The sequence below is a fragment of the Bradyrhizobium sp. Ken64 genome (genome assembly GCF_055807555.1).
On the sequence record NZ_JBVVPA010000002.1, the window covers coordinates 115117 to 172787 of the forward strand.

Genomic DNA, 57671 nt, shown 5'->3' on the forward strand with positions numbered 1-57671 from the left:
GCAACTGATAGCCGAGCGCGAGCGCCATCATCGCGACGATGAAGGCGATCGGCACGACGCCAAGCGGCTTTGCCGCTTCGGCCGGTGTCGGCGGCGCGGTGTCGCGGGCCACCTCGTGCTCGATCCGTGACAGTCCGAGCGCGGTCAACAGCAACACTGCGCTCGATATCACGAAGGGCAGCCGCGCATCGTGCTCGCGCAGCACCACGCCGAGATAGGGCGAGACTGCGCCGGCGACGCCATAGCCGAGCATCGCGAGCGCGGCGAGGAACGGCACCTGCGGCCGAGCGCGGTATTTGCCGAGCAATGTCAGCGGCGGCGCGCGCATCGCGGACGAGGTGATCGACCAGACCACGATCAGGGCAATGAACCACCCCTGCGCGGCCACGCCGCGCCCTGCGACGAAAGGCAACGCGACGAACGCGCCGCAGGAGATCGCGGCCAGGAGCCCGACGAACAGGCCAAGCCTGCCGAGATGGGGAGCGATCCTGTCGGCGGCTATCCCCATCGCGGTGTCGGCGATGGTGAAGATCGCCTGGTCCAGCATCAGGATGAGGATGACGGCCGATGGCGCGATGCCGACCTCAGCCGCGAGCTTTGGCAGATAGATGACGTAGGTGGTCCAGCCAAGCGTGAACGCCAGTTGCAGCAAGGCCAGATACAGGCCGGTGCGGTTGGCCGCGCCAGCGCCGGCCGAGAGCTGTGTGGTCGCCATATCGCGTCTCCCCCGCCGGAAGCTTAGACGAGCGGGGGCTGCGAGGAAACGCGTCAGCGGACCTTTCGGAACGTCAAATTGACCCGCTTGCGGCCGAGCAGCGCATGCTCGCCATCGGCCAGCGGCGCGACGCCGTGATAGGCCAGCCTGCTGGGGCCGCCCCAGACCACGACGTCACCATGGACGAGGCGGAAGCGCCGCGGCTTGTCGCTGCGTGCCATGCCGCCGAACAGGAAGGTCGCGGGCAGGCCGAGCGAGACCGAGACGATCGGCGCCGAATAATCCAGCTCGTCCTTGTCCTGATGCAATGACAGCCGCGTGCCAGGCTCGTAGCGATTGACGAGGCAGGCATCGGGCGCGAAGCCGGCAAAGCCGCCCTGCCCCGCGGCGCGCAAAGCCAGATCGCGGAGCACCGGCGGCATCGCCGGCCATGGCGCGCTCGTTCGCGGGTCAATGGGATCATAGCGATAGCCGGTATGATCGGTGATCCAGCCGCGCTCGCCGCAATTGGTCATGGCCACCGACATCAGGTGCCCGCCGGGCGTGGTCATGCGACGGAACGGCGACTGCGCGACGATGGCGCGCACGGCTTCGATCAGCTCGCTCTCGATCGGCTTGACGAAGCCGCGCAGCAGAACGGCGCCGTCGGCGATCTCCTCGCGCGACGGCTGGGCTTCGGCGACATGGTCGAACAAATCCGCCATCAGCGGCAGCGTTTATTTGGCATCGTGAAAGATCACACCCAGCGTGTGGCGCTGGCCAGAGCGAATCCGGCTGACGCCATGGCGGAGATTAACGCGGTAGGTGCCGCGTGTCCCCTGCACCGGGCGGTGATGCACAGCGAAGGCCACGGCGTCGCCTTGCGCGAGCGGAACCACCTCGGCGCGGGACTGCATGCGCGGGCGCTGCTCGGTCAGCACGAACTCGCCGCCGGTGAAATCGCGGCCGAGCTCGGACAAGAGGATCGCGACCTGAAGCGGGAACACGTGCTCGCCATAGAGATCCTGATGCAGGCAGTTGAAATCGCCCGTCTCGTATTGCAGCAGCAGCGGCGTCGGCCGCGTCTGCCCGGCCTCGTGGCAGCGCTTCAGGAACGCCGCAAGCGCGGCCGGATAGCGGATGTCGATCCCCATCGCCTCGTTCCAGCGATTGGCGACGCCCTGGAGATGCGCGTAGAGCGCCGGGCGGAGCTGCGCGATCAGGTCGGGCAGCGGATAGGAGAAATATTTGTACTCGCCGCGGCCAAAGCCGTGGCGGCCCATGACGATGCGACTACGGAAGTTGGCGTCGTCGGGATACAGCGCGGCGACGGCGCGGCATTGCTCCGGCGTGAGCAGGCCCTTCAGGACAGCGCAGCCCTGGGTATCGAGCTCGCCTGTGATCTGCGGCCAGTCGAGGGCATCGACATGGGCGGCGAGGTCGGCTGTCGGAGATTGAGCCGATTTGCGTGCTGTTGCTGTCATGGCTCTGACTTTCGCAGGACCGCCCCGTCCTCTACCACCCGATTTCCGTCTCTCTCCCCGTCATTGCGAGCGCAGCGAAGCGATCCAGAATCCCTCCGGGGAACCAGTCTGGATTGCTTCGTCGCAAGGGCTCCTCGCAATGACGGAGGAGAGGCGTCAGCCTCTCACCGGCAGCGTCACTACGTCGTATCCATGCTTGATCGTGCGCTTCAGCACGGGGTCTTCCAGCTCAAAATCGAAACGGTCGGCGGAACGGATACCGCCTTTCGCCGCAAACGTACCGCCGAACATGGCGCAGCCGTCGGGGAATTTCCCACCCTCGAAGCCACGCGCGATCAGGTCGGCGACCGGCAGCATCGCGTCGAGCCTGCCCTCCTGGTAGAGCACACGCTCGCCCTTGATGGTGGCCCAGGAGCGCAAAATCATCTTGTCCCAATGGCCGATGACGTCCTCCAGCTCCCACAGCGTTGAGGCGACCGGCTTGTCGCACATCTGCTTGGACACCGTGACGTTGTAGGCCTCGACCTTGCGGTCGGTGTGGTCGGAGCCGCAGCCGACGAAAATACGGCCCTGCCAGCCGATCAGCACGAACTCGACCTCGCCGCTGGAATCGCCGCCAGTGCACTCGATGCTGTCTTCCATCGTCAGGCGCCGTGCCGAGGCGCGATAGTAGATCGGCGTCGAGGCCGGCGGGGCGATGCCCATCTCCTGCAGCTCGGCGATGTGCTTGTCGCGCGCGACCGGATCGCGGCCGGTCCAGCCGGCGATGACCATCTGATCGATCGCCAGCGTCAGCGGCGCGGTGGTGTCCTGGGCGTCGACGGTGAAAGTCAGGTCAAACACGAATTACGGCCTCCATGCCGGCAGCAAGCTCGAAGATACGGCGGTCCGATCCGCCCGCGCCCGCCACCATGAGGCCGACGGGGATCTCGCCCTCGCGATGCGCAGGCAGCGAGATGGCACAGCCGTCGATCATGTTGATCAGGGTGCAGTTGCGGAGCGCCCGCAGGTTTTCCCTGGTGAACTCCTTGTCATCGGCAAGATCCGAAATTTTCGGCGGCGTGTTGGCGGTGGTCGGCAGCACCAGCGCATCATAGGGCGCGATGCGCGCATTGACGCGGGTGATCAGGGAGCGGCGCTCGTTGAGAAGATCGATGTAGTCCGCCGCGCTCTGCGCTTCGCCGCGCATGATACGCACGGAGACTCTGGGATCGTAGACGTCGCCCTTGGACGTGAGAAGGTAGCGGTGCCAGGCATAGCTTTCGGAAGCCGCAAAGCCGCCCTTGGCGTTCATCGGCCCGATGTCGTGGAATTCGGCCATCTCAATGCGCTCGATGATCGCACCGTGATCGGCAAGGCTCTTGAGCGCCCGCTCGAATGTCGCGGCCACAGCCGCGTCGAGGTCGTCGAGTGCGATCGTGGTCGGCACCGCCAGCCGCATGCCCTTGACCGGGCGAGGCTTCAGCGGGGCGATCGGCTCGTTCGCGAGCACCGCATCGAGAATGGCACAGCAACTGACCGATCGTGCCAGCGGCCCGATGCTGTCGAGCGAGAACGACAGCGGCACGGCCCCATCGAGCGGCACGCGCCGCTGCGTCGGCTTGTAGCCGACGATGCCGTTATAGGCCGCCGGAATCCGGCAGGAGCCGCCGGTGTCGGTGCCGAGTGCGCCATGCGCCATGCCGTCGAGCACGGAGACCGCGGCGCCCGAGGACGAACCGCCGGGCACGTGGCCCTCGGCCCGGTTCCAGACGCCCTTTGGCGTGCCGTAATGCGGATTGATGCCGATGCCGGAATAGGCAAACTCGGTCATGTTGGTGCGTCCGATCACGACGAAGCCGGCCTTGCGCAGCCGCGCTACCGTGGGGGCATCCTGCTCGGCCGGCGAGGAATCGTCGAGCGCGCGGGAGCCGGCGCGCGTCACCTGGCCCTTGATGTCGAAGAGATCCTTGATCGAGACCGGGATACCGGCGTAGCGCGAGGGCGCCGCCTTCACCTTGCGCAAACCGTCCATCGCGTCCGCCGCGACAAGCGCGGCATCCTTGTCGACATGGATGAAGGCACGCTGCCCCTCGCCGGCCGGATCGGCGATCTTGGCGAGGCACGCCTCGACCAGCTTGCGGGAGCTGGTGCGGCCGCTTTCGAGGTCTTCGGCGAGCTTCGTCAGTGTCGAAAAATCGGGCATGTCTGTCTCACGGAATATTTGCGCGCAATGTATAGCGCTGCCTCACTTCGACACAAGCATTGTGCGCATGATGGCATGCATGCGCATTGCTGGACCGTTGACGCGCCATGGTCGATTGTCGCATCAAGATCGCAACAGCCGGGCTAAGCTTGGCCTTGGGAGGACCCGCCGACATGGCCGAACCGCAGCGCGCGCGACCGAAACCGACGCCGGAGACCCAGCATTTCTGGGACGGCACCAAGGCGGGCGAGTTGCGCCTGCAGCGCTGCGACGCCTGCGAGCATGTCTATTTCCCGCCACGCCCGTTCTGCCCGTCCTGCGCCTCGCGCAAGGTCAGCATCTTCAAGGCAAGCGGCAAGGGCTTTCTCTACAGCTACGTGATCAACCACCGTCCTGCGGCGCCCGGCTTCACGCCGCCTTACGCGATCGCGGTGGTCGAACTCGAGGAGGGGCCGCGGATGATGAGCAACATCATCGACTGCCCGCAGACGCCGGAGGCGCTCGAACTCGACATGAAGCTCGAGGTCGCCTTCGAGGCGCTCGACGACAAGATCACCCTTCCCGTATTCCGTCCGGCGAAGGGGTAAGCCCATGCGCAGCAATCAGGTTGCCGTCGTCGGCGCGGCCGAGACCACCGAACTCGGTGTCATCCCCAACGTCTCGCAGCTCCAGCTTCATGCGGATGCGGCGCTCAATGCCATTGCCGATGCCGGGCTGAAGCTGTCGGACATCGACGGCTTCGCCACCGCGGTCGAAACGCCGCAGCAGGTCTGCCACTATCTCGGCATCAAGCCGACCTGGGTGGACGGCACCTCGGTCGGCGGCTGCTCCTTCATGCTGCACGTCCGCCATGCCGCCGCGGCGATCGAGGCTGGCCTGTGCAAGACCGTGCTGATCACCCATGCCGAGAGCGGCAAGTCGATGATCGGCAAGGCGCCGCGCTCGATTCCCCCCGACAGTCTGCAAGGCCAGTTCGAGGCGCCGTTCGGCGTCTACGGCCCGCCCAGCATGTTCCCGATCCCCGTGCTGCGCTTCATGAAGACCTACGGCATCACGCACGAGCAACTCGCCTCGGTGGCGGTGGTGCAGCGGGAATGGGCGGCGAAGAATCCGCGTGCGATGATGAAGGATCCCATCACGGTCGCAGACGTCCTCAACTCGCGCATGATCGCCTATCCGTTCCGCCTGCTGCAATGCTGCCTCGTCACCGACGGCGGCGGCGCGCTGATCCTGACCTCGGCCGACCGCGCCAGGGACTTTCCGCGCAAGCCGGTCTACATCATGGGCACCGGCGAGAGCGTGGAGACGCCGATGGTCAGCCAGATGGAGACGTTCAACTCCTCGCGCGCGTTCAAGACCGCCGGTCCTCTCGCCTTCAAGGAGGCCGGCATCGCACATAAGGACGTCGATCATCTCATGATCTACGACGCGTTTGCGCATCTGCCGCTGTTCGGCCTCGGCGATCTCGGCTTCATGCCGCATGAGGAGACCGGCAAGTTCATCGCCGACGGCAACACGCGCCCGGGCGCCAAGCTGCCGCTCAACACCAATGGCGGCGGCTTGAGCTACATGCATTCGGGCATGTACGGCATGTACGCGCTTCAGGAGAGCGTGCGGCAGATGCGCGGCATCGCGCCGGCGCAGGTCGCCAACGCGAAGATTTCGGTGTGTCACGGCGTCGGCGGCATGTTCGCCGCGTCGGGCACGATCGTGTTTACGAACGAGAGGTAATTTTCTCGTCGTTCCGGGATGGTCCGAAGGACCAGACCCGGAACCTCGAGATTCCGGGTTCGTGCTTCGCACACCCCGGAATGACAGAGACAACAGGAGACATCCACATGACGAAATCACTGCAAGACAAGGTCATCATCGTCACCGGCGCGGGCCGCGGCATCGGGCGCGAGATCGCGCTGCTCTGCGCTGGCGAAGGCGCCAAGGTCGTCGTCAACGATCCCGGCGTCGCCGCTGACGGCGCCGGCACCAGCGCCGCGCCCGCCGAGGAAGTGGTCGAGGAGATCAAGAAGCGAGGCGGCACCGCGGTTGCCAATTTCGAGTCGGTGGCCGAAGCCATCCCCGCCAGCAAGATCGTGAAGACCGCGACCGATCATTTCGGCCGGCTCGACGGCGTGGTCAACAATGCCGGCATTTTGCGCGACATGATCTTCCACAAGATGAGCGTGGAAGCGTTCGAGGCCGTCATCAAGGTTCACCTGATGGGCTCGTTCTACGTCAGCCACGCCGCGGCGCGGATCTTCCGCGAGCAGGAGTCCGGATCGTTCGTGCACTTCACCTCGACCTCCGGCCTGATCGGCAACTTTGGACAAGCCAACTACGCCGCCGCCAAGCTCGGCATCGTCGGCCTGTCGAAGTCGATCGCGCTCGACATGGGCCGCTTCAATGTCCGTTCCAACTGCGTCTCGCCGTTCGCCTGGACCCGCATGATCGGCACCATCCCGACCGAGACCGAAGCCGAGAAGGCGCGGGTCGAGAAGATCAAGCAGATGGGCCCGGAGAAGATCGCGCCGGTCTGCGCCTATCTGCTCTCCGATGCCGCCAAGGACGTCTCCGGGCAGATCTTCGGCGCCCGCATGAACGAGCTGTTCCTGTTCAGCCAGAATCGTCCGCTGCGCTCGGTGCATCGGAGCGAAGGCTGGACGCCGCAATCAATCGCGGAACACGGCATGCCGGCGCTGAAGGGTTCGTTCTACAAGCTCGACCGCTCCGCCGACATCTTCCCGTGGGACCCGGTGTAAGCGAAATCCACTTTTGCTGCATTGCGATCTCCGGTTGTCCGGCCGGGGATCGCCCGCTTTACGCCCGATTGCAGGCGGACAGTTTTCTCCCAAACAAAAAATGGGAGGCGACTATGACAAACCCACTGACCATCTGCACCGACGTCAATGAGCCTGTTCTCGCGCGCCGCACCCTGCTGAAGGGCGCGGCAGCAGTCGCGGCGACGGGCGTCACCATGACCGCAGCCCTGGGGGCGTCCGTAACGCCCTTGGGCCAGACGGGTGCACCGACAAGATCGACCGCGCCATTACCGTTGGGACCGCTGCCGGGCAGCCGTTATCCGGACGCCCACCTGGAATCCGCCAAGAAGGGGCCGCCATCATTCGGGCCGCCCGATTTTCCTGCCTTTGCCGGCACCATGGCCGTCGAGCGCGTCGCAACGGGCTTCCGCTGGGCTGAGGGACCGGTATATTTCGCGGCCGGGCGATACCTGCTGTTCAGCGACATTCCGAACAATCGCATCATGCGCTTCTCGGAGGACGACGGCCACGTCAGTGTCTATCGCCAGCCCTCGATGAACTCGAACGGCAACACGATCGATCGCGAAGGGCGCCTGATCACGTGCGAGCACAGCGGTCGGCGCGTGACGCGCACCGAACTCGACGGCTCGATCACCATCATCGCCGACAAGTTCAATGGCAAGCGACTGAACTCCCCGAACGATGCGGTTGTCACGGCCGATGGCGCGATCTGGTTCACCGATCCCGCCTACGGCATCGGCGGTTTCTACGAAGGGATCAAGGCCGATCCCGAGCAGGAGAAGAAGAACGTCTACCGGGTCGATCCGAAGTCCGGAGAGGTCAAGGTCGTCGTCGACGACTTTGTCGAGCCCAACGGGATCACCCTCTCGCCGGACGAGAAGAAGCTCTACATCTGCGAGACCGGCTTCACGGATGGACCCGACAACCCGTCGCATATCCGCGTGTTCGACCTCGACGTCGCCGGGGGCAAGGTGTCGAACAGCAAGGTGTTCGCAGAGATGCCAAAACCGAGCATCACCGATGGCGTCCGCTGTGACACCGAAGGCCGCGTCTGGTGCTCGGTGGGCTGGGGGGATGCAAACGAAGACGGCGTACGCTGCTATACGCCCTCGGGCGACTTGCTGGGCAAGATTCATATTCCGGAAACCGTCGCTAATTTGTGCTTCGGAGGTCAGCAGCGAAACAGGCTCTATATTTGCGGCTCGACATCGCTCTACGCCGTCTACACGAGCGTACAGGGCGCGATGAAGCCCTGAGCGATTAATAGAGTGGCGAGTAGCGAACCGTTAAGACCGCTACTCGCTTCTCAACCCGTGTTCCTCAGCCCCGCCGAGATTCCGTTGATCGTGAGCTGAATCCCGCGCAGCACCTGCTCGTCCGGGTTCTGCGCGCGGTGCTCTTTCAGCAGCTCGACCTGCACATGGTTGAGCGGGTCGAGATAGGGAAAACGGTGGCGCACCGAGCGTTCCAGCAGCGGGTTGCCTTGCAGCAGCCGATCCTGGCCCATGATGTCCAGAAGCGTCTCGATGCAGGAATGCCATTCGCGGCGGATTCGGCCGAAGATTTTTTCGCGGAGCGCCTCGTCGGGCACGAGCTCGGCATAGCGCGAGGCGATCGCGATCGAGCTCTTGGCCAGCACCATGTCCATGTTCGACAACAGCATGCGGAAGAACGGCCATTCCTTGTAGAGCTCCTTGAGGAACGGCATGCCCTTGTCGGGATGCTCCGCGATCCACTGCTCGACCGCGCTGCCAAAGCCATACCAGCCGGGCAGCATCAGGCGGCATTGCGCCCAGGAGAACACCCAGGGAATGGCGCGAAGGTCCTCGATCGCCCGGGTCTTCTTGCGCGACGCCGGACGGCTGCCGATGTTGAGCGTTGCGATCTCGTTGATGACGGTCGAGGCCCAGAAATAATCGACGAAGCCCTCGGTCTCGTAAACGAGGCCGCGATAGGCCTTGAAGGCGAGGTTTGAAAGCTCGTCCATCGCGGTCAGATATTCGCGGCGCGGCGCGCTCTGGCGCGGATGCAACAGGCTCGCCTCCAGGGTTGCGGCGGCGAGGATCTCCAGATTGTTGCGGCCGACTTCGGCGTTGGAATATTTCGACGAGATGATCTCGCCCTGCTCGGTGATGCGGATCTGGCCGTTCACCGCGCCACCCGGCTGGGCGATGATGGCATCATAGCTCGGACCGCCGCCGCGGCCGACCGAACCGCCGCGGCCATGGAACAGGCGCAACCGCACGCCATGGCGCTCGAACACGTCGACGAGGCCGATCTCGGCCTTGTAGAGCTCCCAGCCCGAGGTGACGAAGCCGCCATCCTTGTTCGAGTCGGAATAGCCCAGCATGACCTCCTGCACGCTGCCGCGGCTGTCGACCAGGCGGCGATAATCATGCAGCGAGAGCATGCGGTCCATGATGGCGCTGGAAGCCTGCAAATCCTCGATGGTCTCGAACAGCGGCACGATGTTGATGGCGCTGCGCCCGGAGGGATGGACGAGACCGACCTCCTTCAGGAGCACCGCGACCTCGAGCATGTCAGACATGCCCTTGCACATCGAGATGATGCATTGGGGAATGGCGTCCGAGCCGAACTTCGCATGCGCCTCGGCGGCGGCATGGAAGACGTTGAGCTCGCCCATGGTCTCGTCGCTGTACTTGACGAATGGCGACACCAGCGAGCGCGTCGAGCGCAATTCGTTGGTGAGCAGGGAGATGCGCGCGTCCTCGCCGAGCGCGAGATAGGACATGCCAGGATTGGCGGCATCCATCAGCTCGGCAATGGTGCGCTCGTGCACCGCCGAGTTCTGGCGGATATCGAGCCGGGCCAGGTGTAATCCAAAGCAGTCCACCGCACGCCGCAGCAGCCGCAGCCGGCCGCGGGCGATGACGCCGGCGTTGTTGGAGATCAGCGAGCGGTGCAGCACGTCGAGATCGGCCTTGAGCTCACCGACGCTGTCATACGGCGCGCCCTTGCCGACAGGCCGGCGGGTGATCTCGACCTGAAGCATTTCGGCCGTGGCGGTGAGGCGCGCATAGATGCCGGAGACCGCGAGACGATAGGGCTCGCCGCTCCGGTGCGGCGAGGTATCGGGCGAGCGCTCCGCCAGCGTGCGCAACTCCTCGGACACGTCGGCGAGATGGGCCGCGATCGAGAGCTCGGAGCCGAGCACGTGCAGCTCATTCAGATAGAACTGCATCACCCGGCTCGACTGCAGCCGCAGCGTGCCGCGCATCACGTCGGCGGTGACGAAGGGATTGCCGTCGCGGTCGCCGCCGATCCAGCTGCCCATGCGCAGGAACGAGGCGAGCTCGCCGGCCGCCTGCTCCCCGCCCTCCTCCAGCCGGTCCTCAAGCGCGTTGACCAGCCGCGGCACCTCGCGGAGAAACGTGTAATCGTAGAACGACAGGCCGTTGGCGACCTCGTCGAGCACGGTGAGCTTGGTGCGGCGGAGCAGATTGGTCTGCCACAGCGTCAGCACCTCGCGGCGGAGCTGCTCGTCGCTGGCGGCGGCCTCCTCCGCCGTCAGCGCGACGCGCTCGCGACGATCGAGCAGGCTAGCGACCTCCATCTCGCGGTCCATGGTGCTCTTGCGCCGGACCTCGGTCGGATGCGCGGTCAGGACAGGGCTGACCAGCGCGCTCTTGAAGAAGTTGCGCAGGGCATCGGCACCGATGCCCGCAGTCCTCGCATGGGCGAGCGTCTCGGCCAGCACGCCGGAGCCGCCGCCCTTGTTGGCGCGCATCTGGCGGATGTTGTTCTGGTCTTCGGCGATGTTGGCGAGGTGGGAGAAATAGCTGAAGGCGCGGACGATCCGCACCGTCTCCGAGGTCGACACGCTGTCGAGGATCTGCTCGAGCTCGCGGCGGGCGAGCCGGTCCTCATCGCGGTGGAACCGGATCGAGGTCTGCCGGATGCGTTCGACGAGGTCGAACACATCGGCGCCCTCCTGGTCGCGCACCGTGTCGCCAAGGATGCGCCCGAGCAGGCGGATGTCGTCCCGCAGCCGCGCATCTGCCTCCAGCGCCTGGACATCCTCGGGTCGGTTGGGGCGCTGATCGGCGGCGTCGGACGATATGGTCTGGAGGGACATGGCTCGCTCCCCTGGTTCGAGCTCGCTTGACTGCCCGGTTCAGCCGAGTGTGCGATATTTTTCTACCGCAGTGCAAGGTGAACTTGGTGGCGGCGCACATTAGGGGCAATGGTTTCGTGCCCGGGACGCAGCGCAGGCGCGCCGCGTCTTCGCGGCGTGATGCGCTGCAGAGCCGGGGCCCAGCTGAGAGCCCGGCGTTGATCCGCTTTTGGGTCCCGGCTCTGCGCAGCAACGCTGGCGCGTTGCAGCGCGTCCGGGACACGAGGAGGTCCTCGCGATAAACATACCTTCGCGGTCTCGCGGCGCGGGCGCCCGAGCTTTTGCTGTCCGTTTCGCCCTCGTCGAGAAGAAAGGGCGCAGGGAAGGCCGGGCGCCGGCTGGCACCCAGGGTCCGCACGCGAAAAACGCACGCGGGGGTGACCACAGGTGATGCCGGAACATCCCGGCCTTCCCTGCGCAATGGTTTTACGGCTTATGGCGCGCTCTCCCCGGGGAGCGATGCACTATTGCCCCCGTCGCCTCGCGGATGATCGATGCACGCACCCGGTCGGGCCGCACATCACCGCAAGCCTTGACGCACAGACCCCGGGCGTCAGGACCACACGCTTTTGCCGTCCGCGGACGTCCCTCCCCGAGCCATCGGAGGCTCGCGCGTGCTCGCCCCCAATGCCGAAAAGAAACGCTGTGACCGCGCCGTGTCGTATGCGCGGATCGCGATGACTCACGAGGATTGCCCGCCCTGCCATCCCGTCACGCGCCGGCGCTGCCGCGTCCATCGCATCCCGGCTCACGTATCGTGACGATCGCGAAACGCCCTTTTTAGCGGGCCGGGATGCCTTGCGGTTTACCCGAAGCGATGAATTCGGTCAATCAGAATATCCGCGGACCAATGCCTTGACCTGTGTATGGCGTGTTTTGCCCGTCGGGCTACGCGAGGAATGGTGTGCTCAGCGTCGACGGGGCGCGCAGGGTGGGTTGAGCCCTTGCGAACCCACCCTGCTTCATCTCCGACCGACGGATTGATGGGTTTCGCTGGCGCTCTACCCATCCTACGAGTGCTGGTTGCGTTCGCAGGCGCTTTTTTCCTTCGCCGCTCAAGGGAAAGCGGGCGACGCTCTACCCATCTTACGAGTTCTAGGCTGCCTTGACGGCCATCATCGCGATCCGGCGGACGATTTCCGCAGCGATGTCGCTGATCGAGCCGATGAAGTCGACAGGCCCGTCATATTCCGTCGCATTCAAAGGCATGCCGCGGGCTGCGGCGCCGTGCGTTCCCAGCACCATCGTGACGCCGCCGGCGAAATGTATCGCCTCCAAACCACGCGATCCGTCGCTTAGCTCACCGCGCAATACAACTCCGATCGCGTGCCTTCTGGCGTGAGCTGCGACAGACGTGAACAACAGGTCAACCGTCCGGTTGCGATACAGGTCTTGCGGTCCCTCGATCAGGTGGACGCGGCTTCGCGCCGCCAGAGAAAGGTGCGCTGCAGGTTCACCGACGTAGCAGACGCCAACCTGGAACTCCTCGTCCTCATCCGGTATCATCACGGGCAGCATCGACCGGCGCGCCAGCACCTCACGCAGATAACTGATGCGGTCGCTGGGGCGATGCAGGACCACAAGCACGACGGCGGGCAGATTGGCAGGAAGCGCTCCGAGCAAGTCTCCCAGATCGCGCAAGCCCTCAGCACCGGAAGCGCCGATTGCGACAAAACAAGGCCCGAACTCATCCGCTCGATTTGGCTGCATGTCGCCAAAATGGCAGGCTGCACTGCGACAGGATTGATCTGCCTCAAGCCTGGTCCGAAATGAGGTTGGATCGGGTAGCCTCGCGACTTCACAAGAGAGTGCGTAGGATGGGTTGAGCACTCGCGAAACCCATCATGCGTCCTCATCAGCGGACGGATTGATGGGTTTCGCTCACGCTCTACCCATCCTACGAGTTCGCCCTAAGCCGGCACGATCACCTTGCCGATCGGCCAGAGCGCGATGCCCGCGAGCTTGAGGTGGGCCCAGGCGAAGGGGATGCCGATGATGGTGATCGCGAGGGCCAGGGCGGTGAGGAGGTGGCCGAGTGCCAGCCACCAGCCGGCGAGCACGAACCAGATGATGTTGCCGATCACCCCGAGCGGGCCGGTGCCAACATCCTCGACCCCGGTGACCTCATAGCGGCTGACCGCCCGCGAGCCGAACGGCATCAGCGTGTAGACCGCGATGTTGAACGCCGCCCGGGCCCAAGGCAGGCCGATGATCGTGATCGCCATGATGACCGCGGCGACCAGCCAGCCGAGCGCCATCCAGGCGCCGCCGATGAGAATCCAGAGCAGGTTGAGCAGGATGGAAACGGGAGCCATGGGGTGATCCGGAGTTCGATGATCCCGTTGGTATAGCACACCGGGGCTCATGGCGCGCGGACTCTCGCCTCGAGCTAGCGCTCCACGATAATGATCGCCTCCTCCGGACAATTCGCGCGGGCGATGTAAGCTTTCGCGATCAGGTCGGGGTCCGCGCAGACGCGCAAGGATTCCCGTGCATGTCCGAACTCGTCGAGCTGAAACAGCTCAGGCGCCAGCGCGTTGCAACGGGCGTGGCCCTGACATTTGTCCGGATCCACCCGGACCGTGATCTCGGTTGTCATGACGCGAACTCCTGCCCTTCAGCACGGATAGGGGCTGACATAAGCGGCCGCGAAGCGCCGCTCGACCTGTTTCTTGATGTTTTCGAGCCCGATCCGTGCCTCCTCGTCCATACGCGTGAGCTGATCCTGGGTCGGTTCCGAGGGGCGATCAGGATTGGTCAGCTCTCTGGTATAGCGGGTCCGCCCTGCCTCATCGGCAAAAGTGTAGCGGATGACGATCGGGCCCATGAAATCGGTGTCTGCCTTGCAGGTCCATGCAGTTGGCCGATTGCTCTCCGTGACGGTCCAGTGCAATTCGATCACGCCGCGCCGGATCTGCCACTCCTCCCGGAACGTCTGCCCTACCTCCAACGGCCGGTCAGGCCCTTCGATCTTGTGCGAGGCGGCCAGCCATTCGGGCCAGGAATGTGGATTGCACACGTAGTCGAACACCGCCTCCGGCGGGGCGTCGATGAGAATGTCGTGTTTTCGAACGAAGAGCATCGGGCCTCCAGGTGAAGGTAGCTGTCTCAGCGCGCTGCCAGAGTCAGCGGAAGCAAGCGAGGGCCGCGCACCGCGCCTTCGGACCAAGTCATGGCGCGCGCCCCGTCAAGCGCGAAATCGGGTATCCGTTTCAGCCATTCCTCAAGCGCGATCCGCATCTCCATCCGCGCAAGGTTCGATCCGATGCAACGATGGATGCCGAGGCCAAAGGCCACGTGCGGATTCTCTGGCCGGTCGATCCTGACAGTGTCCGCATCCGCGAACTTGTCTGGATCGCGGTTGGCGGCCGGGAAGGAAAGCATGACCATTTCGTCCTTCCGCATCGGACAGCCCCGGAGCTCGGTATCTTCGACGATCTCACGCGCCATCGTGACCGGCGCGTAGGCGCGCAGGAACTCCTCGATCGCGCTGCCGATCAGCGCAGGCTCCCGCACCAGGCGCTCACGGTCATCAGGATGGGTCGCGAGATGCCAGAGCGACGATCCGATCGCGCTCCAGGTCGTATCGATGCCGGCGACCAGCAACAGGCGCAATGCGCCGAGAACCTGATGGTCCGAAAACGGCTCGCCGCTCGGATGCCGCGCATTGATCAGGAAGCTGACGAGGTCATCGCCGCCCTGCTCGCGGCGCGCCGTGATCTGCCCGGCGAAGTAATCGGATATTTCCTGTTCGGCCTGTTTCAGGGCAGCCTGATTGGTGATTCCCTCCTGGAGGGCCATCGTGATCCAGCGGCGGAATTGATCGCGGTGTTCGGCCGGTATGCCCAGCATGTGAGCGATAATCCGCACCGGAATATGCTGGGCATAATCGACCGCGCCGTCGCAGCTGGTCCGCGACCCAATACGATCAATCAACTCATTGCAGACGAGCCTCGTTTGCGGCTCAAGCTTTGCCACCGCCTGCGGCGTGAACGGCGGGATCAGCACCATCCGCAACGGCCGATGTTCGGGCGGATCCGAGGTGATCGGTGGCGAGTTGACCCGATAGTCGCCTTCCCGAACCACAACACGCCGGGAGGAGAACCGGTCGGGACTGTAGGCGACGTCGCGGATATCGGCATATCGCGTGGGGAAATAGACACCGCGATAGCGGCCGGTGTGGGCAACCGGGCATTGGTCACGCAAGGTCTGCCAAATCGGATAGGGATTGCTGACCCATGCCGGGTCGAGATGATCCCAATCCGATGCCCAGTCAGTCACAGGAGCTCGCGTCATGCCTTCCCTGCCTCCCTGCACTCGGCCGTTTCCAAGGTCGGTGCCATGATATATGAGATGATATATGAGTCCTCGTCAATCCAAATCTCGCCCCACCGCCCGCAAGAGGCCGGGCAACACCGAGCCTTTGAGCCTGACCGAGCAGGCCTATGCGCAGCTTGAGCAGTTGATCGCGACACTCGAGCTTCGGCCCGGCGCCTTCGTGTCCGAGGCCGAGCTGTGCGAACGGCTGGGGATCGGCCGCACGCCCGTGCGCGAGGCGATGCAGCGTTTGGCGCGCGCGCATTTGCTCCAGATCATGCCCCGCAGGGGCTGCATCGTGTCCGACTGCCGCTTCGGCGATGAGCTCGACGTTATCGAAGTGCGCAAGCCGCTCGAACTGGTCGTCGCTCGCGGAGCAGCCGCGCGCGCCTCGGCAGACCAGCGCCGGCAGTTTGCAGAGATCGCCGACCGCATGACTGCAGCGCTCGAGCAGGACGATTTCGACGCATTCGCGCAGCTGGATGTCGCGTTCAACCAGCTCTGCCTGGCAGCCTGTCAAAACGCCACGGCGGCATCAATGATGCGCTCGATCAGCACGCAGAACCGCCGCTTCTGGTTCATGCACCACGGACGGACGCTTCCCCGTGAAGGTGTCGAGGGCCATATCGAAGTCGCGCAAGCTATCGCAAAGGGCGATGCGGACGCGGCGGCCAGGGCGACCGAACGGTTGTTGGCCTATGTCGAAGACGTGGCGCGGCGATCGTCAAGGTAAGCGCGATGGCGCTCGGCGCCGGGGGCGTTCTGTGCGATCATTCGGTCAGATCTTCCGCCCCGCCCGCTCCCAATAGGGATCGCGCAGGCGGCGCTTGAAGATCTTGCCGGAATCTTCGCGCGGCAGCCCGGTGCGGATCTCGATGTGTTTTGGCACCTTGTAGTCGGCGAGTGACGCCTTCAGCCGCGTTCGAATATCGCCGGAATCGAGCGTAACGCCGGCTTGCGGCTCGACCACCGCCATCAACGCCTCGCCGAATTCGGAATCGGGGATGCCGAACACCGCGCAATCATGCACGCCGGGCAAGGCATGCAGCACCGATTCGATCTCGGCCGGATAGATGTTGACGCCGCCCGAGATCACCATGTCGCGCTTGCGGTCGCAGATGAAGACGTAGCCCTCTGCGTCGATATAGCCGACGTCGCCGGAAGTGATGAAGCCGTCGCGATCGATCTCGGCGCGCTTCTCCGGCTTGTTGTGATAGGTGAAATCGGCTATTCCGGCCATGCGCGAATAGATCTCACCGATCTCGCCCACGCCCAGAACGCTTCCGTCCTCACCGATGAAGCGCAGCTCGGCGCCGGGCGATATCTTGCCGACGGTGCCGGGCTTCCTCAGCGCGTCCTCGGAGGTCGCGAAAGTGACGGCGCTGGATTCGGTCGAGCCGTAGAATTCGTAGATCACCGGCCCCCACCATTCGATCATGGCGCGCTTGACGTCCGCCGGACAGGGTGCTGCGGCGTGAATGATGTGGCGGAGCGAGGAGACGTCGTACTTCTTGCGCACCTCCTCCGGCAGCTTCATCAGGCGGATGAACATGGTCGGCACCATGAAGATGGTGTCGATCTTGTAGCGCTCGATCAGCTCGAGAAATTCTTCGGCCTCGAAGCGCGGCATCAGCACCAGCGCGCCGCCAAGCTTGCCGGCGCGGATGCCGAACGAGTTCGGCGCGGAGTGATAGAGCGGACCCGGCAGGATCGTGCGGGCGCCGGGCTTCAGCCCGTAGATCATCGCGCGCATGCGCTCGCCGGCGGCCGCCTGTTCCGGCGTCGGCGCATTGCGCCGCACGCCCTTGGGATGGCCGGTCGTGCCCGAGGTGTAGATCATGTTCATGGGCTGCGGCACGATCGGCCCGTCATAGGGCTGGTGCTGCGCGAGCCAGGCTTCGAAATCGATCGCGAAATCCGGCGTCTTCAGATGATCAGGATCGATCTTGTAGCTGGACAGGATCTCCGGCGGCGTCGGCACGCTGAGCACGGTGACGCCTTTCGGGATCGCATCGCGCAAGGCATGCAGCATGTCGGCATGGCCGATCAGCACGGAGGTGCCGGTGTCGGTCAGGATGTAGTTGATCTCTTCCGGCTTGAAGTGCCAGTTGATCGGCACGCCATAGGCGCCCAGCCGCATCGCGGCGTAGGCGGCCTCAATGAAGGCGATGTCGTTGCGCATCAGCATGCAGACGCAAGCGCCCTGCCTGACGCCGATCTGGCTGAGACCGCTCGCGATGCGGTCGGCACGATCAGCGATCTCGGCATGGGAGCGGCTGCGCTCGCCGGAGACGATGCCGAGGAAATTTGAGGTTTCGCTCATTTGTTGTTTTTCTTTGTTGTTGAAGTTGCCCCTCATGGTGAGGAGGCGCAAAGCGCCGTCTCGAACCATGAAGGCCCGTGATCGCGGCCCATCCCTCGAGACGCCGCTTCGCGGCTCCTCGGGATGAGGTCTGCGCTAATCCGCAAACTTGGGCGCGCGCTTCTCCAGATTGGCGCGCACCGCCTCGGTCTGGTTCGCACTGCCGATCAGCTTCTGCTGCTCGACGGACTCGGCGAGCAGTGCAGGGCCCGGATCGACCGAGAGATTATTGAGCATGCGTTTCGCGGCGCGGATCGCATCGGGGCTTTTTCCCGCGATATCCCGCGCGACTTCGAGGGCGCTCGCGCGCGGGTCGTCGCAGATGCGCGTGGCGAGACCGTAAGCCATCGCCTCCTGAGCGGAGAAGATGCGGCCGGTGTAGGTGAGATCGCGCAAGATGTCGTCGCGCACGAGCGAAGCCAGGATCGGCGTGCCCGCCATGTCGGGCACCAGGCCCCATTTGATTTCCATCACCGACATCCGCGCATCGGGGGTGAGGAAGCGCATGTCGGCGCCGAGCGCGAGCTGGAAGCCGCCGCCGAAGGCGACGCCCTGGATTGCGGCGATCACCGGGACCGGAAGCTGGCGCCAGCCCCACACCGCCTGTTGCGCAAAATTCGCCTGGCCATGCGTGCGCTTGGTGAGATCGCGATTTTCGCCACCCGGAATTCCGTTGCCGCCCTTCTCCTTCATGGCGGCAAAACGCCCCATGTCGAGACCGGCACAGAAGGCGCGGCCTTCGCCCGACAGCACGACGACGCGCACGCTCTTGTCCTTTGAAAGCCGATCCGTTGCGGCCACCAGGGCCTCGAACATGGCTTGATCCAGCGCATTCATCTTGTCCGCGCGCACCAGCCGGACATCGGCGACGCCTTCCGAGATCGAGATCGAGACGCGCTCTTCCATGGATCAATTCTCCCTTGGTTCCCGGCTGTTCTTGTTCGGTGCCGCTTTACAGGACGACGGCGGCCGGATTTAGTCAATCGATCAATTAACCGACAATCGCGACAGGGGGAACAGCCATGTTCAAGGAAAATCTTCTGGTCGGACGGCGCATCCTCGTGACCGGTGGCGGCACCGGGCTCGGCAAGTCGATGGCGGCGCGCTTCCTCCAGCTCGGCGCGGAGGTGCACATCTGCGGCCGGCGCAAGATCGTCTGCGACGAGACCGCGACCGAGCTGATGGCCGAGTATGGCGGCCGCGTGAGCAGCCACGGCGTCGACATCCGCAACGCGCTCGCGGTCGAGGAGATGATCGAGACCATCTTTCGCGACGGCCCCCTCACCGACCTCATCAACAACGCCGCCGGCAATTTCATCTCGCGCACCGAAGAGCTGTCGCCGCGCGGCTTCGACGCCGTCGCCAACATCGTCATGCACGGCACGTTCTACGTGACGCATGCGGTCGGCAAGCGCTGGATCGCGTTGAAGCAGCCCGGCAACGTCGTCTCGATCACCACGACCTGGGTGCGCAACGGCTCGCCTTACGTGGTGCCGTCGGCGATGAGCAAGTCAGCGATCCACGCCATGACGATGTCGCTAGCCACCGAATGGGGCCGCTACGGCATCCGCCTCAACACCATCGCGCCGGGTGAGATCCCGACCGAGGGCATGAGCAAGCGCATCAAGCCGGGCGACGAAGCTGGCGCGCGCACCAAGGCGATGAACCCGATGGGCCGCGTCGGCACCATGGAGGAATTGCAGAACGTCGCCGTGTTCCTGATCTCGGGCGGTTGCGACTGGATCAGCGGCGAGACCATCGCCATGGACGGCGCGCAGGCGCTCGCGATGGGCGGCAATTTCTACCAGCTCCGCGACTGGAGCGACGACGACTGGAAAACCGCGCGCGAGAGCATCATGGCGCAGAACGAGAAGGACCGGGCGAAGCGGGGGTGACGTCGTCGTCCTGGCGAAAGCCAGGACCCATGACCACCGAATGTTCTTTGGCGAAGATTGGTCATGGCCAGTCTTCGCCAAATTGCGTTTTGTGGCTATGGGTCCTGGCTTTCGCCAGGACGACGACGTTGAAGCCATGGCGTACCTTCCCCCATCTTGTCTTCCCCCGCGGATGACGCCACACTCCCCACCATAAAAAACAAGACGTCACGGGAGAAACATGACCACACAGCCATTGGCCAATCTCGCCGACATGGTGCGCGAGCGCGCGACGAGCCGCGGCGACGCCATCGCCTTCGAGTTCGAGGGGCGCGCCACCAGCTTCGCCGAATTCGACGTCAAGACGAATAAAGTGGCCAACGCGCTGATCGCGATGGGCGTGAACAAGGGCCAGCGCATCGCCTATCTCGGCAAGAACAGCGACATCTATTTCGAGCTGCTGATGGGCGCCATGAAGGCCGGCGTGGTGATGGCGCCGGTGAACTGGCGGCTCGCGGGCCCCGAGGTCGCCTTCATCGTGAGCGACTGCAAAGCGCCGGTGCTGTTCGTGGGACCTGAGTTCATCACCCAGGTCCGCCAGATCAAGGACCAGTTGCCGGGCGTGCGCAGCGTCATCACCACCGAAGGCGGCGCAGCGGAATGGCAGGATTTTACGGCCTGGCGCGATGCACAGAGCGGCGACGATCCCAAGGTTCCGATCGCGACCGGGGACATCGCGATCCAGCTCTATACGTCGGGTACGACAGGCAAGCCGAAGGGCGCGATGCTGTCGCATGCGAACTTCCTCAACCTCGTGCAAACCGGCAATGCCGAGGACAAGCCCGAGTGGAACCGGTGGTCGACCGACGACGTGTCGCTGGTCGCGATGCCGATCTTCCACATCGGCGGCTCCGGTTGGGGCGTGATGGGGCTCTATCACGGCGCCCGCGGCGTGATCGCGCGCGAGTTCGATCCGACCAAGGTGCTGGATTTCTTCGAACAGTCGGGCATCACAAAGCTGTTCATGGTGCCCGCGGCGATGCAGTTCGTGGTGCGGCAGCCACGCGCGAGGACGGTCGATTTCTCCCGGTTGAAATACATGCTGTACGGCGCCTCGCCGATCCCGGCGGCGCTGCTGAAGGAATGCATCGAGATCTTCAAATGCGGCTTCGTGCAGATGTACGGCATGACCGAGACCACAGGCACCATTGTCGCGCTGCCGCCGGAGGACCACGTCGAGGGCTTGGAGCGGATGCGCTCGGCCGGCAAGGCGCTGCCGGGCGTCGAGATCGCGATCCTCGATGTCGATGGCAAGCCGCTGCCGCCGCGCGAGGTCGGCGAGATCGCGACGCGCTCGGGCTCCAACATGGCGGGCTATTGGAATTTGCCCGAGGCGACCGCCGCGACGCTGCGTAGCGACGGCTGGCTGCGCACAGGTGACGCAGGTTACATGGACGAGGACGGCTATCTCTACATCCACGATCGCATCAAGGACATGATCATCTCCGGCGGGGAGAACATCTACCCGGCCGAGGTCGAGAGTGCGCTGTGCGATCATCCCGACGTCGCGGAGGCCGCCGTGATCGGCATACCCGACGACAAATGGGGCGAGGCGGTGAAGGCCGTCGTGGTGATGAAGCCAGGCAAGCAAGCGACCGCCACCGACATCATCAACTTCACCCGCGAGCGCATCGCCGGGTTCAAGACGCCAAAGAGCGTGGAGTTTTTGCCTGCGTTGCCGAGGAACCCGTCAGGCAAGATTCTGCGGCGGCAGTTGAGGGAGCCGCATTGGGCGGGGAAGGACCGAAGGGTGAATTAGGCCCGCTCTATCCACATCGTCGTCCCGGCGAAGGCCGGGACCCATAACCACCGAACGCAGTTTGGCGAGGGCTGACAATTACCAGTCCACCCCAAACCCCTCCCTGGGGTAATGGGTCCTGGCTTGCGCCAGGACGACGCGGAGAGATGCCCTGCAAAGTCGCCTCAGTGCTTCCCCGGCCCCATATAGCCGAACAAAAATCCCGCCACCTTGCGGATCTGGATCTCCTCGCTGCCCTCGGTGATGCGGTAGCGGCGGTGGTGGCGGTAGATGTGCTCGAACGGCTTGTGGCGTGAATAGCCCATGCCGCCGTGGACCTGCATGGCGCGGTCGGCGGATTCGCAACAGAGGCGGTTTGCCCAATAGTTGCACATCGAGACGCGGTCGGAGAGCGTGCGCTCGATCTGCTCCTCGGTGAGCTTGTCCATCTCCCAGGCGGTCTTGCGGATCAACAGGCGCAGCATCTCGGCCTGCGTTGCCAGCTCGACCAGCGGGAACTGGATCGCCTGGTTCTCGGCCAGCGCCTTGCCGAACGGCTTTCGCTCGCGCGCATATTTCACGCTCTCGTTGATGCAGTAGACCGCTGCCCCCAACGAACTCGCCGCCTGCCGAATGCGGTTCTGATGGACAAAACATTGCGCCAGCGACAGGCCGCGGCCGACCTCGCCGAACAGCGCGTCCTCCGGCACGAACACGTCCGTGAAGCTGACGCGGGGATGATCGGTCGGCATGTTGAAGGTCCACATGTACTCTTCGATCTTCACGCCATGGCTCTTGGCCGGCACCAGGAAGCAGGTGATGCCGCGCGCATCGCCGTCATTGCCCGAGGTGCGCGCGAACAGCGCGCAATGCGTGGCGACGTGCATGCCGGTGGTCCACATCTTCTCGCCGTTGATGATCCAGCCCCTGACGTTGTCGCGGGTCGCCGGCACCGCGCGCGTCTCCATATGGGTGGCGTCCGAGCCGTGATTGGGCTCGGTCAGGCCGAAGGTGATGCGGTACTTGCCCTTGATCGAGCCGTCGATCATCGACTTCTGGTCGTCGCGTCCGTAGCGGTCGAGCATGGTGGCGACGGGAAAGTTGCCGACGATGGAATGCTCGTTCTGGAGATCGTTGTGCAGACCGAGCCCCTTGGCGGCAAAGTGCTCGCGGATCACGGCCATCCAGAGGTTGGAGCCATCCTTGCCGCCATATTGCTTCGGCACCGGAAAGCGCAAATGGCCGGCCGCGTCTGCGAGATCCTTGGCCTTGCGCAGCAGCGCCTCCCATTCGTGACGCGGCAGGCCGCCATTCTCGAAATCGGTGCGCGCCCATTCGCGGCGGTGATCGAAGAAGCGGATGTTGTCGTCGGCCGCCTCCAGCGGCTTGATCTCGCGTTCGATGAAACGGTCGAGCTCTGCGAGATAGGCGACGAGATCGGCAGGCAATGAGAAATCCACGGCTCTCTCCCGGATGACTTTTTCGTTTTGCGTTAAGGCGCTGGGCGCAGCTTTGCTTCGCACGATTAAGGTGAGAAGAGCGCCGCCAAGTCAAGCAATGCGAGGCGTGTGAGACGCGCAAGGCGCGCCCGCGCAATTCGATGGTGCTGAAACGCGCCTGCGCGCTAGTATAGCCGCAATATTCCTTCACGAGAAAATGCGGGAGCGCGCGATGGAGCTGAAATTTTCCAAGGTGGAACGCAAGGGGCCGATCACGATCGTCACGCTGTCGCGGCCCGAGGTCTACAACGCGCTGCACACCGATGCGCATTTCGAGCTGCAAAAGGTGTTCGACGATTTCTCCGCCGATCCCGAGCAATGGGTTGCGATCGTCACCGGCGCCGGCGACAAGGCGTTCTGCGCCGGCAACGATCTGAAATGGCAGGCGGCCGGCGGCAAGCGCGGCTGGGACAAGGGCGGCTTTGCCGGGTTGACCGCGCGCTTCGACTGCGACAAGCCGATCATCGCCGCGGTCAATGGCGTGGCCATGGGCGGCGGTTTCGAGATCGCGCTGGCCTGCGACCTCATCATCGCCTCGGAGAACGCGACCTTCGCCCTGCCCGAGCCGCGCGTGGGGCTGGCCGCACTCGCCGGCGGCCTGCACCGGCTGCCACGCCAGATCGGGCTGAAGCGCGCCATGGGCATGATCCTCACCGCGCGCCATGTCAGCGCCAAGGAGGGACTCGAACTCGGCTTCGTCAACGAGGTGGTGCCGCAGGGCGAGGCGCTCACGGCCGCGCTGCGCTGGGCCGAGATGATCACCAAGAATTCGCCGATGTCGATCCGCGCCTCGAAGCAGGCGATCCAGAAGGGCCTCGGCGTGTCGCTGGAGCAGGCGATCGAGGAACAGCGCGAGTATCCGGCCGTGAAGGCGATGGTGGCCTCGCAGGACTACATCGAGGGACCGAAGGCGTTCTCGGAGAAGCGGCCGCCGAAATGGGTTGGCAAGTAGACTCTCCCCTCGTCATTGCTTCTTCGCAAGGGCTCCTCGCAATGACAGTTGCGAGGGACTGACGTGTAGCCCGGATGGAGCGAAGCGTAATCCGGGGCAGATGCATCGTCGCGCGACCGTCCCGGATTGCGCTTCGCTCCATCCGGGCTACAAAGCTGCCTACCGCCCCAACTCGCGCTTGTACGATGCATAATTCGGCTGGTCGACTGCGAGTTTGTCCATTGTGGTCGCCCAGAGATGCTCGGCGAGGCCTGGGGTTTCGAGATCGACCTCGCCCTTGGCGATGCGCTCGGCCAGCAGGCGGTTCAACTGGGTCACCGAGCCCTCCATGCCGAGCAGCGCACGCAGCCGCTCCACCTCCGCAGCATCGCTGCCCTCTTCCCGCGTCAACTGCCGTGTCACGAGATCGAGGATGTTGATGGCGACGCGCAGCTTGAAGGCCTGGTGGCCGGAGATCAGCGGCGCGATGTCGTTGCGGAGGAAATCGGAGACCGATTTGGTCAGCTCGATCGGGGTCGGCTCGTCCTGCATGCGTCAACTCCCGCGCGGCGCCAGCAGCCGCAACAGATCAATCTCGGTCTCGGAAGCGCGACGGCCGATCATGGCGCGTTCCATCGAATGGTCCGGGCCCTCGCGAAATCGCTGCATCATGCCGCCGCACATGATGCCCCAGCGCAGCGTGCCCATCACTTCCCAGAATTTGACACGTGATGGATCGACCTTGCGGCCTGCGGCCTCATAGCCGGCGAACAGCTCCTCACGCGAGCCAAACCCGCCGACCGGCTTGTCGATCTCGCCAAAGCGCCAGGAGTTGACGCAGACCCAGCCGAGATCCTCCATGGGGTCGCCGAGATGAGCGAGCTCCCAGTCCAGCACGGCGCGGATGCCGTCGGCACCGATGATGAGATTGCCGTTGCGGAAATCGCCATGCACCAGCGTCGTCTCGGCCGAAGGGCCCGGATCGAGGTCGCGTAGCCAGCGCAGCGCCAGCTCGAACACGGGCTTGGGCCAGTCCAGGCTGCGATAGTCGCGTTCGAACTCGGCGATCTCCTCCGTCGCGGACCGGCTGCGCAGCTCGGGCAATTTGTCCCGCGGCAGCCCGTGCAGCTTCGCGAGCACGCCGCCGATCTGCCGTGCGAGAAGCGGCCGCGCCGCCGCGAACTCGTCGTCGCGCAGGATCTTGCGCGCGATGGTCTCGCCCTCGACCCGCTGCATGATGAAGCCGGTGCCGAGATCGTCGTCCGGCGTCAGCACATGCATCACGTGCGGCGACGGCACGCCGGCCTCATAGGCAAGCTGCATCAGCTGCGCTTCCGCGCCGAGACCTGCCGCGCGCGTCGGCGCCGCGCCATACCCCTTCGGAGAGCGGCGCAGGATCGCGCCAATCGCGCCATCGGGATGGGCGATGTCGAAGCGCCAGGTCTCCTGGCTGGCCCCGCCGGACAGCTTGGCCGCGCCGGTCACGCCGGTCGCCCCCTCGCACCAGCGCGCAACGCTGCGGGAAAGCTCCGCCTCGATCATTTGCCCTTGAACTGCGCCGGACGCTTCTCCAGGAAGGCGCCAACACCTTCGCGGAAATCATCCGTGTCGCCGGCGCGGAGCTGGCACTGGAATTCGAGATTGAGCTGATCCTCGAAGGAATTTTCCGGGCTGTCCCAATAGAGCTTGCGGATCAGCGACAGCGCGACCGTCGGGCCGCTGGCGAGGTCGCGCGCGAGCTTCATCGCCTCCTCCATCAGCACGCCGTCATCATAGACGCGGTTGACGAGGCCCCATTCCAGCGCCTTTTCGGCCGGGAGCCGCTCGCCCATCAGCGACAACTCGATCGAGCGTGCCTTGCCGATCAGCCGCGGCAAGAGCCAGGTCGAGCCGCAATCCGGCACGAGGCCGATACGGCGGAAGGCTTGCAGGAAATAGGACGAGCGCGCGCAGAGGATCATGTCGCCGAGCAGCGCGAAGCTCATGCCGGCGCCGGCCGCCGGGCCGTTGACCGCGGTCACGATCGGGCAATGCAGATTGCGGATGCGGCGTAGAAACGGATGGAAGCCGGTCTCGAGCGTCAGGCCGGCCTTGGTCTTCTTCGACTGGTTGTTGCGGCCCTGGAGATTCGCCCCGGTGCAGAACGCCCGCCCCGCGCCCGTCAGCACGACGCAGCGCACCTCGCCCTTCTTTTCCTCGATCGCGTCGAGCGCTTCCGCGAGACCGCCCAGCATGTCCACGGAGACCGCGTTCATCACCTCCTGATGGTCGAGCTTGAGGATCGCGACCGAACCATCGAGATCGAGCGTGACATGTTTGAACTGCATAGTTTCCTCGTGAGTTGCGGCCTGCGCCAGTTTCGCAGACCGGAATTGCATTTGCTGGGGCGCATATTTGATTTTTGGCGCGGTCTTGTCCATGGTGATCGGAGCATAGCAAGCAATCTTGCGCGCAGCGGCTGATGCGCGACCCAAGCAAAAACAGGAAACGCGCCATGAACCTTTTCGACCTTTCAGGCCGGGTCGCCGTGATCACCGGCGGCAATGGCGGCATCGGGCTAGGCATCGCGCAGGCGCTCGCCGGCCAGGGCTGCAATGTCTCGATCTGGGGCCGCAATCCTGACAAGAACAGCAGCGCTGCCGCGAGCCTGGCGGGGCTATCCGGCAAGGTCGACGCGCGGGTCTGCGACGTCACCGACCCGGCCTCGGTCAATGCCGCGATGAAGGCCACGCTCGACACATTTGGCCGCGTCGACGGCTGCTTTGCCAATGCCGGCATCGGCGGCGGCGGCCGGCGGTCCTTCATCGAACGCACCGAGGAAGAATGGCGCACGATGTTTGCGACCAATCTCGACGGCGTGTTCCACGCGTTCCAGGCTGCCGCAAAACACATGACCCAGCGCGCGGAAGCCGGCGATCCCTTCGGCCGGCTGGTGGCGACTTCGAGCCTCGCCTCGATCTTCGGTACCGCCCGCAACGAGCACTACGCGGCGACCAAGGCCGCGATCAACGCGCTGGTCCGCGCGCTCGGCGTCGAGCTGGCGCGCCACGGCGTCACCGCGAACGCGATCCTGCCCGGCTGGATCAAGAGCGACATGACATCAGGCCTGATGGCCAACGAGAAGTTCGTGGCCAACGTGATGCCGCGCATTCCGGTGCGCCGCTTCGGCGAGCCCAGCGATTTCGGCGGCATCGCGGTGTATCTGATGAGCAAGGCCTCGTCGTATCATACCGCGGATACGTTCGTGATCGACGGCGGCTATACGGCGTTTTGATTCTCGTAGCCCGGATGGAGCGCAGCGCAATCCGGGACCGCCAAAAAGCAAACAAGACCCGGATTCCGCTTCGCTCCATCCGGGCTACAAGATGAGGGAACGGCAAAATGTTTTCACACGTGATGATCGGCACCAACGACCTCGACAAGGCCAAGGCGTTCTACGACAATTTGCTGACCACGCTCGACGTCCGGCCGGCACGCGTCGACGGCCATCGCATCTTCTACATCACCAAGACCGGCGTGTTCTCGGTGACGAAGCCGATCAACGGTGAGGCGGCAACGCCTGCGAATGGCGGCACCATCGGCTTTGCCGCCAACTCGCCTGAGCAGGTCAATGCATGGCATACGGCCGGCATCGCCGCCGGCGGCGTTCCTTGCGAAGATCCTCCCGGCATCCGCCAGGGCCCCGGCGTCAACCTCTACATTGCGTATTTGCGCGACCTCGACGGCAACAAGATTTGCGCGATGCATCGGATGGCGAATTAGATCGACATATTCAGTGTCGTCCCGGCGAAGGCCGGGACCCATAACCACAGGGAGTGGTTGTGGCGCAAACTCGTAACTCCGGGTCTTCGTCAAACTCCTCCCTGTGGTTATGGGTCCCGGATCTGCGCTGCGCTTGTCCGGGACGACATCGGGTGTTGGCGACATCATTCAAACAACATTTCAAACGCCCTCGCGATATTCCATCACGTGGCATGGCTCGCGTTGGAAAAATGCGCGCTCGCACTTTGGCGACGCTGCGACTATTCTCCGGCTCAACACGATCTCAGCGACCCCGGGAGGAACAATGACAAAACACACCTATATTCCCCGCACCACCAACTACACCCTCAATCCCGGGGACGAGCTCAACGACCTCCGCATGTCGGACCAGGTTCGACCGCTCTATGATCACGTCAGGAAATTCATCCGCGATACCGTCGAGCCGATGTCGATCGAATTCGCCAAAGCCGGCGAAGGCAAAGAGGATCGCTGGAGCTTCACGCCGAAGCAGCTCGAGGTGCTGGAGAAGGCCAAAAACAAGGCCAAGCAGGAAGGCCTCTGGAACTTCTTCCTGCCCGACGACGAGACCGGCCAGGGGCTCAAGAATCTCGACTATGCCTATATCGCATCCGAGCTCGGCAAGAGCCCGCTGGCCTCGGAGAGCATGAACTGCTCGGCGCCGGATACCGGCAACATGGAGGTGCTGGAGCGCGTCGGCACCAAGGAGCAGAAGGAGAAGTGGCTGAAGCCGTTGATGAACGGCGAAATCCGCTCGGCCTATGTCATGACCGAGCCGAACGTTGCCTCCTCGGACGCCAAGAATATCTCGACGACGGCAAAGCTCGTCGGCGACGAATGGGTCATCAACGGCGAGAAGTATTACATCTCCGGCGTCGGCGATCCCCGTTGCAAGATCCTCATCGTGATGGTGAAGACCAATCCGGATGCGGCGCCGAGCAAGCAGCAGTCGCAGATCCTGGTGCCGCGCGACACGCCCGGCGTCGAGGTGCTCGGTCCCATGTACGTGTTCGGCCAGGACCACGCGCCGCGCGGCCACATGCACATGCGCTTCAACAATGTCCGCGTGCCCAAGGAGAACATCCTGCTCGGCGAGGGCCGCGGCTTCGAGATCTCGCAGCTTCGGCTTGGTCCGGGCCGCATCCATCACTGCATGCGGACCATCGGCAAGGCCGAGAAGGCGCTAGATTTGATGGTGCAGCGTGGCCTCACCCGCGAAGCCTTCGGCAAGAAGATCGCCCATCTCGGCGGAAACATGCAGATCATCGCGCAGGCGCGCTGCGAGATCGAGGCGATGCGGCTGATGGTGCTGAAGGCCGCCAAGGCCATGGACGTGCTCGGCAACAAGGAGGCCCGCGTCTGGGTCTCCATGGTCAAGGCCATGGTGCCGGAGCGCGCCTGCAAGATCATCGACCAGTCGATCCAGATGCACGGCGCCACCGGCATCTCGCACTGGACCCCGCTGGCCGAAATGTACCAAGACGTCCGTCATCTCCGCTTCGCGGATGGTCCGGACGAGGTGCACTGGATGGTGGTGGGACGCCACGAGCTGAGCATGGCGTGATTAACTGCCTCTCTTTCCCCTCTCCCCGCTTGCGGGGAGAGGGTCAGGGTGAGGGGGAGCCTCCGCACGGACGGTGACACTTCGACTCGCGGAGACTCCCCCTCACCCGGATTGCATCTTCGATGCAATCCGACCTCTCCCCGCAAGCGGGGCGAGGTGAAGAGAGCACCGCCCTATGACGCGGCAACCTCGCCGATCTTGTCCTGCGTCTTGGTCTCGAAATCGCCGGCATCATGCCGCTCGTGGAGCTGGCTGGCGAGGTCGCCGGAAACACGGTTGACCATGCGGCCGCGCTTGACGGCGGGGCGCTTGGCGATCTGGTCGGTCCAGCGCTGCACGTGCTTGTAGTCCTGCACGGAAAGGAATTCGCCCGCGCCATAGACCAGCCCCTTGGCGAGCGCGCCGTACCAGGGCCACACCGCCATGTCGGCGATGGTGTAGTCGCTGCCGGCGAGATATTCGTTGTCGGCGAGCCGGCGGTCGAGCACGTCGAGCTGACGCTTGGTCTCCATTGCAAAACGGTCGATGGCATATTCGATCTTGGTCGGCGCGTAGGCGTAGAAATGGCCGAAGCCGCCGCCGAGATAGGGCGCGCTGCCCATCTGCCAGAACAGCCACGACATCGCTTCAGTGCGGCTCTTGACGTCCTTCGGCAGGAAGGCGCCGAACTTTTCCGCGAGATAAAGCAGGATCGAGCCGGACTCGAACACCCGGATCGGCTCCGGGCCGGAGCGGTCCATCAGCGCCGGGATCTTGGAATTCGGATTGATGTCGACAAAGCCGCTGCCGAACTGGTCGCCGTTGCCGATCTTGATCAGCCAGGCGTCATACTCCGCGCCTTTGTGGCCGAGCGCCAGAAGCTCCTCCAGCATGACCGTGACCTTCACCCCGTTCGGCGTCGCCAGCGAATAGAGCTGGAAGGGATGCTTGCCGACCGGCAGCTCCTTGTCATGGGTGGGACCGGCAATCGGCCGGTTGATGCTGGCGAACTGCCCGCCATTCTCCTTGTTCCAGGTCCAGACTTTCGGCGGCACGTAGGCGGGGGTGTCGGTCATGGGCGGGCTCCGGCGAAAAAGATGCGCCTGCATTAATTAGCTCACGGACGGCCGATGGCAAGCCCCGCCGGCCCTGCGTCCGGCGCGGGCCTCGCGACCGCGTCATGCATCCGACGTTGCCGAGGACGGCCATACGGAAAACCGCATCCGTCGAGCCAGGCGTACGGCTTCGCGCAGCACGGCGTGTGCACGCAAGATGCGCCGCCAAATCCGGATTGGCATAGCGCAAGACGATGGTCTAGCGTCGATGAGCCTGCGCTCAAGATTGCAACGACAGCAACGCGAGGCCGCCGGGAGAGAACGATGAAATCGCCGATCTGCGACATGCTGGGCATCGATTTCCCGCTGCTCGCCTTCAGCCATTGCCGCGATGTCGTCGCCGCCGTCAGCCGGGCCGGCGGCTTTGGCGTGTTAGGTGCGACCGTGCACACGCCGGATACGTTGGAGCGCGAACTGAAATGGATCGACGAGCACGTTGACGGCAAGCCTTACGGCATCGACGTGCTGATCCCCGAAAACATCTCGACCTCCGGCGAGAAGGACGTCACCTGGAAGAGCCTTGAAGCGCGCGTGCCACAGGAGCACCGCAACTACACCCGCGATCTCCTGAAGAAATATGACATCGAACTCACGACCACTGAAGTCGCCGACAACCAGCCGCAGCCGTTCGATGGCAGGACCGCGCTGGAGCTGCTGGAGGTCTCGTTCAACCATCCGATCCGCCTGATCGCCAATGCCCTGGGCGTGCCGCCGAAGGCCATGATCGAGATGGGCAGGAAGCACGGCGTGCCGGTTGCGGCGCTGGTCGGGGCCAAGGAGCACGCGCTGCGCCAGGTCGCGGCGGGCGTCGATATCCTCGTGGTCCAGGGCACCGAAGCCGGCGGCCATTGCGGCGAGGTCTCGACCATGGTGCTGGTGCCCGAGGTGATCAAGGCGATCAAGAAGGTCCGCGACGTGCCGGTGCTCGCCGCCGGCGGCATCATGACGGGACGGCAGATGGCCGCCTGCATGGCGATGGGTGCCGCGGGCGCCTGGACCGGCTCGGTGTGGCTTGCCACCGTCGAGTCCGAGACCACGGAGATCTTTCGCGAGAAGATGATCGCGGCGTCGTCGCGCGATGCGGTGCGCTCGAAGGGCCGCACCGGCAAGCCGGCACGGCAGCTTCGCTCGGGCTGGACCGACGCCTGGGACCGCGCACCCGAGAGCCCCGGCGCATTGCCGATGCCGCTGCAAAGCATCGTCAGCCGCGACGCCTTCAACGCGATCGATCGCGCCGCGGCGGGCGGCAACGCGAAGGCGCGCGACCTCGTGAGTTACTTCGTCGGCCAGGGCGTCGGGCTGATCGACAGCGTGAAATCGGCCGGCGCGGTGGTGCAGGAGTTCAAGGAAGAGTTCGCCGAAGCCGTCGAGCACATGAATGCGCTGGTGGCGGAGTAGTTGCCCGTGGCCGAAATAGCGCCTGCGGCTCATCCTTCGAGGCTCGGCCACCGGCGCAAGTGCGCCGCCGGCCTCGCACCTCAGGATGACGTCGTCTCCGTAGCCGTCATCCTGAGGTGCCGTAGCGTAGCGAAGGCCTCGAAGGACGATGGCGTGCCGAAGATCTAGAATGTGAAGTAAGAAGAAATGACCAACTTCACCATCCCCGAAGACCGCATCCCCGTCATCGTCGGCGTCGGCGAGATTGTCGACCGCCCCAAGGAGATCACCGAGGGCCTCGAACCGCTCGACCTGCTCGAACAGGCCTTGCTGAGCGCGGAAGCAGATGCCGGCGCGAAGTTGCTCGGCGAGGTGCAATCGCTCGACGTCGTCAACTTCCTGAGCTGGCGTTATCGCGATCCGGAGCAGTTGCTGGCGCAGCGGCTCGGCATCAAGCCGTCGCATTGCTATTACGGCCCGGTCGGCGGCGAGAGCCCGATCCGCTACATCCACGAAGCCGCAAAGCGCATCGCGCGCGGTGAATGCAGTGTTGCCGCGGTTTGCGGCGCAGAGGCACAGTCGACGGCGACCAAGGCGGAGCGCGCCGGCACGAAGCTGCCATGGACCCCGTTCGCCCATGACGTCGAGGAGCCGAAACGCGGCGCAGCGTTCCAGAAACCGTTGGCCGTGAAGCTCGGCGTGTTCCGGCCAGTGACCGTCTATCCGTTCTATGAAGCGGCATCGTCGGCGCATTGGGGCCAGACGCCGCGCGAGGCGATGGCGGAGTCGGGTACGCTCTGGTCGCGCTATTCGGAAGCCGCCGCGCAAAATCCAAATGCCTGGCTGAAGCGGCGCTATGCGCCGGAGGAGATCACGACGCCGACGGCGGACAACCGCCTGATCGCCTGGCCCTACAACAAGCTCATGGTTGCGAACCCCAGCGTCAACATGGGCGGCGCGCTGCTGCTCACCAGCCTCGCCAAAGCGCGTGCGGCAGGCATCGCCGAGGACAAGCTCGTCTACCCGCTCGGCGGCGCTTCGGCGGAAGAGCCGCGCGACTATCTGTTGCGCGACCAGTTTTACGAAAGCCATCCGCAGAACGCCGTCTTGAAGGCTGCGATGGATCTCGCCGGCGGCGACGGAAAGAAATTCGACGCGATCGAGCTCTATAGCTGCTTCCCGTGCGTGCCCAAGATGGCGCGGCGAACGCTGGGCCTTTCCGCCGACGTGCAGCCGACCGTAACAGGCGGCCTCACCTTCTTCGGCGCACCGCTCAACACCTACATGACGCATGCCGCCTGCGCGATGGTGCGGCGGGTGCGCGACGGCGCAACGCTCGGCCTGCTTTACGGCCAGGGCGGCTTCGTCACCAAGCATCATGCGCTGGTGGTGTCGAAGGTACCGCCGCGTGAGGCATTGGCACAGGAGACAAGCGTGCAGGCGGCGGCGGACAGCAACAAGCGTGCGGTGCCGGAGTTCGTCTCGGATGTCTCGGGCAAGGGCAAGGTCGAGAGCTTTACGGTGCTCTACGGCCGGGCCGGCGATGTCGAGCACGGCGTGGTGATGCTGCGGACGGAAGACGACAGGCGCACGCTGGCGCGGATTCCCGCGAGCGACGCGGCGACACTGGCGCATCTGCTCGACATGAACAGGACGCCGGTGGGTTCGCTTGGCGAGATCACGATGGCTGCGGATGGCCTGCCGGAAGTAGTCTCCCTCGCCCCGCTTGCGGGGAGAGGGTCGGGGTGAGGGGGAGTCTCCGCAAGGACGGTGAGAGTGGGACTCGCGGAGAGTCCCCCTCACCCGGATCGCATCTTCGATGCGATCCGACCTCTCCCCGCAAGCGGGGCGAGGTGATAAAAACTACCCCTTCGGCGCCTGCTTCTCGGAAGCTGTCGCAGGCTTGCCCTTGGCGGCGGCGCCGGTCATGCGGACCTGGTCGCCGTCGGAGAGGCCGTCCGGTGGTGCCGTGATCACGCGGTCGTCCGCTGCAATTCCGGAGGCGAGCTCGATCTCCCTGCCGAGATCGCGGGCGATGGTCACCGGCTTGAACAGGACCTTGTCGTCCGGACCGACGGTTGCGACGCGCAGACCGCTGCCGTTGAAGATCAGCGCGCTGGCGGGAATGCTGAGCGGCGCGGTGTCGCGCTGCAGGCTGAGCTTGACGCTGGCGTAACCGCCGGGCATCAGCTCGCCTGAGGAATTGTCGAGACCAAGTTGCATGCGCGTCGTGCCGGAGGCGACGTCGACCGCCTGCGAGGAAGCCTCCACCGTCGCCTGGAAGGTCCGGTTCGGATACTCCGGCAGTACGATGGCGGCCTTGGCGCCGATCTTGATCGCGGGCACGTAGTTCTGGGGAACGTTGATGTAGACGCGCAGCTTGGTGATGTCGGAGACCACGAACATCGCTGGGCCCGAGCCGCCGCCTGAATTGATCAGCGCACCGACGTCGGTGTCCCGCGCCGTAACCACACCGTCGAACGGAGCGGTGATCTTCTTGTAACCGGCGAGCGCCTCGAGCCGCTCGACATTGGCCTGGCCCGAGCGAACCGCCGCGTTCTTGTTGGAGAGATCGGCGGTACGCTCGTCGATCTCCTGCGCGGAGACGAAGTTGGAGGCGACCAGCGTCTTGCGGCGGTTGAGGGTGGCTTCCGACAGCCTGGCGCTGGACTGCTGGCTGGCGAGGTCGGCGCGGGCCTGAAGTAATTGCTGGTCGAGGTCGGGCGCCTCGATCTCGGCGATCACCTGACCGGCCTTCACCCGCGCACCGATGTCGGCGCTCCAGCTTTTGAGATAGCCGGGAACGCGGGCAAAGATCGGTGCGCGATAATAGGCTTCGAGACGGCCCGGCAAGTCGATGGTCGAATTGGGAGCCTTGGCATTGGGCAGCGTCACCGCGACGCTGGGAACGGCCTGGTCATCGGTCCATGCCTTCAGCCTGGAGTCCTGCTCCTCGCGGGCACGGATGCCGGTGCCCACGACCAGGCCCGCCGCGATCAGCGCCACCACGCAGAAAATGCCCAGTTTCCGGTACGACACCGGGGAGCGGGGTTCAGTGGGCAACATGCGGGGTCTCCAGGGAGGCGGCGGCTTTGGCGCCTTGCTTCTTGTGTACCATGCTGAACACCACCGGAACGAACATCAGCGTGGCGAACGTTGCAAAGATCAGGCCGCCGATCACGGCGCGGCCAAGCGGCGCATTCTGCTCGCCGCCCTCGCCGAGCCCCAGCGCCATCGGCGCCATGCCGATGATCATGGCGAGCGCGGTCATCAGCACCGGGCGGAACCGGACGAAGCCGGCTTCGAGCGCCGCGGCGATGGGGTCGCCGAGCTCTTCGTAGCGCTCGCGGGCGAACGAGATCACGAGCACGCTGTTGGCGGTGGCAACGCCCATGCACATGATGGCGCCGGTCAGCGCCGGCACCGACAGCGTCGTCTCGGTGACGAACAGCATCCAGACGATGCCGGCGAGTGCTGCGGGCAGCGCCGTGATGATCACGAAGGGATCGGACCAGGACTGGAAGTTCACGACGATCAGGAAATAGATCAGGACGACCGCGCCGAGCAGGCCAAACAACAAGCCGGTGAAGGCGCTGTTCATGGTCTGCACCTGGCCGAGCAGCACCGCGGAAGAGCCTTTCGGCACCTCCTTGGCGGTGTCGGCGATCAGCTGGCGGATGTCGGTCGCGACCGCACCGAGATCGCGGCCCGAGGTCGTGGCGAAGATCTGCACCATCGACTGGATGTCGTATTGCGAGACCACCGCGCTCGAGGTCGAGCGCTTGATGTCGGCGATGCCGCCGAGGATCGGCGACTGCGAATTGCCGGCGGCCGTGATCGGCAGCGTCTGCAGTGCGCTGAGCGAATCCATCTGGTATTGCGGCGTCTGCATCACGATCGAATAGGACACGCCGTTATCCGGATTGAGGTAGTAGGTCGGCGCCACCTGCGAGGAGCCGGCAAGGTTGACCACGAGACTGTTGGTGACGTCGCGCTCGGTCAGCCCGACATATTGCGCGCGGGTGCGGTCGACATCGATCTTGAAGGTCGGATTGTTCGGCGACTGCTGGATGCGCGCATCCGCGACGCCGGGAATCCTGCGGACCTTGGCCAGCAGATTGTTGGCATAAGCGAAGTTGGCGCGGAGATTGGCGCCGCGGATCTGCAGGTCGATCGGCGCCGGCGCGCCGAAGTTCAGGATCTGGCTGACGATGTCGGCCGGCAGGAACGCGAAGCTGACGCCGGGGAACAGCCGCGGCAGTTGCTCACGCAGCACGCGCACATGCTCCTCCGTCGGCTTGTGGCCTTCCTTCAGCTTGATCTGGATGTCGCCATCCTGCGGGCCGATCACGCCGGTGTTGTTGTAGGTCATGTTGATGCCGGAGATCGGCATGCCGATGTTGTCGGTCAGCGTTTCGATCTCGCCCGGGATCAGCTTGCGGATCGCCTTCTGCACGTCGGCGAGCTGGTTCGCGGTCTCCTCCACGCGGGTCCCGACCTGGGTGCGGACGTGCATCAGGATGTTGCCGGCATCGACCGCGGGGAAGAAGTTGCGCCCGAGGAACGGCACCAGCGCGAACGACGCGCCGACCACGCAAAGGAAGCCGATCACGAACACCGGACGGTGCGCGAGCGCGAGCCCGAGGAAATTGTGATAGCCACCGCGAATGCGCTCGAAGCGAGCCTCGAAACCGCGCTGGAACCAGACCAGGGGATTGCGCGACTTCGGCGGACCCTCCTCGTGGTGGACATGCGCCTGCAACAAATAGTTGGCCATGGTCGGCACCAGCGTGCGCGACAGCAGGAATGACCAGATCATCGCGAACATCACCGCTTCCGCCATCGGCACGAACAGGAAGCGCGCCACGCCGGTGAGGAAGAACATCGGCACGAACACGATGCAGATGCAGAGCAGCGAGACGAAGGCCGGCGTCACGATCTGGTTGGCGCCGTCGAGGATCGACTGCTCGACCGGCTTGCCTTGCTCCAGATGGTAGTTGATGTTCTCGATCGTGACGGTGGCGTCGTCGACGAGAATGCCGACCGCGAGCGCGAGGCCGCCGAGCGTCATGATGTTCAGCGTCTCGCCGATCGCCGACAGCATGATGATGGCGCCGAGCACCGAGAGCGGGATCGAGACCGCGATGATGACGGTCGAGCGCCAGCTGCCAAGGAACAGCAGGATCATGATGCTGGTGAGCAGCGCCGCGATCACGCCTTCGAACGCGACACCTTCGATGGCGCCGCGGACGAACACCGACTGATCGCCGATGAAGCCGATCTTCAGCGCGTCCGGCAGCTGGTCCTTGACGTCGATCACCTTCTGCTTGATGCCTGCGATGATGTCGAGCGTCGAGGTCGCGCCTGCCTTGAGCACCATCATCAGCACCGAGCGGTTGCCGTCGACATGGACGATGTTGGTCTGCGGCGGGTTGCCGTCCCTGATTGTCGCGACGTCGCGCACATAGACCATCGCGCCGTTGACGGTCTTGATCGGCAGGTTGCCGAGCTCCTCGATCTTCAGCGGCGAATTGTTGAGCTGGATGATGTATTCGAACTGCCCGATCTTCTGAGTGCCGACCGGCGTGATCAGGTTCTGGGCCGCGAGCGCGTTGGCGACGTCCTGGCCGGACAGACCCCGGGCCTGGAGCGCGGTCGGGTCGAGGTCGATCTGGACCTGGCGCTGCTTGCCGCCGAACGGATAGGGGATCGCTGCGCCAGGCACGGTGACCAGCGGAGTACGGAGCTGGTTGATGCCGATATCGGCGAGGTTCTGCTCGGTGAGGCCATCGCCCGAGAGCGCTACCTGGACGATCGGCACGGTCGAGGCGGAGTAGTTCAGGATCAGAGGCGGCGTCGCGCCCGGCGGCATCTGCTTGATCAGCGTCTGCGAGATCGCGGTGACCTGCGCGTTGGCGGTGCGGATGTCGACGTTCGGCTGGAAGAAGATCTTGATGATGCCAAAGCCGTTATAGGAATTGGCGGTGATGTGCTCGATGTCGTTGACCGTCGTCGTCAGCGCGCGCTGGAACGGCGTGGTGATGCGGCCCGACATCTGGTCGGGCGGCAGGCCGGTGTACTGCCAGACCACGCCGATCACGGGGATGCGGATGTCCGGGAAGATGTCGGTCGGCGTCCGCAGCGCCGCCAGCGGTCCGATGATCAGGAGCAGGAGCGCGAGCACGACAAACGTGTAGGGCCGGCTCAGGGCAATACGGACCAGAGCAATCATTCGCCGGGAAATTCCAGGTCAAGCGAGGATACGGAATCCGCCCCCGCGGGGATCCCTTCCTCCCTTTACCCGAGCACCGCCGGAAACGCTAATCTCCGGCGGGTTTCCTGCCTTCAATTCCCTGCTACCGCACTGCGGAACACGCACCGCGGCCATGCGGCCGCCTCATGCGGCGCGGACCGAGTCCAGGAACTTGCCGACTTCGAGCTTGAGGCGGCTCGAGTCGCGCGAGAGCATCTGTGCCGCGGACAGCACCTGCGAGGAGGCCGAGCCGGTTTCGGAAGCACCGTGCTGGACCTCGCCGACATTGGACGACACCTGCTGGGTGCCTTGGGCCGCCTGCTGCACGTTGCGGGCGATCTCCTGGGTCGCCGCGCCCTGCTGCTCCACCGCCGCCGCGATCGCCGAGGAGATTTCCGACAGGCGGGCGATCGTGCCGCTGATCTGGCCGATGGCACCAACCGATTCCTGCGTCGCCGTCTGGATGCCGCCGATCTGCTGGCCGATTTCGCCGGTGGCCTTGGCCGTCTGCTCGGCGAGCGCCTTCACCTCCGAGGCAACCACCGCGAAGCCGCGGCCGGCCTCGCCGGCACGAGCCGCCTCGATCGTCGCATTGAGCGCCAGCAGATTGGTCTGCCCGGCGATAGCGTTGATGAGCTCGACGACGTCGCCGATCCGCGACGCCGCCCGCGACAATTCGCTGACCCGCTCGGTGGTGGATTGCGCCTGGCTGACGGCCTCCCCGGCGATGCGGGCGGATTCCTGCACCTGCCGGCTGATCTCACGCACCGAGGAGGACATCTCTTCGGCGGCCGACGCCACTGAATGGACGTTGGTGGAGGCTTCTTCCGAGGCGGACGCGACCACCGTCGCCAATTCCTGCGCCCGACCGGCGGTCGAGGTCAGCGTCGAGGCCGATGCCTCGAGTTCGGTTGCCGCCGAGGACACGGTCTCGACGATTTCGCCGACCGCGGCCTCGAAGCCGTCGGCAAGCTTTGTCATGTCGGCCTTGCGCTGTCCCTCGGCACGGCGCTGTACCGCCTGCACCTCGTCGCGGCTGAAGCGAATGATGGTCTGCACAGTCTGGAGGTTGCGCAGCGCTTCGCCGATCTCGTCGTCGCGCTGGATCAGGATGCGGTTGTCCAGCTTGTCCTGGACGAGGTTGACCAAGGTGTCGTTGAGTTGCTGCATCGGGAGCTGGATGGCTCGCACGGTCGTGAGGCCGGCGAAGCCGAGGACGGCAGCGCCGGCGACGGCCAGCAGCGCCAGGCTCAGGCTGGTCGTACCGCCGGTCGAAAGCGCCCCACCGATGCCAAGCGCGAGCACGAACAGCAGCTGCAGCGCCATCGTGGTGACCAGGCGTGCCTTCAGCGTCCTGGTGAAGATCGCAAAATGGTCGAGCAGCGAGCGGCGACGGATGATGCCGGCGTCGACGCGATAACCATGCGGCTTCTTTTCGCGGATCGCCGCGTAGACCTCTTCGGCCAGCTTGCGCTGGTCAGCCGGCAACTTGGTGCGGATCGAGGTATAGCCTGTGACCTGGCCGTCCGCGCGAATGGGCGATGCCGTCGCCAGTACCCAATAGAAATCGCCGTTCTTGCGGCGGTTCTTCACCGCGCCGAGCCACGGCTTGCCGGCCTTCAGCGTGTCCCAGAGATTGTCGAACGCCTCCGGCGGCATGTCCGGGTGACGGACGATGTTGTGCGGCTGGCCCATCAGCTCCGCGGATGTGAAGCCCGCGGCCGCTAGGAAGTCGTCGTTGAAGTAGGTGAGCTTGCCCTTCAGGTCCGTCTTCGAAACGATGAGGGTCTCATCGCTGACGGGATATTCGATTTCTGTGACGGGAAGATTTTTGCGCATGTGGGGCCCCAAAGACCGGATGAAACATCAGTTGATTCCAATCTGGGCTGCGGCGATGCCGGCGGTCCATGCGATATCCTTCTAAGCCGAAATTAACTATCGATGAAATCGCGTCCCGTATGATTACGGGCGCCGCCTCACGATGCTACCTGCAGGCGACATCAGGCTACCAGCGCCGAAAAAAAAGAGCGGCGCTTGCGGCGCCGCTCGTTGGTCGATGGATGTTGACGCCGAGGTTTACGCGCTGCGCGTGGGCCGTCGCTACGCAGCGCGGACGTTGGTCAGGAATTTGCTGACCTCGGTCTTGAGCCGGCCGGAGTCGTTGGACAGCATCTGTGCCGCCGACAGGACCTGCGAGGAGGCCGTGCCGGTCTCGGTTGCGCCGCGCTGCACGTCGGTGATGTTGGATGAGACCTGCTGGGTGCCCTGCGCCGCCTGCTGGACATTGCGGGCGATCTCCTGGGTTGCCGCGCCCTGCTCTTCCACGGCCGCCGCGATCGCCGAGGATATCTCCGACAGACGCTCGATGGTCGACGAGATCTCCTTGATGGCGCCGACCGAGTCGTTGGTCGCCGCCTGGATGCCGGAGATCTGCTGGCCGATCTCGCCGGTCGCCTTCGCGGTCTGCTCGGCGAGCGCCTTCACCTCGGACGCGACGACCGCAAAGCCGCGGCCGGCTTCGCCGGCGCGTGCGGCTTCGATGGTCGCGTTCAGCGCCAACAAATTGGTCTGGCCGGCAATGGTGTTGATGAGCTCGACGACGTCGCCGATGCGCGAGGCGGCCTTCGAGAGTTCGCTGACGCGCTCGGTGGTGGAGCGCGCCTGGCCGACGGCATCGCCCGCCATCCGCGCCGATTCCTGCACCTGGCGGCTGATCTCGCTCACCGACGAAGCCATCTCCTCGGTCGCCGAGGCCACCGACTGCACGTTGGTCGAGGCTTCCTCCGACGCTCCGGCAACCGTGGTCGCCAGCCGCTGCGAGCGGTCGGCGGTCGAGGTCAGCGTCGAGGCCGAGGCCTCCAGCTGGGTCGAGGCCGACGACACGGTCTGCACGATCTCGCCGATCATGGTTTCGAATTCGCGGGTGATGTTGTCGACGCGGCGGCCGCGCTCGATCTTGGCTTCGGCATCGGCGGCGGCAGCTTCGTCGGCGGCCTTCTTGGCGATCAGCGCTTCCTTGAAGATCTGGAGCACGTCGGCCATGGCGCCGATCTCGGTCTTCTCACCGCGGTGCGGAACCTCTGCGGAAAGGTCGCCCTTGCCGAGCGCCTGCATCGGTTCGGTAATCGAGTTGATGCCGTTCGAGACGTCCTGGACGAGGTAGAAGCCAACGCCGGAGCCGACGAGGACGGCGGCGCCGAGAATGATCGCGACCAGCATGAAGGCATGATTGTAGCTATCTGCAGCGTCCTGAGCTGCCTGGTCTCCACCCTTGGTGTTCAGCTCGATGTCCTTCCTCAGGACCTCGTCGGCCTGAAGCCCGATCTTGTTGACCGTCTTCGTGTTCAGCTCATGCGCTTCGTGCGGGACCTTGTTGGCGTCCTTGCGCGACAGCGCCATGACCTCCTGGGTGCCCTTCTTGTACTCCTCCCAGAGTTTCGACCATTCACCGTAGAGTGCCCGTTCGTCAGGCGAGGTGATCATGCCTTCATAAGTTTTGCGAAACTTCATGTTGGCCTCGATCACGGTCGCGAGCGTCTTTTCCATCGCGAGCTTCTCGTCCAGCGTTTCCGACAGCATATGCTCCCGGATGACGTTGCGGTAAGTGATCACGCCGGCACGCAAGTCGCCGAGCACGCGCACGCTGGGCATCCAGTTCGTGGTGATGTCGACGGTGTTGGCATTCATCGACCGCATCTTCATGACGGCGAGCAGGCCCATGCCGGCCATCGCGACCAGCAGGAACGCCACGACACTGATGATCTTGGCGCGGATGGAAATGGTGGCGAGCATATGGAGTCTCTTTGTGCTGGCGCGGCGGCGCGTCTGGAAGCTTTACGAATCAACCTAAGGGAGCAGCACCGACATCTAACACCAGAGCACCTGAGCAGATGTTAACGACGACTCCGTACGAGTACGAAGCCCGAAACAAATGAACAGGGCGCTAAAAATGCCCTGCGCTCAGCGCATGAGCCCAAGCGCGTCGGAGAAAAACTCCGCGCCGCCGAAATTTCCGGACTTCAAGGCGAGCAACATGTCGCCTTTTTCAGCACCGACTGCACGCAGCACCGGGACGCCGGCTGCGATCTCTACTCCCACCAGAAATCCGGGAATCTTCAACCGGTCGACCACGGCGCCGGATGTTTCCCCGCCGGCAACGACCAGGCGCTTGACGCCGGCTTGCACCAGACCCTCGGCGATGTCGGCCATCGCCTGCTCGATGGCGTGACCGGCCGCGTCGCGACCATGGCGCGCCTGGAGCGCTGCGACCTGATCGGGCGTCGAGCTTGATGCGATCAGGACCGGACCGTCCGCCAGTCGCGGCTTCGCCCAGGCCAGCGCGCGCTGCGCCTCGTCCTTGCCCGTAGTAATACGGTCCGGATCGAGATGCAGTACCGGCATGACGCGCTCAGCATTCGCGATCTGCTGGAGCGTCGCCTGCGAGCAGCTTCCGGCAAGGCACGCCGCCGGTCCGCCGACCGCTGCCCTCGCTTCGCTGCTCGCCGCAGCCGGCTTGACCTTGCCTGTCGACACCAGCGCCCGCGCCAGCCCAAGCCCCATGCCGGAGGCGCCGACCGACAGCCGATGCTGGGCAGCGACGAGGCCGATGGTTTCAAGGTCGCGGTCGAACACGGCGTCGACGATCGCCGCGCCAATGCCCTTGCCCGCGAGCTCAGCCAGCCGCGCCCGCGCGGCATCCGCGCCGCGGGTAACGGTGGCGAGGTCGACGAGGCCGATTTGCGTCCTGCTCTGGCGCGCCAGCACCCGCACCAGGTTGGAATCGTGCATCGGGTTGAGTGGATGGTCCTTCAGCGGGCTCTCGTTCAGCGGCACGGCGCCCACGAACAGATTGCCCTGGTAGACGGTGCGGCCGGTCTCCGGAAACGCCGGCGTCACCAGCACGGCCGCCTCGCCGCAATCGGCGCGCAGCGCATCCATCACCGGGCCGATATTGCCGGCATCGGTGGAATCGAAGGTCGAGCAGATCTTGAACAGCACGTGGCTCGCACCGCGGCCGCGCAGCCATGTCTCGGCCGCGCGCGAGCGCGACACGGCAAGGCCGGCCTCGATCGAACGGCTCTTCAAGGACACCACGACGGCATCGACCTCGGGCAGCGTAAGATCGTCCGCCGGCACGCCGATGGTCTGCACCGTGCGCAGACCCGCACGCGTCAGCGTATTGGCGAGGTCGGAGGCGCCGGTGTAGTCGTCGGCAATGCAGCCAAGAGATATTTTCGCTGCAGGTGTCACGGCTTCACTCCCGCATAAGGCCTAAACCAGGCGAGGCCGTCGGTGGTCTTGCCGCGCGGATTATATTCGCAGCCGACGAAGCCGGCATAGCCGAGCCGGTCGAGTTCGTCGAACAGAAACGGATAGTTCAGCTCCTCGCCATCAGGCTCGTTGCGCGAGGGGATGCTGGCGATCTGGATGTGGCCGATCAGCGGCATCATCTCGCGCAGCCGCATGGTGACGTCGCCATGGATGATCTGGCAGTGATAAATGTCGAACTGGAGTTTCAGGTTCGGAAGCCGCAGCTCCTGGATCAGGTCGCGCGCGAATCCGAAATCGTTGAGGAAATAGCCGGGCACGTTGCGCGCATTGATCGGCTCGAGCACGATGTCGATGCCGTGCGGCGCAAAGAACTCGGCGGCCCACGCCACCGATTTGTAGAACGCCTCGATGGCGACGCGCTCGCCGCGATTGGCGATGCCTGCCATCAAATGCAGCCGCTTGACGCCGGTCGCCTTGGCGTAGGGCAGCGCGGTCTCCATGCTCGCCTTCAGCTCGGGGAATCGCGACGGGAGCGCCGCAAAGCCCTTCTCGCCGGCATTCCAGTCGCCCGGCGGTAGGTTGAACAGCGCCTGCGTCAAGCCGTTGCGCTTGAGCCGCTCGCCGACCGCCTCGGCCGGATGCTCATAGGGGAAGAGAAACTCAACCGCCGTGAAGCCGGCTGCCGCAGCGGCATCGAAGCGGTCGAGGAACGGCACCTCGGTGAACATCATCGAGAGATTGGCGGCAAAACGGGGCATCGGAATCCTCTTGTCTACTTGTCGCCGGGCAGCTTCACGCCGGTGACCTGCGCATACATCCGCGCCACCGACGCATCGTCGTCGCGGCCCATGCCGGCGGCTGATGTCATCAAGAACATCTGGAGTGCTGCGGCGGAGACCGGAACCGGGAATCTGGCACTGCGCGCCATGTCCTGGATGATGCCGAGATCCTTGACGAAGATCTCGACCGCACTGCGCGGCGTGTAATCGCCGTCGAGCACGTGCGGCATGCGGTTCTCGAACATCCAGGAGTTTCCGGCGGACGCCGTGATCACCTCATAGACCTTGCGGATGTCGAGCCCCTGCTTGGCCGCGAATGCGATCGCCTCGCTGGCGGCGGCGATATGCACGCCGGCGAGCAACTGGTTGATCATCTTGAAGGCGGCGCCCTGGCCTGCGGCATCGCCAAGCTCGTAGAGTTTTGCGGCCATGGCATCGAGCGCGGGCCGCGCTTTCTCGAACGCAGCCGGACTGCCGGAGGCGAGGATCGTCAGCTCGCCCTGCGCTGCGCGCTGCGCCCCGCCGGAGATCGGCGCATCCAGATAGTGCCGGCCCGTCGCCTCCAACTGCCTGGCGAGACGCCGCGCCACGTCGGGATCCATGGTCGCCGACGACAGGAAGACGCTGTCCTTGGCCATGGTTTCGGCGACGCCGTCCTTGCCGAACAGGATGGTCTCGGTCTGCGCGGCATTCACGACGACGCTGACGACGATGTCGGCGCCCCTGGCAGCTTCGGCCGGCGTCTTGGCGCCCGCGCCGCCCTCCGTCACGAAGCGCGCGACCGCATCAGCCGAGACGTCGCAGCCGGTGACGACATGACCGGCGCGCTTCAGCGAGGTCGCCATGCCAAACCCCATCGAGCCGAGCCCGATGACGGCGATGCGCTGATTCTGTGACGTGGAGGCGGACATGCAACTGATCCTTGCGACGTTTCCCGGAGGGCCGCCCTTTGCGGCAGCTTGGCAACCGAATAACACGGCTTGGCCGCGCTGCCAAAGCGTGAGACAAACGGCCATGACGGCCATGAGCAAAGAGACATTGCTGCGTGAGGATATCTGCCGCTTCGGACGGTCCCTGTTCGAGCGTGGGCTGACGCCCGGCTCCTCCGGCAATATCAGCGTCAGGCTGGACGGCGGAGGCTGGCTGGTGACGCCGACCAATGCCTCGCTCGGCTTCCTCGATCCCGCAAAACTGTCGCGGCTGGACGATCAGGGCCGGCTGGTTTCGGGCGATGCGCCGACCAAGGAGGTTCCGCTGCACAATGCGCTCTACGCCACGCGCGGAAGCGCAAGGGCGATCGTGCATCTGCATTCTACCCATTCGGTCGCGCTGTCGATGCTGCCGGAGATCGATCCGCGCGCCGCGCTGCCGCCGATGACGGCCTATTATCTGATGAAATGCGGCGCCACCGCGCTCGTGCCTTATTACCGCCCTGGCGATCCCGCGGTCGCCGATGCGATCAGGGGGCTGGCGGGGAAGTACTCATCCGTGCTGCTCGCCAATCACGGCCCCGTCGTCGCGGGCGACACGCTGGAAGCGGCGGTGTTCGCGACGGAGGAGCTGGAGGAGACGGCGAAGCTGTATCTGCTGCTGCGCGGAATGAACCCGCGGTATTTGTCGCCGGAGCAGGTGACGGATCTGGTGAAGGTGTTTGGGGTATCGCTGCCGGAGCACGGGCACGAACCCCACACACCGCCGTCATCCTGAGGTGCGAGCGGCGCGATGCGAAGCATCGCGCCGGGAGCCTCGAAGGATGGGCTACAGGCGCTTGCTGCTCATCCTTCGAGGCGCGCAAGAGCGCGCACCTCAGGATGACGACTGTGCTCGCGGCGATGCTACAGCCCGAGATACGCCTTGCGCACGTCCGGATTGCCCTTGATCTCGCTTGCTGCGCCCTGCATCAGCACGCGGCCGGTTTGCAGGATGTAGGCGCGGTCGGCGATCTCCAGGCACTCCGCCATGCGCTGCTCGACGATCAGCACGGTCATGCCGGCATCGCGGATGCGCTTCACGGCCTGGAATATCTCGTCGACCAGCTTCGGCATGATGCCCTGCGAAGGCTCGTCCAGCATCAACAGCCGCGGGCGCGTCATCAGCGCACGGCCGATCGCGAGCATCTGCTGCTCGCCGCCGGAGAGGGTCTCGGCGCGCTGTTCGAGCCGTTCCGAGAGACGCGGAAACAGCTGGAACACGAGATCGAGCGGACTCTCGCGGTCGGCCTCGCCGCGATAGAGATAGCTGCCGAGGCGCAGATTGTCGCGCACGGAGAGGCGCGGAAACAGGCGGCGGTTCTCCGGCACATAGGCGATGCCGGTCGCGGTGATGTGATGCTGCGCCATGCCGTCGAGGCGCTTGCCGTCGAACGTCACCGTGCCCGAACGCGGGCGCTCGGCACCGGCGATGGATTTGAGCAGCGTCGACTTGCCCGCGCCGTTGGCGCCGGCGACGCAGACGATCTCGCCCTTGGCGACCTCGATGCTGACCGCGGAGATCGCGACCAGGCCCTGATAGGCGGTCGTGACTTCACGCACCGACAGCATGACGATCTCCCAGATATGCGCTGATCACCTTGGGATCGCGGACGATTTCAGTGGGCTTGCCCTCGACCAGCACCTTGCCGAGGTCGAGCACGATGGCCCGGTCGACCAGCGGCATCACGATCTCCATGACGTGCTCGACCATCAGCACGGTGATGCCGGCGTCACGCACCTTGCGCACCAGCGCCACACCGGTCTGTGCCTCGGTCGGCGTCAGGCCGGTGAGGACTTCGTCGAGCAGCAGCAGTTTCGGTTCTGTCGCAAGCGCGCGCGCGACTTCGAGGCGGCGTTTTTCGGCCGGCACGAGGTCGCTCGCGAGCACGTTGGCGCGCGCGGCAAGGCCGGTAAATTCGAGCACCTCATGCGCCTTGCGGCGTGCCTCGCGCATCACGGTGTTGCGCACGAGCGCACCGACGATGACGTTGTCGATAACAGTCATGGTCTCGAAGCTCTTGACCACCTGGAAGGTGCGGCCAACGCCGCGCTGGCAGCGCTCGGCTGCCGGCATGCTGGTGACATCCTCGCCGTCGAACCAGATCGAGCCTTGCGTCGGCGGCAGCACGCCGGCGATGAGATTGAACAACGTCGACTTGCCGGCACCATTCGGGCCGATCAGGCCGACGATCTCGCCGCGGCCGACCGAGATCGAGACGTCGCTGTTGGCGACGAGGCCGCCGAACCGCTGCCAGACGCCGCGGGTTTCAAGCAGCGGGATCATCGCGTGGCTCCCTTCCGCTTCGCACGAGAGAACAGACTCACCAGACCCTGCGGCAGGGCGAGCGAAATCAACACGATCAGCGTGCCGTAGACGATGAGGTCGACGCCGCGGCCGGAGCCGCCGATATAGGAGCGCGTCAGCTCCGTCATCGGGATCAGGATGACCGCCCCTAACACGGGCCCCCAGAGGGTGCCGATGCCGCCAAGCACCGCCGGCAACGCCATCAGCAGCGAGAACTGGAAGCCCATGACGCTTTCAGGATCGATATAGGCGAGAAACTGCGCGTAGAAGGCGCCGCCGATGGCAACGAGGAAAGCGGAGACGGCAGCCGCGCCCATCTTGGAGTTGAACACGACGACGCCGAGGCTCTCGGCCGCTTCCGGATTGTCCTTCACCGCGCGCCACCAGAAGCCCCATTTGGAGTCCTCTAACCACCAGGTGACGAACCAGGCGAGGCTGCATAGCACCAGTGCGAAATAGAAGTACGGCAGCTTGCTGCGCATGAACTGGAACTTCAGCCAACTGTCGCCGCGCACCGGAATGGTGATTCCCATCGCGGCCCCCGCCCATTCCCAGTTCTGGAACAACAGCAGCCCGATCTCGGCGATGACGATGGTCGCGATCACGAAATAATGGCCGCGCAGGCGGAAGAAGGGATAGCCGAGCCCCATCGCGATCGCGGCCGCGACTGCGCCGCCGGCGAGCATGCCGAACCATGGCAGCACGCCGAACTTGGTGAACAGAAGCTCGGTGGTGTAGGCGCCGATGCCGAAATAGAGCGCATGTCCCAGCGAGATCTGGCCGCAATAGCCGGAGAGAATGTTCCAGCTCTGCGACAGCGCCGCATACATCAAGGTCAGGATCAGGATGTTCTGGACGTAGACGTCCTTGATGAACAGCGGAGCGAGCGCCGCCAGGGCGGTCAGCACCGCTGCGATGATGAGGTCGCGGCGGCGCCGCGCGGCGAAATCCTTGTCCATCACATCGATCCGAACAGGCCGCGCGGCCGGATGAAGACGACAAGCAGGTAGACGGCGTAGATGCCGACCGATTTCAGCGACGGCGGCAGCACCAGCGCGGTGGTGGCCTCGACCAGGCCGACGATGATCCCGCCGGCGAAAGCGCCGAACACGCTGCCGAAGCCGCCGAGCGCGACCGTGACGTAGGCGATCAGCGCAAAGGACGCACCGACGTCGGGATAGATATAGAAGAAGCTTGCCATGATCGCTCCAGCGAGGCCGACCAGCGCGGCACCAAGCCCCCAGCCGAGCGCGAACACGCGATTCTTGTCGATGCCGACCAGCGCCACGGCGCCGGGATCTTCCCGGGTCGCTTCCAGCGCACGGCCGAAATCAGTGCGGTGGATGAACAAATAGAGCCCGGCGAAGGCCAGGATCGAGACCAGCGCGCCGATGAGTTGCGGCGCCGGCAGGAAGATGCCGGCGATCGAGATGGTTTTGCCACCGAACCAGGACTGCGGAATGCTGCGATAGTCCGGCGTGAAGAAGAACTGCGCGAGGCCGCGCATGAGGATGGCGAGGCCGAAGGTGGTGAAGATCTGCACCATGCCGGCATTGGCCTTGGCCCGCATGGCAAAGCGTACAACGAGCAGATAGACCACCGCTCCGAAAACGAACATGGCCGCGGCGACCAATGGCGCCGATAGCAGGGGATCGATCGCGAAGAAGGCGAACAGAAAAAAGGACAGGTACATCGCGAGCATCAGGAACTCGCCATGGGCGAAGTTCGTGACGTCCATCAGGCCGAAGATCAGCGCGAGGCCGACGGCGATGAGTCCGTAGAGCAGGCCCATCAGGAGGCCGCTCGCGAGACTTTGGATAATGGTTTGGGCTGTCAAAAGTCTGTCCCCCGAACTACGTCCTCATCCTGAGGAGCGCGCACCGCGCGCGTCTCGAAGGATGGCCCAGCCCTCGTCTTTCGAGACGCGGGCTGCGCCCGCTCCTCAGGATGAGGGCGGGAGCTACGATCTGTGCTCCCGCTCGCCGTGTCTTACTTCATCGGCCAGATCGCCTCGGCGATCGCGGCTTGCGGCGGGAAGATGGTGACGAACTTGCCGCCGACATATTGCAGCAGCACCGGGTCGGCGTCGTTGTTCTGGCCCATCTCGTCGAACTTGACGCGCTTCCAGGGCATGATGGTCTGCTCGCCCGGGATGTCGGTGGCGGCCAGCGCGTCGCGGATCTTTTCGCCGTCGGTCGACTTGGCGCGGCTGATGGCGTCGGCGAGGATGATCAGGCCCATGAACTGACGCGAGGTGAGATCGTTGAAATCCTTGCCCGACCGCGTCTTGAACATATCGTTGATCTTGCCGACCATCGGGCGCTTCTGCGCGAGATCGAGCGAGAAGGTGCCGCGCGAGATCACGCCTTCGAGCTTGTCGCCGACGGCGTCGTAGAGCGCCTTCTCGGAGAAGCCGGCGTCCTGCGCGACGATCGCGTTCGGCTTGTAACCGAGCTCGCCCATGGTCTTCACCAGCAGGATGCCGTCAGTGGTGTAGCTCGAGGGCATCAACACGTCGGCGTTCGCGCTCTTGAGCTGCTGCACCTCGGCCGAGAGCGAGGGCGAGTTGGCGCGATACTTGATGTCGGAGACGATCTTGTAGCCGCGCTCGCCGGCGATCTTGGCCTGGGCGTTGCCGGAATCGGTGCCGAAGATGGTGTCCTCGTGGAACAGCGACAGCGTCTCGATCTTGGTGCCCTTCTTCTTCAATGCATCGAAGAAGTCGAACATCGCGGCCGAGTACATCTCGTCGTGCGGCGCGGCGCGGAAGTAATATTTCAGGCCGCGGCGGTGCAGGCTGGGCGAGGAGTTGTCCGCGGAGACGAACGGGATCTGATAGCGCTCGCAGATCTGGCTGACGGTGACGGCGACCGCGCTCTGATAGGTACCGATGATGGCGCAGACCTTCTCTTGCGTGATCAGGCGCTCGGCCTCGGCGCGGCCCTTCTGCGGATCGGCTTGGTGGTCGGCGAAGACGAGGCGCACTTTTGCCCCGCCGAGACCCGGCAGGCCCTCGCCCTTCGCCAGCGGCAGGTCGAAATCGGTGTTCTTGTTGATGACCTCGAGCGCGGTCTCATACGCCTTCTGCGCGTCGACGCCCTGCTGCGCGCTGCCGCCGGAGAACGGATAGATCACGCCGATCACGACTTCCGAAGTCTGTGCGCGCGCTGCCAGCGGCACGAGCGCGGCCGTAGCGGTGGCTCCCAACAATACGTCGCGGCGAGTGATCGTCATGGCAAAGTCCTCTTGCTACTGAATTTCGGCTGATCGAATGAAGCGATTGATGGATGCGGTAAAGCTCGAAGAAGCGGCAAACACTGCCCACTAAATCACGGCCATGGTCCTGTTCTTCAGATCCGTCACCAGCATCAGGCCCGGTGAATGCGTGATCGCGAACGGAAGCCTGGCAGCGTTGATGACCGATTGGGGCGTCACGCCGCAGGCCCAGAACACCGGGATCTCGTCGTCGGCGACTGGCACCGGATCGCCGTAATCGGGCTTGGCGATGTCCTTGATGCCGATCAGATGCGGATGGCCGAGATGCACGGGCGCGCCGTGCACGGCCGGATAGCGCGAGGTGATCTGCACCGCGCGGATCGCATCCGCCGGCTTGAACGGACGCATCGACACCACCATGGGGCCGGCGAAGGGACCGGACTCGCCGCAGGCGATGTTGGTGCGATACATCGGCACGCGCACATTGTGCTCGATGTGGCGGATCGGCATGCCCTCGTCGAGCAGCGCCTCTTCAAACGAGAACGAGCAGCCAAGCACGAAGGTCACGAGATCGTCGCGCCAGTATTTGGTGACGTCGGTCGGCTCGTCCACGACATCGCCGTCGCGCCAGACGCGATAGCGCGGCACGTCGGTGCGAATGTCGAGATCGGCGCCCAGCGCCGGGATGTGCGGACTGCCGACGTCGGACATGCCGATGATCGGGCATGGCTTGGGGTTGAGCTGGCAGAAGCGGTGAAAGGCGCCGGCATGTTCCGCCGGCAGGATGGCCAGATTGCCCTGGACGAAGCCGGGGGCGACGCCGGCGGTGGAGGCGACCAGCCCCTCGCGATAGGCGAGCCGCGCCTTGCGGCTCGGGAGCGTGTCGGGCGTTTCAGTTTGCTGCACTGCCACCAAAACAGTCATGAGATCGACCTGCCTATAAACTCGACAAAGACAAGCCAACACCACGCGTGCTATAAAGTCTAATCTTCCTTTCTAATCAATATCGATAAATTTCATTTATCGGTCAGGAAAATCCTTCCAATGCTGGACTTCAGATCGATCGAGACATTCCTCTGGGTTGTGAAGCTCGGCAGCTTTCGCGGCGCCGCAGCACGCCTCAATACGACCCAGCCGGCGATCTCCCAGCGCATCGCCCAGCTCGAGCGCGAGCTGGGGGTGAAGCTGTTGAACCGCGACCACCGCGTGGCCTCGCCGACGCCAAGCGGCCGGCAGATGATGGTCTATGCGGAGAAGCTGATCGGCCTGCGCGCCGCGATGATCGCCGAGATCGGCGACCGCTCGGCAATGCGCGGCGTGATGCGGCTCGGCGTCGCCGAAACCATCGTGCACACCTGGCTGCCGCGGCTCGTGAAGAGCATGAACCAAGTCTACCCGAACCTGTCGCTGGAGATCGAGGTCGACATCACGCCGAACCTCACCGCGCGCCTGCTCGCGCAGGAGATCGAGCTTGCTTTCGTCGTCGGTCCGCTCTCGGCCTCCGGGGTGCACAATCGCGTCCTTGCCGACTATCCGATCGGCTTTCTCGCCAGCCCCTCGCTCGGCCTCGGCCATGGACCGGTGACGCGGGCCGAGCTCGCGCGATTTCCGATCATCACCTTCCCGCGGAAGACGCGGCCCTACGAGGTCGTGCGCGAAGTGTTCGACCGGCCGGAGCTGCCGCCGATCCGGCTGCACGCCTCCGCCTCGCTTGCGACCGTCATCCACATGGCGGTCGAGGGCCTCGGCATCGCCGTGATCCCCGACGCCATCGTCGAGAGCGAGCTTGCAGACGGGCGGCTGCAACTGCTCGACACCGATCTCAAGATCGCGCCGCTGACATTCACCGCGAGCTGGCTCGCCTCGCCCGACGTCGTGGCGGTGCAGCGGGTCGCAGAGCTTGCATGTCAGATTGCGCAGAGCAGCCTCGCAGTTGACGCGCCCGCGCCGGCGCGTCATTGAAACAGGCGCCGGATTTTCTTTCGTCATTCCGGGGCGCTCGAAGAGCGAACCCGGAATCTCGAGATTCCGGGTTCTCGCTTCGCGAGCCCCGGAATGACAGCTAAGATGGACTGACCGCATGAGCCGAGCCGCCACCAATTTGCAAATCGATTCCGCCCGCCTCTGGGGCTCCATCCACGAGACCGCGCAGTTCGGCGCGACGGCCAAGGGCGGCGTGCGGCGGCTGACCCTGAGCGCGGAGGACAAGCTGGTGCGCGACTGGTTCCGCAAGGCCTGCGAGGACGCCGGCTTGGAAGTGCACACCGATGCGCTCGGCTCGCAGTTCGGCCTGCGCAAGGGCCGCGACATGTCGAAGCCGCCGGTCGGCATCGGCTCGCATTTGGACACGCAACCCACCGGCGGCAAGTATGACGGCATTCTGGGAACGCTTGGTGCGCTCGAAGTGATCCGCACGCTGAACGACGCCGGGATCGAGACCGAGGCGCCGATCTGCGTCGTCAACTGGACCAACGAAGAGGGCTCGCGCTTCGCTCCCGCGATGATGGCCTCCGCCGCCTATGTCGGCGACTTCACCACCGACGACATCCTGTCGCGCAAGGACGCCGACGGCACCACCGTCGGCCAGGCGCTCGACGGCATCGGCTATCGCGGCGACAAGCCGGTCGGGTTCCAGAAGCTCGGCTGCTTCGTCGAGTTGCACATCGAGCAGGGCCCGATCCTGGAAGCCGAAGGCAAGACCATCGGCGTGGTCGATTCCGGACAGGGCGTGCTCTGGTACGACGGCAGGATTTCCGGCTTTGAAAGCCATGCCGGATCGACGCCGATGCCGCTGCGGCGCGATGCGCTGGCGACCCTGTCCGAGATCGTGCTGGCGATGGAGGCCATTGCGAAGAAGCACGGGCCGAAGGCCGTCGGCACCATCGGCGAGGCCGTGATCGCAAACCCCTCCCGCAATGTCATTCCCGGCGAGATCGCCTTCACGATGGATTGCCGCAGCGCCGATGGCGCGATCATGGATGCTCTCGATCGCGATCTTCGCAGCGCGATCGCCGAGATCGCCGCACGCCGCAAGGTCGAGGTGAAGATCGACCTGGTCTGGCGCAAGCCGCCGACGCATTTCGATCCCAAATTGATTGCCGCAGTCGAGAACGCGGCGAAGACGCTCGGCTACCCCTCTCGCCGCATCACCTCCGGCGCCGGCCACGACGCCTGCAACCTCAACACAATCATGCCGGCCGCAATGGTGTTCGTGCCCTGCAAGGACGGCATCAGCCATAACGAGCTGGAAGACGCCACGCAGCCCGATTGCGCCGCGGGCACTAACGTCCTCATGCACACGGTGCTGGCGATCGCCGGCGTCGCATCCTGACCGGAGAGAACCATGCGCGGAGTTTTCGTCGACGCCAATGAGGCTCTTGCCGTGATCATGGAGCGGCTGGAGCAACCGGGCGATCCCAAGGTTCGGATCCACAGGGATCCCGACATCAAGCCCGAACAATATCCTGAAATCCTCGACGGCGCCGAGATCGCGATCGTCGACCACACCGCGCTGCCGACCGATGTCGCAAAGAACTGCGCAGGGTTGAAGCACGTCGTGTTCCTCGGCACCGGCGCGCGCAGCTACATGAATCCGGAGGAGCTCGCCGAGCTCGGCATCTCCGTGCACCTGATCAAGGGCTATGGCGACACGGCGGTCGCGGAATGCGCGATCGCGCTGATGTGGGCTTCGGCCCGCGTCATCGCGATGATGGACCGCGAGATGCGCGGCGGAAACTGGCTCCGCGAAGACGGCATGCAGCTCACCGGCAAGACGCTCGGCCTGATCGGCTTCGGCGGTATTGCCGCGGAGGTCGCGCGCATTGCCTCGGGCAGCGGCATGAAGGTGATCGCCTGGAACCGCTCGCCGAAGAGCTATCCGGGCGTGGAATTCGCCGATCTCGACACGGTTTTGGCGAGAGCAGACGTCGTATCGCTGCATCTGCTGCTCAACGACGAGACACGCGGCATGATCACCCGCGAGATGATCGCGAAGATGAAGCCAGGCGTCATCCTCATCAACACCGCCCGCGCCGCCGTCGTCGACGAGGCCGCCATGATCGATGCGCTGAAGTCGGGCCACATCCGCCACGCCGGCCTCGACGTGTTCAACATCGAGCCCCTGCCCGGCGATCATCCGCTGACCAAGCTGCCCAACGTGACGCTGTCGGCGCATTCGGCCTTCCGCACACCGGAGGCGAGCGAGAACCTGATTGGCGCGGCGTGGGAGCACTGCCGCCGGATCGTGAAAACGTAGGGTGGGTTAGCGAAGCGTAACCCACCACTCTCGACGTCCGCGAAGACAGAAGAGGTGGGTTACGGCTTCGCCTAACCCACCCTACGCACCGCAATCTTGGGAAGGGATAAGAGCACTAACAATGGCCGATTACCGCACCATCAAGGCACAGCCGCTCATCGAAGCCATCAGTGCCATCGTCAAGGCCGGCGGCTCCACGGACCGCGAGGCCGAGCTCGTGTCCACTAATCTGGTCGAGGCCAACCTCAAGGGACACGACTCGCACGGCGTCGGCATGATCCCACGCTATGTCCAGAGCGTCACCACGGGCGGCCTCGCCGTGAACCAGCACGTCAAGATCGTGCTCGACACCGGTCCGCTTCTCACCCTCGACGGGCTCACCGGGTACGGCCAAGTGATCGGCCATGAAGCGATGGAGCTGGCAGCCGAGCGCGCCAAGCGCAACGGCGTGTGCCTCGTCGGCCTTTCGAACTCACACCACATCGGCCGCATCGGCCACTGGGCCGAGCAGTGCATCGATCACGGGCTGGTCTCGATCCACTTCGTCAATGTGATCTCGCGTCCGATCGTGGCTCCCTGGGGCGGCAGCGATGGGCGCCACGGCACCAACCCGTTCTGCGTCGGCATCCCGCGCGCGGGCAAGGACCCGATCGTGCTCGACTTCGCCACCAGCAGGATCGCGCAGGGCAAGACCCGCGTCGCCCACAACAAGGGCGTCGAGCTCGAGCCCGGCACCATCATCGACAACGAGGGCAAGCCGACCACCAACCCGCGCTACACCGTGATCCCACCGCACGGCGCCATCCTGCCGTTCGGCGAGCACAAGGGTTCGGGGCTCGCGCTGGTGTGCGAAATCCTCGGCGGCGCGCTCTCCGGCGGACAGGTGGTCAAGGGCCCCTCCGATGGCAAGTACAACGTCCTCAACGGCATGCTCTCGATCGTCATCGACCCCGGCAAGCTCGGCACCGGTGACAATCTCGCGCGCGAAGTCGAGAGCTTCGTCGCCTGGCACACCGGCTCACCGCCCGCTGCCGGCGTCGACAAGGTAAAGATCGCCGGCGAGCCCGAGCGCGAGACGAAGCAGAAGCGCCTGGCTGAGGGTATTCCGGTTGATCCGACCACCTGGCAGGAGATCTTGGAGGCCGGGAAGAAGTTCGGACTGGATCAGGCGGCGATCGAGAAGATCGCGGGCTGAGCCATTATAAACCGGTGTCGTCCCGGACAAGCGCAGCGCAGATCCGGGACCCATAACCGCAGGAAGTGGTTTGGCGAAGACTCGCGGTTACCCGCGAGTACCGCAACTCCTCCCTGGGGTATTGGGTCCCGGCCTTCGCCGGGACGACGCGTGGTTGGTGGCCTGCCTTAATCCACCATGTCCGCAACCGCCTTGCCGCAAGCCGTGGTGTCGGCGTTGCCGCCGAGGTCCTTGGTGCGCAGCGTGCGCTCGGCCAGCGTGCGCTCGATTGCATCGACGATCGACTTGCCGGCTTCCTTCTCGCCGAGATGTTCGAGCATCATCGCGCCGGACCAGATTGCGCCGATCGGATTGGCGATGCCCTGCCCCGCGATGTCGGGCGCCGAGCCGTGCACCGGCTCGAACACCGACGGGAAATTGCCCTCGGGATTGATGTTGCCCGACGGCGCGATGCCGATGGTCCCGGTGCAGGCCGGGCCGAGGTCGGACAGGATGTCGCCGAACAGATTGGAGCCGACCACGACGTCGAACCAATCCGGATGCAGCACGAAGTTCGCGGTCAGGATGTCGATGTGGTACTTGTCCCACTTCACGCCCGGAAACTTTGTTGCCATCGCCTCCACGCGCTCGTCCCAATAGGGCATGGTGATGGAGATGCCGTTCGACTTGGTCGCCGAGGTCAGGTGCTTCTTCGGCCGCGACTGCGCGAGCTCGAACGCGAACTTCAGGATGCGATCGACGCCGATGCGGGTCATCACGGTCTGCTGCGTTACGAACTCACGGTCGGTGTCCGGGAACATGCGACCGCCGACGGAGGAATATTCACCTTCGGTGTTCTCGCGCACCACCCAGAAATCAATGTCGCCGGGCTTGCGGTTTGCCAGCGGGGACGGAACGCCCGGCATCAGCCGTACCGGGCGCAGATTCACATACTGATCGAACTCGCGGCGGAACTTGATCAGCGAACCCCAAAGCGAGACGTGATCCGGAATCTTGGCCGGCCAGCCGACCGCGCCGAAATAGATGGCATCGTGCTTGCCGATCTTATCCTTCCAATCGTCCGGCATCATCTGGCCGTGCTTCTCGTAATAGTCCCAGGACGAGAAGTCGAAATGATCGAAATGAAGGGACACGCCGTGCTTCTTCGCCGCGGTCTCCAGGACGCGCAGACCTTCGGGCATCACTTCCTTGCCGATGCCGTCGCCGGGAATGACCGCGATCCGGTATTGTTTCTTGCTCATCGAGAACGTCCTTGATTGCTCCGGCAGCCGCCGCCTTTTTGACCGCACTGCAATGGACCAAACGCGGCGGCAGTGCAACGCTGCACTGCAATGTTGACCATGGCGCGGCCGACCGCCTACTGATTTTATTCCCGTTCCTCTCCTGCGAGTAACTCCCATGGATCTGCATCTGCGTGGCAAGCGCGTCCTGATCACGGGCGCGTCCAAGGGCATCGGCGCAGCCGCCGCCGAGGCCTTTGCCGAGGAAGGCTGCCATCTCCTCCTCGCCGCCCGCAACGGCGATCAGCTCAAGGCTCTGGCCGAGCGCTTGCGCTCGG

The 57671-nt window shown here is 64.7% G+C and carries 51 protein-coding genes (2 of these 51 only partly in view); 19 read left to right on the forward strand and 32 right to left on the reverse strand.

The window, feature by feature from the left end; translation table 11 throughout:
- The 5 genes from AC0L2F_RS03730 to AC0L2F_RS03750 form a co-directional block, all read right to left on the reverse strand.
- On the reverse strand, positions 1–715 hold the 5' portion of the coding sequence (locus AC0L2F_RS03730) for an MFS transporter (RefSeq protein WP_473247533.1). The gene continues 527 nt to the left of window position 1, outside the view; only the first 715 of its 1242 coding nucleotides appear in the window; the start codon lies at positions 713–715; its stop codon lies off the left edge, out of view.
- Positions 716–768: 53 nt separating this feature from the next.
- Entirely contained in the window at positions 769–1422 is a 654-nt protein-coding gene (gene alkB / locus AC0L2F_RS03735; RefSeq protein WP_473247799.1) for a DNA oxidative demethylase AlkB, read from the reverse strand.
- Between the two features lie 9 nt (positions 1423–1431).
- A complete protein-coding gene (locus AC0L2F_RS03740) occupies positions 1432–2178 on the reverse strand; it encodes a 2OG-Fe(II) oxygenase (protein ID WP_473247534.1) in 747 nt (248 codons plus the stop codon).
- A gap of 156 nt (positions 2179–2334) precedes the next feature.
- Entirely contained in the window at positions 2335–3021 is a 687-nt protein-coding gene (locus AC0L2F_RS03745; protein ID WP_473247535.1) for a DUF2848 domain-containing protein, read from the reverse strand.
- Positions 3014–4363, reverse strand: coding sequence for an amidase (locus tag AC0L2F_RS03750; RefSeq protein WP_473247536.1), 1350 nt, complete (start codon positions 4361–4363; stop codon positions 3014–3016). The genes AC0L2F_RS03745 and AC0L2F_RS03750 overlap by 8 nt, the downstream gene beginning before the upstream one ends.
- A 173-nt stretch (positions 4364–4536) precedes the next feature.
- Between AC0L2F_RS03750 and AC0L2F_RS03755 the strand changes: the two genes are divergently transcribed.
- The 4 genes from AC0L2F_RS03755 (at position 4537) to AC0L2F_RS03770 (ending at position 8393) form a co-directional block, all read left to right on the forward strand.
- Complete coding sequence (locus AC0L2F_RS03755; RefSeq protein ID WP_063996595.1) at positions 4537–4950, forward strand: Zn-ribbon domain-containing OB-fold protein; 414 nt, start codon at positions 4537–4539, stop codon at positions 4948–4950.
- 4 nt (positions 4951–4954) lie between these two features.
- The gene (locus AC0L2F_RS03760; RefSeq protein WP_473247537.1) at positions 4955–6094 is read left to right on the forward strand and encodes a thiolase C-terminal domain-containing protein; all 1140 of its coding nucleotides are present in this window, start codon (positions 4955–4957) and stop codon (positions 6092–6094) included.
- A 107-nt stretch (positions 6095–6201) separates the two neighbouring features.
- On the forward strand, positions 6202–7116 hold the full coding sequence (locus tag AC0L2F_RS03765; RefSeq protein ID WP_007593675.1) for an SDR family oxidoreductase: 915 nt from the start codon (positions 6202–6204) through the stop codon (positions 7114–7116).
- 113 nt (positions 7117–7229) lie between these two features.
- Entirely contained in the window at positions 7230–8393 is a 1164-nt protein-coding gene (locus AC0L2F_RS03770; protein WP_473247800.1) for an SMP-30/gluconolactonase/LRE family protein, read from the forward strand.
- Positions 8394–8443: 50 nt separating this feature from the next.
- Here the strand turns inward: AC0L2F_RS03770 and ppc are convergent, their stop codons facing one another.
- The 6 genes from ppc to AC0L2F_RS03800 form a co-directional block, all read right to left on the reverse strand.
- Positions 8444–11233, reverse strand: a complete 2790-nt coding sequence (gene ppc / locus AC0L2F_RS03775) for a phosphoenolpyruvate carboxylase (RefSeq protein WP_473247539.1) — start codon at positions 11231–11233, stop codon at positions 8444–8446.
- Positions 11234–12367: 1134 nt separating this feature from the next.
- Positions 12368–12982: a chemotaxis protein CheB gene (locus AC0L2F_RS03780; protein WP_473247540.1), complete on the reverse strand. Its 615-nt coding sequence runs from the start codon at positions 12980–12982 to the stop codon at positions 12368–12370.
- Between the two features lie 200 nt (positions 12983–13182).
- Entirely contained in the window at positions 13183–13587 is a 405-nt protein-coding gene (locus AC0L2F_RS03785; RefSeq protein WP_219683985.1) for a YccF domain-containing protein, read from the reverse strand.
- A 74-nt stretch (positions 13588–13661) separates the two neighbouring features.
- On the reverse strand, positions 13662–13871 hold the full coding sequence (locus AC0L2F_RS03790; protein WP_473247541.1) for a ferredoxin: 210 nt from the start codon (positions 13869–13871) through the stop codon (positions 13662–13664).
- An 18-nt stretch (positions 13872–13889) separates the two neighbouring features.
- Entirely contained in the window at positions 13890–14354 is a 465-nt protein-coding gene (locus tag AC0L2F_RS03795) for an SRPBCC family protein (RefSeq protein ID WP_473247542.1), read from the reverse strand.
- Between the two features lie 26 nt (positions 14355–14380).
- The gene (locus AC0L2F_RS03800) at positions 14381–15568 is read right to left on the reverse strand and encodes a cytochrome P450 (RefSeq protein WP_473247543.1); all 1188 of its coding nucleotides are present in this window, start codon (positions 15566–15568) and stop codon (positions 14381–14383) included.
- A 127-nt stretch (positions 15569–15695) separates the two neighbouring features.
- Between AC0L2F_RS03800 and AC0L2F_RS03805 the strand changes: the two genes are divergently transcribed.
- Complete coding sequence (locus tag AC0L2F_RS03805; RefSeq protein ID WP_473247544.1) at positions 15696–16322, forward strand: GntR family transcriptional regulator; 627 nt, start codon at positions 15696–15698, stop codon at positions 16320–16322.
- A gap of 45 nt (positions 16323–16367) precedes the next feature.
- On the opposite strand, the gene AC0L2F_RS03810 is transcribed toward AC0L2F_RS03805, so the two are convergent.
- Positions 16368–17912, reverse strand: coding sequence for an acyl-CoA synthetase (locus AC0L2F_RS03810; protein ID WP_473247545.1), 1545 nt, complete (start codon positions 17910–17912; stop codon positions 16368–16370).
- A gap of 135 nt (positions 17913–18047) precedes the next feature.
- Complete coding sequence (locus AC0L2F_RS03815) at positions 18048–18857, reverse strand: crotonase/enoyl-CoA hydratase family protein (protein WP_473247546.1); 810 nt, start codon at positions 18855–18857, stop codon at positions 18048–18050.
- Between the two features lie 116 nt (positions 18858–18973).
- Here AC0L2F_RS03815 and AC0L2F_RS03820 point away from each other — a divergent pair, with 116 nt between their 5' ends.
- Both AC0L2F_RS03820 and AC0L2F_RS03825 read left to right on the forward strand, forming a co-directional pair.
- On the forward strand, positions 18974–19846 hold the full coding sequence (locus tag AC0L2F_RS03820) for an SDR family oxidoreductase (protein WP_007607990.1): 873 nt from the start codon (positions 18974–18976) through the stop codon (positions 19844–19846).
- Positions 19847–20066: 220 nt separating this feature from the next.
- Complete coding sequence (locus AC0L2F_RS03825) at positions 20067–21644, forward strand: fatty acid--CoA ligase (protein ID WP_473247547.1); 1578 nt, start codon at positions 20067–20069, stop codon at positions 21642–21644.
- 164 nt (positions 21645–21808) lie between these two features.
- Here the strand turns inward: AC0L2F_RS03825 and AC0L2F_RS03830 are convergent, their stop codons facing one another.
- Positions 21809–23083 carry an acyl-CoA dehydrogenase family protein gene (locus AC0L2F_RS03830; protein WP_473247548.1) on the reverse strand — a complete coding sequence of 425 codons (1275 nt, stop codon included), beginning with the start codon at positions 23081–23083 and terminating at the stop codon, positions 21809–21811.
- A gap of 211 nt (positions 23084–23294) precedes the next feature.
- Here AC0L2F_RS03830 and AC0L2F_RS03835 point away from each other — a divergent pair, with 211 nt between their 5' ends.
- On the forward strand, positions 23295–24074 hold the full coding sequence (locus AC0L2F_RS03835) for an enoyl-CoA hydratase-related protein (protein ID WP_473247549.1): 780 nt from the start codon (positions 23295–23297) through the stop codon (positions 24072–24074).
- Between the two features lie 159 nt (positions 24075–24233).
- On the opposite strand, the gene AC0L2F_RS03840 is transcribed toward AC0L2F_RS03835, so the two are convergent.
- From AC0L2F_RS03840 to AC0L2F_RS03850, 3 genes are read right to left on the reverse strand one after another with little or no spacing between them, the layout of a single operon-like run.
- Positions 24234–24605 (reverse strand): DUF6285 domain-containing protein, encoded by a 372-nt coding sequence (locus AC0L2F_RS03840; RefSeq protein WP_007607986.1) that lies wholly within the window; start codon positions 24603–24605, stop codon positions 24234–24236.
- 3 nt (positions 24606–24608) lie between these two features.
- On the reverse strand, positions 24609–25595 hold the full coding sequence (locus AC0L2F_RS03845; RefSeq protein ID WP_473247550.1) for a phosphotransferase family protein: 987 nt from the start codon (positions 25593–25595) through the stop codon (positions 24609–24611).
- The gene (locus tag AC0L2F_RS03850; protein ID WP_247816666.1) at positions 25592–26380 is read right to left on the reverse strand and encodes an enoyl-CoA hydratase/isomerase; all 789 of its coding nucleotides are present in this window, start codon (positions 26378–26380) and stop codon (positions 25592–25594) included. Before AC0L2F_RS03850 ends, AC0L2F_RS03845 begins: the two co-directional genes overlap by 4 nt.
- A gap of 167 nt (positions 26381–26547) precedes the next feature.
- Here AC0L2F_RS03850 and AC0L2F_RS03855 point away from each other — a divergent pair, with 167 nt between their 5' ends.
- The 3 genes from AC0L2F_RS03855 to AC0L2F_RS03865 all read left to right on the forward strand — a co-directional run bounded on the left by AC0L2F_RS03855 (position 26548) and on the right by AC0L2F_RS03865 (position 29397).
- Positions 26548–27327 carry an SDR family NAD(P)-dependent oxidoreductase gene (locus tag AC0L2F_RS03855; RefSeq protein WP_473247551.1) on the forward strand — a complete coding sequence of 260 codons (780 nt, stop codon included), beginning with the start codon at positions 26548–26550 and terminating at the stop codon, positions 27325–27327.
- A 107-nt stretch (positions 27328–27434) separates the two neighbouring features.
- Positions 27435–27815: a VOC family protein gene (locus AC0L2F_RS03860; RefSeq protein ID WP_473247552.1), complete on the forward strand. Its 381-nt coding sequence runs from the start codon at positions 27435–27437 to the stop codon at positions 27813–27815.
- Between the two features lie 304 nt (positions 27816–28119).
- Positions 28120–29397 (forward strand): acyl-CoA dehydrogenase family protein, encoded by a 1278-nt coding sequence (locus AC0L2F_RS03865; RefSeq protein ID WP_275170548.1) that lies wholly within the window; start codon positions 28120–28122, stop codon positions 29395–29397.
- A gap of 173 nt (positions 29398–29570) precedes the next feature.
- Here AC0L2F_RS03865 and yghU read toward each other — a convergent pair whose 3' ends face one another.
- Positions 29571–30452, reverse strand: coding sequence for a glutathione-dependent disulfide-bond oxidoreductase (yghU, locus tag AC0L2F_RS03870; RefSeq protein WP_473247553.1), 882 nt, complete (start codon positions 30450–30452; stop codon positions 29571–29573).
- A 303-nt stretch (positions 30453–30755) separates the two neighbouring features.
- Between yghU and AC0L2F_RS03875 the strand changes: the two genes are divergently transcribed.
- Positions 30756–31889, forward strand: coding sequence for a nitronate monooxygenase (locus AC0L2F_RS03875; protein WP_473247554.1), 1134 nt, complete (start codon positions 30756–30758; stop codon positions 31887–31889).
- A gap of 186 nt (positions 31890–32075) precedes the next feature.
- Positions 32076–33617, forward strand: coding sequence for an acetyl-CoA acetyltransferase (locus AC0L2F_RS03880; protein ID WP_473247555.1), 1542 nt, complete (start codon positions 32076–32078; stop codon positions 33615–33617).
- Between the two features lie 114 nt (positions 33618–33731).
- Here AC0L2F_RS03880 and AC0L2F_RS03885 read toward each other — a convergent pair whose 3' ends face one another.
- From AC0L2F_RS03885 to ltnD, 7 genes are all read right to left on the reverse strand, one after another.
- Positions 33732–34934: an efflux RND transporter periplasmic adaptor subunit gene (locus AC0L2F_RS03885; protein ID WP_473247556.1), complete on the reverse strand. Its 1203-nt coding sequence runs from the start codon at positions 34932–34934 to the stop codon at positions 33732–33734.
- Positions 34921–38100, reverse strand: coding sequence for an efflux RND transporter permease subunit (locus AC0L2F_RS03890; protein WP_473247557.1), 3180 nt, complete (start codon positions 38098–38100; stop codon positions 34921–34923). Before AC0L2F_RS03890 ends, AC0L2F_RS03885 begins: the two co-directional genes overlap by 14 nt.
- 165 nt (positions 38101–38265) lie before the next feature.
- Entirely contained in the window at positions 38266–39960 is a 1695-nt protein-coding gene (locus tag AC0L2F_RS03895) for a methyl-accepting chemotaxis protein (RefSeq protein WP_473247558.1), read from the reverse strand.
- Positions 39961–40221: 261 nt separating this feature from the next.
- Entirely contained in the window at positions 40222–41913 is a 1692-nt protein-coding gene (locus AC0L2F_RS03900) for a methyl-accepting chemotaxis protein (protein WP_473247559.1), read from the reverse strand.
- Positions 41914–42081: 168 nt separating this feature from the next.
- Complete coding sequence (gene otnK, locus AC0L2F_RS03905) at positions 42082–43371, reverse strand: 3-oxo-tetronate kinase (protein ID WP_473247560.1); 1290 nt, start codon at positions 43369–43371, stop codon at positions 42082–42084.
- On the reverse strand, positions 43368–44150 hold the full coding sequence (gene otnI / locus AC0L2F_RS03910) for a 2-oxo-tetronate isomerase (RefSeq protein WP_473247561.1): 783 nt from the start codon (positions 44148–44150) through the stop codon (positions 43368–43370). The genes otnK and otnI overlap by 4 nt, the downstream gene beginning before the upstream one ends.
- Before the next feature lie 14 nt (positions 44151–44164).
- A complete protein-coding gene (gene ltnD, locus AC0L2F_RS03915; protein ID WP_473247562.1) occupies positions 44165–45082 on the reverse strand; it encodes an L-threonate dehydrogenase in 918 nt (305 codons plus the stop codon).
- A gap of 103 nt (positions 45083–45185) precedes the next feature.
- Between ltnD and otnC the strand changes: the two genes are divergently transcribed.
- Entirely contained in the window at positions 45186–45878 is a 693-nt protein-coding gene (gene otnC, locus AC0L2F_RS03920) for a 3-oxo-tetronate 4-phosphate decarboxylase (protein WP_007607964.1), read from the forward strand.
- Positions 45879–46006: 128 nt separating this feature from the next.
- Here the strand turns inward: otnC and AC0L2F_RS03925 are convergent, their stop codons facing one another.
- The 6 genes from AC0L2F_RS03925 to AC0L2F_RS03950 form a co-directional block, all read right to left on the reverse strand.
- Positions 46007–46711 (reverse strand): ABC transporter ATP-binding protein, encoded by a 705-nt coding sequence (locus AC0L2F_RS03925; protein ID WP_007607963.1) that lies wholly within the window; start codon positions 46709–46711, stop codon positions 46007–46009.
- Positions 46695–47426, reverse strand: coding sequence for an ABC transporter ATP-binding protein (locus tag AC0L2F_RS03930; protein WP_007607962.1), 732 nt, complete (start codon positions 47424–47426; stop codon positions 46695–46697). The genes AC0L2F_RS03925 and AC0L2F_RS03930 overlap by 17 nt, the downstream gene beginning before the upstream one ends.
- Entirely contained in the window at positions 47423–48406 is a 984-nt protein-coding gene (locus AC0L2F_RS03935) for a branched-chain amino acid ABC transporter permease (protein ID WP_007607961.1), read from the reverse strand. Before AC0L2F_RS03935 ends, AC0L2F_RS03930 begins: the two co-directional genes overlap by 4 nt.
- Positions 48406–49284, reverse strand: a complete 879-nt coding sequence (locus AC0L2F_RS03940) for a branched-chain amino acid ABC transporter permease (protein ID WP_007607960.1) — start codon at positions 49282–49284, stop codon at positions 48406–48408. The genes AC0L2F_RS03935 and AC0L2F_RS03940 overlap by 1 nt, the downstream gene beginning before the upstream one ends.
- 152 nt (positions 49285–49436) lie before the next feature.
- Positions 49437–50681, reverse strand: coding sequence for an ABC transporter substrate-binding protein (locus AC0L2F_RS03945; protein ID WP_007607959.1), 1245 nt, complete (start codon positions 50679–50681; stop codon positions 49437–49439).
- A 90-nt stretch (positions 50682–50771) separates the two neighbouring features.
- Entirely contained in the window at positions 50772–51587 is an 816-nt protein-coding gene (locus AC0L2F_RS03950; protein ID WP_007607957.1) for a putative hydro-lyase, read from the reverse strand.
- 120 nt (positions 51588–51707) lie between these two features.
- Between AC0L2F_RS03950 and AC0L2F_RS03955 the strand changes: the two genes are divergently transcribed.
- The 4 genes from AC0L2F_RS03955 to AC0L2F_RS03970 all read left to right on the forward strand — a co-directional run bounded on the left by AC0L2F_RS03955 (position 51708) and on the right by AC0L2F_RS03970 (position 56113).
- Complete coding sequence (locus AC0L2F_RS03955; RefSeq protein ID WP_007607955.1) at positions 51708–52625, forward strand: LysR family transcriptional regulator; 918 nt, start codon at positions 51708–51710, stop codon at positions 52623–52625.
- A gap of 118 nt (positions 52626–52743) precedes the next feature.
- Positions 52744–53994, forward strand: a complete 1251-nt coding sequence (locus tag AC0L2F_RS03960; RefSeq protein ID WP_007607953.1) for a Zn-dependent hydrolase — start codon at positions 52744–52746, stop codon at positions 53992–53994.
- Between the two features lie 12 nt (positions 53995–54006).
- Complete coding sequence (locus AC0L2F_RS03965) at positions 54007–54918, forward strand: NAD(P)-dependent oxidoreductase (protein WP_007607950.1); 912 nt, start codon at positions 54007–54009, stop codon at positions 54916–54918.
- A gap of 121 nt (positions 54919–55039) precedes the next feature.
- Complete coding sequence (locus AC0L2F_RS03970; RefSeq protein ID WP_007607948.1) at positions 55040–56113, forward strand: malate/lactate/ureidoglycolate dehydrogenase; 1074 nt, start codon at positions 55040–55042, stop codon at positions 56111–56113.
- 167 nt (positions 56114–56280) lie between these two features.
- Here AC0L2F_RS03970 and AC0L2F_RS03975 read toward each other — a convergent pair whose 3' ends face one another.
- Positions 56281–57354 carry a tartrate dehydrogenase gene (locus tag AC0L2F_RS03975; RefSeq protein WP_007607947.1) on the reverse strand — a complete coding sequence of 358 codons (1074 nt, stop codon included), beginning with the start codon at positions 57352–57354 and terminating at the stop codon, positions 56281–56283.
- 157 nt (positions 57355–57511) lie between these two features.
- On the opposite strand from AC0L2F_RS03975, the gene AC0L2F_RS03980 reads away from it, so the two are divergent.
- Positions 57512–57671, forward strand: partial view of an SDR family oxidoreductase gene (locus tag AC0L2F_RS03980; RefSeq protein ID WP_007607946.1) — the 5' portion only. 617 nt of this gene lie beyond the right edge of the window; only the first 160 of its 777 coding nucleotides appear in the window; it begins with the start codon at positions 57512–57514; the stop codon falls past the right edge of the window.

Coding starts and splice junctions, on each gene's coding strand:
- AC0L2F_RS03740 (WP_473247534.1), bottom strand. CDS start 2,178: ATGACAGCAACAGCACGCAAATCGGCTCAATCTCCGACAGCCGACCTC.
- AC0L2F_RS03750 (WP_473247536.1), bottom strand. CDS start 4,363: ATGCCCGATTTTTCGACACTGACGAAGCTCGCCGAAGACCTCGAAAGC.
- AC0L2F_RS03755 (WP_063996595.1), top strand. CDS start 4,537: ATGGCCGAACCGCAGCGCGCGCGACCGAAACCGACGCCGGAGACCCAG.
- AC0L2F_RS03760 (WP_473247537.1), top strand. CDS start 4,955: ATGCGCAGCAATCAGGTTGCCGTCGTCGGCGCGGCCGAGACCACCGAA.
- AC0L2F_RS03765 (WP_007593675.1), top strand. CDS start 6,202: ATGACGAAATCACTGCAAGACAAGGTCATCATCGTCACCGGCGCGGGC.
- AC0L2F_RS03770 (WP_473247800.1), top strand. CDS start 7,230: ATGACAAACCCACTGACCATCTGCACCGACGTCAATGAGCCTGTTCTC.
- ppc (WP_473247539.1), bottom strand. CDS start 11,233: ATGTCCCTCCAGACCATATCGTCCGACGCCGCCGATCAGCGCCCCAAC.
- AC0L2F_RS03780 (WP_473247540.1), bottom strand. CDS start 12,982: ATGCAGCCAAATCGAGCGGATGAGTTCGGGCCTTGTTTTGTCGCAATC.
- AC0L2F_RS03785 (WP_219683985.1), bottom strand. CDS start 13,587: ATGGCTCCCGTTTCCATCCTGCTCAACCTGCTCTGGATTCTCATCGGC.
- AC0L2F_RS03790 (WP_473247541.1), bottom strand. CDS start 13,871: ATGACAACCGAGATCACGGTCCGGGTGGATCCGGACAAATGTCAGGGC.
- AC0L2F_RS03795 (WP_473247542.1), bottom strand. CDS start 14,354: ATGCTCTTCGTTCGAAAACACGACATTCTCATCGACGCCCCGCCGGAG.
- AC0L2F_RS03800 (WP_473247543.1), bottom strand. CDS start 15,568: ATGACGCGAGCTCCTGTGACTGACTGGGCATCGGATTGGGATCATCTC.
- AC0L2F_RS03810 (WP_473247545.1), bottom strand. CDS start 17,912: ATGAGCGAAACCTCAAATTTCCTCGGCATCGTCTCCGGCGAGCGCAGC.
- AC0L2F_RS03815 (WP_473247546.1), bottom strand. CDS start 18,857: ATGGAAGAGCGCGTCTCGATCTCGATCTCGGAAGGCGTCGCCGATGTC.
- AC0L2F_RS03820 (WP_007607990.1), top strand. CDS start 18,974: ATGTTCAAGGAAAATCTTCTGGTCGGACGGCGCATCCTCGTGACCGGT.
- AC0L2F_RS03825 (WP_473247547.1), top strand. CDS start 20,067: ATGACCACACAGCCATTGGCCAATCTCGCCGACATGGTGCGCGAGCGC.
- AC0L2F_RS03835 (WP_473247549.1), top strand. CDS start 23,295: ATGGAGCTGAAATTTTCCAAGGTGGAACGCAAGGGGCCGATCACGATC.
- AC0L2F_RS03840 (WP_007607986.1), bottom strand. CDS start 24,605: ATGCAGGACGAGCCGACCCCGATCGAGCTGACCAAATCGGTCTCCGAT.
- AC0L2F_RS03845 (WP_473247550.1), bottom strand. CDS start 25,595: ATGATCGAGGCGGAGCTTTCCCGCAGCGTTGCGCGCTGGTGCGAGGGG.
- AC0L2F_RS03850 (WP_247816666.1), bottom strand. CDS start 26,380: ATGCAGTTCAAACATGTCACGCTCGATCTCGATGGTTCGGTCGCGATC.
- AC0L2F_RS03855 (WP_473247551.1), top strand. CDS start 26,548: ATGAACCTTTTCGACCTTTCAGGCCGGGTCGCCGTGATCACCGGCGGC.
- AC0L2F_RS03860 (WP_473247552.1), top strand. CDS start 27,435: ATGTTTTCACACGTGATGATCGGCACCAACGACCTCGACAAGGCCAAG.
- AC0L2F_RS03865 (WP_275170548.1), top strand. CDS start 28,120: ATGACAAAACACACCTATATTCCCCGCACCACCAACTACACCCTCAAT.
- yghU (WP_473247553.1), bottom strand. CDS start 30,452: ATGACCGACACCCCCGCCTACGTGCCGCCGAAAGTCTGGACCTGGAAC.
- AC0L2F_RS03875 (WP_473247554.1), top strand. CDS start 30,756: ATGAAATCGCCGATCTGCGACATGCTGGGCATCGATTTCCCGCTGCTC.
- AC0L2F_RS03880 (WP_473247555.1), top strand. CDS start 32,076: ATGACCAACTTCACCATCCCCGAAGACCGCATCCCCGTCATCGTCGGC.
- AC0L2F_RS03885 (WP_473247556.1), bottom strand. CDS start 34,934: ATGTTGCCCACTGAACCCCGCTCCCCGGTGTCGTACCGGAAACTGGGC.
- AC0L2F_RS03890 (WP_473247557.1), bottom strand. CDS start 38,100: ATGATTGCTCTGGTCCGTATTGCCCTGAGCCGGCCCTACACGTTTGTC.
- AC0L2F_RS03895 (WP_473247558.1), bottom strand. CDS start 39,960: ATGCGCAAAAATCTTCCCGTCACAGAAATCGAATATCCCGTCAGCGAT.
- AC0L2F_RS03900 (WP_473247559.1), bottom strand. CDS start 41,913: ATGCTCGCCACCATTTCCATCCGCGCCAAGATCATCAGTGTCGTGGCG.
- otnI (WP_473247561.1), bottom strand. CDS start 44,150: ATGCCCCGTTTTGCCGCCAATCTCTCGATGATGTTCACCGAGGTGCCG.
- ltnD (WP_473247562.1), bottom strand. CDS start 45,082: ATGTCCGCCTCCACGTCACAGAATCAGCGCATCGCCGTCATCGGGCTC.
- otnC (WP_007607964.1), top strand. CDS start 45,186: ATGACGGCCATGAGCAAAGAGACATTGCTGCGTGAGGATATCTGCCGC.
- AC0L2F_RS03925 (WP_007607963.1), bottom strand. CDS start 46,711: ATGCTGTCGGTGCGTGAAGTCACGACCGCCTATCAGGGCCTGGTCGCG.
- AC0L2F_RS03930 (WP_007607962.1), bottom strand. CDS start 47,426: ATGATCCCGCTGCTTGAAACCCGCGGCGTCTGGCAGCGGTTCGGCGGC.
- AC0L2F_RS03935 (WP_007607961.1), bottom strand. CDS start 48,406: ATGGACAAGGATTTCGCCGCGCGGCGCCGCCGCGACCTCATCATCGCA.
- AC0L2F_RS03945 (WP_007607959.1), bottom strand. CDS start 50,681: ATGACGATCACTCGCCGCGACGTATTGTTGGGAGCCACCGCTACGGCC.
- AC0L2F_RS03950 (WP_007607957.1), bottom strand. CDS start 51,587: ATGACTGTTTTGGTGGCAGTGCAGCAAACTGAAACGCCCGACACGCTC.
- AC0L2F_RS03955 (WP_007607955.1), top strand. CDS start 51,708: ATGCTGGACTTCAGATCGATCGAGACATTCCTCTGGGTTGTGAAGCTC.
- AC0L2F_RS03960 (WP_007607953.1), top strand. CDS start 52,744: ATGAGCCGAGCCGCCACCAATTTGCAAATCGATTCCGCCCGCCTCTGG.
- AC0L2F_RS03965 (WP_007607950.1), top strand. CDS start 54,007: ATGCGCGGAGTTTTCGTCGACGCCAATGAGGCTCTTGCCGTGATCATG.
- AC0L2F_RS03970 (WP_007607948.1), top strand. CDS start 55,040: ATGGCCGATTACCGCACCATCAAGGCACAGCCGCTCATCGAAGCCATC.
- AC0L2F_RS03975 (WP_007607947.1), bottom strand. CDS start 57,354: ATGAGCAAGAAACAATACCGGATCGCGGTCATTCCCGGCGACGGCATC.